This is a genomic window from Paenibacillus jilunlii (assembly GCF_900102965.1).
GTDB lineage: Bacteria > Bacillota > Bacilli > Paenibacillales > Paenibacillaceae > Paenibacillus_AQ > Paenibacillus_AQ jilunlii.
Genome location: NZ_FNGM01000003.1, coordinates 419100 through 476770 on the forward strand (window position 1 = coordinate 419100; position 57671 = coordinate 476770).

Consider the following 57671-nt stretch of genomic DNA (forward strand, 5'->3'; position numbering starts at 1 on the left):
GGAATCAGAGGTACTTTTACCTCTCATTTGGCGCAGCGGATGATCAGGTTGCTTAGCCAGTTCAAAAAAACCATGCTTATAGTACTTTTGAGTCATCAAAAAATATGCCGGTTGGGTGAGAATATAGGCAATAGGCGGATTGACTTGAGTTCATAGAGAGGGGCTGCCTCAATGGAGCAGGAACGGCGTTATTCCACACTGATTGCGGACCAATTCCCGGAATTGAACATTCGAACTGTGGAGTCGCTTGGCGAAGGCTACCGGAATTATGCGATACTTGTGAACGGGGAATGGGTATTTCGTTTTCCGAAGAGTCAGCAAGGTGCGGATGAATTGAACAAGGAAATGCATTTGCTGCCTCTGTTGGCCGGGCGCGTCAAGGTCGGGATTCCGAAGTTTGTATACAGAGGAACACAGGAGGATGGACGCCCCTTTGCAGGCTACCGGAAGGTCGAGGGTGAAATCCTGGGGGAAGACGGAATCGCCTCCGTCTCCGATTACGCAAGAGAGCGGCTGGCGATACAGCTTGGGGATTTCTTGAATGACCTGAACGCATGCCCGGTTGAAACGGCTATTCAGGCCGGTGTCCCCGTACAACAGCTTGCGAATGAAATCCATTTGTTGAAGGCTGCTGCGGAGAGGCAGGTTTTTCCTCATATTGAACCGTCTTGGCGCGAATATCTCAACCGGCGGTTTCAAGCCTATCTGGAAGATTCAGCATATACCCGATATATACCGGCGCTGATTCACGCCGATTTGTCGCCGGATCACTTTTTGACGGATTGTCATCGGTCCGTACTTACAGGGATTATCGATTTCGGTGACGCTGCGATAAGTGACCCCGATTACGATTACTTGTATTTGCTGGAGGATTGCGGCGCGGCATTTACTCGTCAAGTGATGGCGCATAAAGGCGAGACTGGCCTCGACGCCCGAATGCGAAAAATCTCGTTGTTCGTGACATTCGATCAGGTCCGCTATCTGTTGGAGGGCTTGGAGTCCAAGGACCCGGATTGGATTCAGGAAGGGTTTGAGTCAGTGGAACAGGATATGCGAATCAATCGGTAGAAGCAGCCGGGGACGGCTGTTTTTTGTTGCGAAAGAAATCCCCTGTTAAACCGCTTTGGAATTACAGGTTATTATCGGTTAGCCATCGTCTCCTGCGATTAAGTCATGTATTCTATGATTCTTTATGAAGCATATAGGGTATTATACTAGGTAAATTAATTCCGAAAGGGGATTCTAACGATGGCAAAGGAAACTGAACTAACCTCCTTCTCTAGCCGTGAAGAGCGTGAAGAAATAGGCCGCCGGGCGAATGCCGGCTTCGCCCGTGTGGAACGGACAGAAGCTGCAGCAAACGCCGGCGGCATCCCGACAGGACCTGTGGCACAAGAGCTCTCAGAAGAAGAAATCCGCCGGAGAGTAGGCTCCGGTAATTTTGAAGCAGCGAAAAACGACCTGCAAACCGGATCAATCAATAGTTAGTGCACGCTTATCCGCCTATATAGGACATGCTTATCTTTTTCCGGTCAGCTGCCGTGTGCTCCTGACGCTCATCGGAATACCGGTCCGTACGTTTCTCCCAGACGTCTTTGATCACGTTCAATAGTCTGCTGTCATCAGCACCGCTGCGAAGCAGTGCCCGCAGATCCATACCGCCCGAGGCAAAGAGACAAGTGTAGAATTTACCGTCAGAGGACAACCGGGCCCGGGTGCAGGATGAGCAGAAGGATTCTGATACCGAAGTAATAAACCCGATCTCTGCATCACTGTTTTTGTAACGATAGCGCTGTGCGACTTCCCCATAGAAATCCTGCTCCAAAAACTCCAACTCATAAACATCCCGGAGGTTTTGGAGTATTTCCTTTTTGGTAACCACTTTTGCCAAGCTCCAGCCATTGTCATTGCCGGCATCCATGAACTCAATGAAGCGGAGGGTGATTTGGCGTTCCTTAAAATATGCTGCCATCGGCAGGATTTCCGATTCATTTACCCCTTTTTGAACCACCATATTGACCTTGACCTCAAAACCAAGCTCGCGGGCCTGATCGATATGTTTCAGGATAAGAGAAGGCTTAAGCCCTCTTCCATTCATTTGTCCGAAGATCTCCGGATGCAGCGCGTCCAGACTGATGTTTAACCGCCGCAATCCTGCTGCGTACAGTTCTTTAGCCTGCTGCCCCAGTAAAACGCCGTTCGTCGTCAGCCCTATGTCCTCCACCCCGCTAAGCGACAGGATTCCTGCCACAAGCTCGGGAAGATCTTTCCTCAGCAGCGGCTCTCCTCCGGTCAGACGGATTTTGACAACCCCTAAGGATACAAACAGCTTGGTCAACCGCAGAATTTCAGCAAAGGACAACATCTCCCGGGCCGGCAAAAAGGCGTAATCCTCACCGAATATTTCCTTCGGCATGCAGTAGGTGCAGCGGAAATTGCAACGGTCTGTCAGGGAAATCCTCAAGTCACGGATGGGCCGCTTTAGCTGATCCTGTATGGGTGTAGTATTCATGCGCCCCTCCCTCCCCTTTGCATGTGAATGCCTCTCTTTACTTCTGCGTAATATCGCTGAATGTACCGACATAACGGATGTCTACCCCTGTCTCATCCTTGACGGCACTGATATTCAAAAGCTGCAGATACTCTTCACCATTTTTCCTTCTGTTCCAAATCTCTCCCTGCCATACACCCTTTGCCCGGATCTCGCTCCACATGCTGCGGTAGAAATCCTTGGATTGCCTGCCAGACTTCAGTACGTTTGGCTGTTTGCCGAGCACTTCCGCTTCTGTGAAGCCGGTAAGCCTCGTAAATGCTGGATTGACGCTCTTAATGACCCCCGCCGCATCCGTTACCAGAATTCCCTGGGCTGTGGAGTTGAACACTTCAGCAGTAAGCGCCAGCCGGTCATGATAATAGAGCCATATCACAAGCACAAGACTGGCCAATGCCACTTGCGATAGCAGCATGAACCCGATTGAATATTGGCCTGTGATTGAAAAAATAATCGAGAGCATAATCGGCGGGAAAAAGCCGCCAAGTCCGCCCATCATGGAGACAATTCCGTTGGCAATCCCTGCCTGCTTATTGAAATAGAACGGAACTAATTTGAAAATCACTCCATTCCCTATACCCGCACTCACAGCAATAGCCAAACACCCTACCGTATAAAGCCCGATGGACGGCAGAAAAGCCAGAAGGATCGCTGCAACGGTATAGATGCTGAATGTTCCGATCAGCAGAACCAAAGGCTGGAATTTATCTGCGAGCCAGCCGCCGACGGGCCGGAAAAACGTGGCAACCGCAATAAAACCGGCTGTCCGCATGCCTGCATCCACCTTTTCCAGTCCGAAATTAGAAACGAGAAAGTTGGGCAAATAAATCGTGAATGCCACGAATGATCCGAATGTAATGAAATAGAAGAGTGAGAACAGCCACAGCTTCTCATTTTTAGCAACACCCTTGATCTGTTCTATAATCGGTGTTTTCACCTTCGGTTCATGACGGTCTCCGAAAAAGAAATTCAGGACAATAAACACCAGCAGAAGAATCAGATACAGCTTTACCGCTGTTGCCCAGCCGTAATGTGCGGCAATGATCGGTGCCGTAAATGTAGTGAGGGCTGTGCCAAGATTCCCGACGCCGTAAATCCCGTTAACGAACCCATGCTTTTCTTTCGGAAAATACTTGGGCAGTGAGGTAACCCCTACCGAAAAAACAGCTCCGCCAATACCAAGAAACAAACCGCCGATAATCAAGTCTGTATACGTGGACGCTTCACTAATATAGAATACCGGAAACAGCAGCAGCACGAAGCTGACGAGAAAGATGATACGCGCCCCGAAAATATTCGCATAATAGCCAATCGGTATTCGAAGTATGGAACCAAGCACTACGGGAATCGCCGTAACCATTGCCAGTTTTCCCGCCGGAATGTGAATATCCTCGGAAATAAAAGGCATCAGAGAGGAAATGATTACCCATACCATGAAGCCAACAATCAAGTTCAATGTTTGTAACGGCAATTGCAATTTTTTAATCATATAACTCACCTTTTCCGCCAGTTTTGTCTGCTGAATGTCTTCTTCACTTCCTGTCCTTATTGTATCTGTCCATACTCAATCTGAGATATAGGGGAGTACCCTTTCCCTTAGAGGGGAATCCCTATTTTACACAAAAACGGCTTCCCCGTCCCCGATAAGGACAGTGAAGCCGTTTGGATTATTGAGTGATAAGGGTATTCATCCTGGAATACAGCCGCCTTGCATCCGGTTCGCTCAGCTGGCTTTCCGCCATTGGAAAGATGACGGTCTCTTCTTTTACAAAATGCACGGTTAACACTTCAAAAGCCTCTCCTGCATCTCTTACTGCGGAAGCAATCTTTGGCAGGGGCATAAGATCAATATCCCCTTCCGTATAATGAAGAAAATGTCCGAGGTATCCGTCAATCTCGGCATGTTCCTGCTGAATCCCGACCAGCGGCCCTTGTTCAAAGCCGATATAGGTTCCCAGCAGCGGAAAAAAGTGTGCTTCCTCTTTTTGCATATGTTTATCCAGCGGAACTTTGAAATCAAGAATAAGCCTGCGCAATTCCTTGACCCTCCGCCGGCTTTCTTCCAAACTTAGCTGCTTCTCCTGTTCAAAGGAGAGAACAATGGCATGCCACTCTCCCATTAGGAATGATAAATAGCAATGCTCGTTCTCAAGAATACGCATGGCTGGTGAAACAAAACGCAGCCCGGAAGGATTCGGCATGGTGTACCTCCATTCAGCACTAGAAATCCAGCAGCTTTTTTTTCAAGGCATATTCGACCAGCTCCGGCCGGCTTTTCAGGTTTAATTTCTCCATGATTTTGGATTTATGGGCCTCCACAGTTTTCACAGAGATGAACAGCCTTTCCGCGATCTCTTTGTTGCCGTAACCCTTAGCGATCAGCGGCAATATTTCCAGCTCCCGCTTAGAGAGCAGCTCAAACAAATCTTCTGTCGAGGCCGTTTTGTCCTTCTTGATAAATTCACGCACCAGAGAGGTTGCCATCTTGGGATGAATATAGGTGCCTCCCTCATAAATGGTGCGGATGGCAAGCAACAGTTCCTCATCAGGTGCACTTTTCAGCACATATCCGGACGCTCCGTTCTTCAGGACATGAAACAAATATTCTTCATCATCATGCATGGTCAGGATCAAGATTTTGGTGTCGGGATAATCCTCTTTGATTTTACCTGTGGCGATCAGCCCGCTTTCTCCAGGGGGCATGCTAAGATCCATGATCAGAATATCCGGTCTCCGTTTCGCTACCATGGCATATGCCTCAATACCGTCTGCCGCCGCTCCAATGACTTCGATGTCGTCCTGAAAGTTCAGAATCATGGAGAACCCGCTGCGCACCATGGCGTGGTCGTCTGCGATAACGATCTTCATCCGGGGATCATTCCTTTCCATTTCCATCTGCAACAGGGACTTGAACGATGATTGTGGTTCCCATTCCCGGTTGTGTTCTTATGCTGAAGCTGCCTCCTACTAATTCTGCACGCTCCTGCATACCGTATAGGCCCAGTCCGGTTCCGTCCGGCTCATCACCCAGGTGGAATCCGACACCATTATCTTCGATCGTGAGCTTCAGCATCCGGTCCTGCTCAGTAAGCTTTACTTGAACCAGATCTACCTGGGCATATTTCAAGGCATTAAGCACGGCTTCCTGACAAACCCGATAGATCACCGTTTCGATTTCACTGCCATACCGGTTCTCAGAAAGATCGGATTCGAACTCAATCATTAGCCCATAGAGTTGCTCCATCCGCTTAAAGTGCGAGCGGAACGCTGCTTCCAATCCGAAATCATCAAGAGCAGCCGGACGAAGCTCCACAGAGAGATTGCGGATGTCACTTAAGAGCCTTGTCATGGATACTTCCGTTTGTTTTACCTTTTTGAGCAGCTCTTCATCTCTAGTCATATATTTAAGCACCCGCAGATCGACTACAGCACTCATAAGCTCCTGGGCAACGCTGTCGTGCAGCTCCCGGGAGATCCGTTTCCGTTCGTTCTCCTGGGCTTCGATAACATGCTTCATCATTTTATTCTGATAAAATTTCTCCTGCGTCTTGAACTGCCTGGTGAGATCCCTCAGCATAAGCACCCGTATTCCATTCTCTGAATCGATGGTATGAAAGCTGGCTGCAAAAGGGATAATCCCTTTGTATTTGGTCTCAAGATAGACCTGATAGGAGGTAAAGTCCTCAGATTCCGGCACATGAAAAAAACAATTGAGACAGGTGCGCAGCTCCAGGTCGCTGGTATATCCTCTGCAAGTGCTGCATAGGGCAAGGGAATTCCCTTGCTCCAGCTGCTTCAGAAAGTCGCTGTCAACAATATGGGCGGCTGCCGGATTCATCGCCAGCGTTCTTCCTTCACTGTCAAAAAAGAAAATAGCCTCCGTACTGTTCTCAAACAGCTTCAGCATCAGCATATTTAATGAATCCATCCCGGCTCGCAGCTTCAACTCAGCAACAGTTCCTTTCCGTTCAAGTCTCCGATTCCGTGGCGTGCCGTATTTTGCAGCTCACGAAGCATCGTTTCATTCACCTGCCGGTCTCCTCTGAATCCGCCGAGAAGGACCCCGGCCACGCGGGCGTCATTCCACAGCGGTACAGCCCCGATGCTGTTTAGCTTCTCTGAATTGACAATCGGATAACTAAACAGCATTTCCTGCTTTACCTGTTCTTGTACAGAGTAGAGTAAAAACGGCTTTCCGGTTTTGAATACGATTCCCGCTATGCCTCTTCCGGACTGCAGCACAATCCGCTTATACCGGGAATTCAAGTTGCCGGAGGCGTATTTCCATCGGATCACATAGTCATATTCCGCAGGGTCAGCAAATGCCAATGACATGAAATCAAACCCTAGGGCTTGCCGGATTTGGTCAAGCTCCAGCTGGTAATTGACCTGGTTTTTCATCGTTTCCTCTCCTATTGAACAGGGAAAGAAGTTTGGGCTTGCTTTCCTTTAATTCGATTTATGCCTTCTATATAGAATATAACTTCTGCCTACATAATTCAACGGAACACTCCATACATGAACAAGCCGGGTAAACGGCCAAAACGCAAAGATGGCGAAGCCGGACAAGATGTGGATTTTAAAGGATACCGGTACATCTTTCATGAGCGACGGATCGGGACTGAACATAAACAAGCCGCGGAACCATACGGAAATCGTCTCCCGGTAATCAAATTCCGGCTGTACTGCATTCGTGACAAGGGTGGAGTACATGCCCATAAATACAATGAACAAAAGCAGGGAATTGACAATCAAATCAGAGGCGCTGCTCAGACGGCGGACATTCTTTATTGAAAAACGCCGCGAGGTGAGAATCAGCATGCCGGCAAGTGTTGCCATTCCGAATATGCCCCCGATGTATACGGCTCCGATATGGTACCAATGCTCGCTAACCCCTATTGCCTCCATCCATGACTTCGGGACCACCAGACCGCCGATATGCCCGAAGATGACCGGAATAATCCCGAGGTGAAAAAGAATACTCCCATATTTCAGCTGCTTTTTCTCAATGAATTCGCTGGATTTGGCTGTCCAGTTAAACTGATCTCTCCGGTAGCGGTAAATATGGCCAACGATAAAAATGGCGAGGCAGATATATGGAAATATGACCCATAAAAATTGATCGAACATATTCATTGACTGAGAGCCTCCTGTTCGATGCAAGCTTTGAGTGTTTCCCGCAGTCCTTTTACCAGGTGGAAATACGGGCTTTTATGTTTGTCCAGGGCCTGAAGCAAATGATACGTGCCATCTTCAAGAATCGCTGTCAGCATCCGGAAATTCTCCGGCGCAGCCGGGTCTTTCAGCCACTCCGCAGCATACAGGAATTCGCACATGAGCGGCAGGTAATCCGGCAGCTCGCCTTCAGGCATTTCAAGACCGTACATTTCATACATTATTTTTAGTTTGGCCAGGATTTGTCCGCGCTCCTTGGCATCCTCGAACTTAAAATAGGTCATATAAAGGGCACAGTCCCGCTGAAAATCAAAGGTTGCGGCATAGTTCTCCTGAATCTCATCCAAGCTGAAGCTCTGCATGAGTGACCAATAAGCATGCACATGAGAGTAAGCCGGATGTCCGGCTTCAAATGCCTCTTCCAGAAAGGCCGGATGAAAATCCAGCTTTTCCGGATACATCAGCTGCAGGGCAAAATAACCGAAGGACTGCTTGAAATTATGGAGCTTGCTTAGATCAATCACGCCAGATCCCTCCGTAGAAATTCTCTTCGTACATTTCTTTTGCGGTCTTCGTGTCTCCGCCGGCAGAGCTGGCCGGTCCACAGCCATCGCATCCGGAGCCGAAACCGGAACCCATATCGCCCATCCGGTTGCCGTATCCGGCTGAGCCTTGGGCGCGGTAAGGATTCATGGTCTGTTCCTTATGTGAGGTCGGAATCACAAAACGGTCCTCATATTTGGCAATAGCCAGCAGCCGGTACATCTGCTCTGTCTGCTGTGCAGTCATGCCTACCCGATCAAGGCGGGAAAGATCAAACGGTTGATCTGCTGTTTTCGCCCGCATATAGGAACGCATCATCGCCATCCGCTGCAGGGCTTCTTTTACAGTCTGCGTATCGCCTGCGGTCAGCATATTGGCTAAATACTGGATTGGTGTCCGCATTTCCTCAATGGCCGGAAAGATCATGTCCGGGTTCCTCAGGGAATCCTTCCCTTCAAAATAGTTCATAATCGGGCTGAGCGGCGGCACATACCAGACCATCGGCAGCGTCCGGTATTCCGGGTGCAGCGGGAACGCCAGCTTATGCTCAATCGCAAGCTTATAAACCGGTGAATTCTGTGCCGCTTCCAGCCAGTCCTCCGAAATGCCGTCTTTTCTGGCCTGAGCGATAACTTCAGGATCATGGGGATTCATAAATAAATCGCATTGTGCTTTATACAAATCCTTTTCATCCGGTGTTGAAGCGGCATCAAGCACCTTGTCTGCGTCATACAGCAGTACACCCAGATACCGGATACGGCCTGTACAAGTCTCGGAGCAGACGGTTGGCAGCCCGGCTTCCACACGCGGGAAACAGAAGGTGCACTTTTCCGCTTTGTTGGTTTGCCAGTTGAAGTAGACTTTTTTGTAAGGACAGCCTGTCATGCAATATCTCCATCCACGGCAAGCCTCCTGGTCTACGAGGACAATGCCATCCTCCTCCCGTTTGTACATCGCACCAGAAGGACAGGAAGCAACACAGCTGGGATTCAGGCAGTGTTCACAGAGACGGGGCAGATAAATCATAAACGACTGTTCGAAGTTGAATATGATTTCCTCTTCAATCTTCTGGATGTTCGGATCTAGGGGGCCCGTTACGTGTGCGCCGGCCAAATCGTCCTCCCAGTTCGGACCCCATTCCAGATCCATTTTCTCTCCGGTTACTGCGGAATGAGCGCGTGCCACCGGAGAATGCTTTTGTTCCCCTGCCTCGGTCAAATGCTCATAATTATAAGTCCACGGCTCGTAATAATCCTTCATTTCCGGCATGTCGGGGTTATAAAAAATCTTTCCGAGGGCTACCTTGGACAGCTTGTTGCCGGATTTCAGCTCAAGCTTGCCTTTGCGGAGCTGCCAGCCCCCTTTGTAAAGCTCCTGGTCTTCCCAGCGTTTCGGATATCCAATGCCGGGTTTCGTTTCTACGTTGTTGAACCACATGTATTCCGCGCCTTTGCGGTTCGTCCAGGTTGTTTTGCAGGTAACGCTGCAGGTATGACAGCCTATGCACTTATCGAGATTCATCACCATTGCCACTTGAGCTTTAATCTTCAAGCCAGTTGACCTCCTTCATTTTTCGCACGGCTACGTAAACATCACGCTGGTTGCCGATTGGACCGTAGTAGTTGAAACCATAGCTGAGCTGTGCGTAACCGCCGACCATCTGGGTTGGCTTCAGATGAATGCGGGTGGGTGCATTATGACTGCCTCCGCGGGTATCCGTAATCTCGGAGCCAGGCACTTGGATATGCTTGTCTTGCGCGTGGTACATGAACATGGTGCCTCTTGGCATCCGGTGGCTGACGACCGCGCGGGCCGTGACCACGCCATTGCGGTTATAGACCTCCAGCCAATCATTATCTGAGATGCCGTGCTGCTCTGCATCTTCGTTGTTGATCCACACGGTTGGACCGCCGCGGAACAAGGTCAGCATATGCTGGTTATCCTGGTAGGTCGAGTGGATATTCCACTTGCCATGCGGCGTTAAATACCGCAGCACAAGCGCATCCTGCCCGCCTTTCACTTCCCTGTCGCGCGGACCGAGTACCATCGGCGGCAGGGTGGGTTTATAGACCGGCAGCGCCTCGCCAAACTGCTGGAAGATCTCGTGGTCAATGTAGAAATGCTGCCTTCCTGTCAAGGTACGGAACGGGACCAGCCGTTCAATATTGGTGGTAAACGGTGAATAACGGCGGCCTTGTTTATTGGAACCGCTGAACACCGGAGTTGGAATCACTTCCCGGGGCTGCGCAGTGATGCTCTGGAACGTAATCTTCTCTGCCGCCCGGTCCGCAGAAATATCTCTCAGCACAACACCGGAGTCCTTCTCTGCCTGCTCGTAAGCTTTCTGTGACACACGGCCGTTGGTCGCTGAGGACAGATGGAGAATAGTATCAGCCACCTGGCGGGCGGTTTGGATTTTGGGAAGTCCGTTTTTGATCGTTTCATCATAAAAGACCCCGTTGAGCCGCTTGAGCTCTTCGTATTCTTCCGCCACGGAGAAGCTGATGCCATGAGCGCCTGCTTTGCCAATGACCAGATTGGGCCCTAGTGAGACGTATTTATCGTGGATCTTGGTATAATCCCGCTCCACAATGCTTAAGTTCGGCATCGTTTTGCCGGGAACTGCTTCCACTTCCCCTTTGGCCCAGTCTTTGACCAGACCCATCGGCTGGGAGATCTCACTGATCGAATCATGCGCCAGCGGTGATGCGACAAGATCTTTGTAGACTCCCGGCAGCTCCGATTTCGCCATTTCCGAGAAAACCTCCGACAGCTGGCGGTAGATATCCCAATCCGAACGGGATTCCCACAGCGGATTCACCGCAGGATTAAACGGATGAACGAACGGGTGCATATCTGTGGAGGACAAGTCCGTCTTTTCATACCACGTCGCAGCCGGAAGTACAATATCTGCATACAGCGGAGTGGTCGTCATCCGGAAATCCAGCGCGACCATAAGATCGAGCTTGCCTTCCACATCCTCCCGCCACACGATTTCTTCAGGTTTCTGCTCTTCATTCGGCTTGGCTAGAAGCCCATCGGATGCGCCCAGCAAATGCTTCATGAAATATTCCTGTCCTTTGGCGGAGCTGGAAATCAGATTGGAGCGCCAAATAAACAGAGAACGCGGAAAGTTCTCGGGTGCTCCGGGATCTTCCACCGCAAAACGTGTCTTTCGTGATTTGATGCCCTCCAGAGTGTGGGCAATGATTTCTGCATTCGACTTCTTGCCCTGCTGTGCAGCTTCTTCTGCGAACAAGAGACTGTTCTTGTTGAACTGCGGGAAGGAAGGCAGCCAGCCGAGCCTTGCGGCAAGCACATTGTAGTCTGCAGGGTGCTGGTAAGCTACCTCTCCGGCTGTCGGCGACTTCAGCGAATCGGTGCCGCTCTCCTCATAACGCCACTGTTCAGTTGCGAAGTAGAAGAATGACGTGGCATTCTGCTGCCTTGCCGGCCCTTGCCAGTCCTTCGCAAAAGCAATGGTAGACCAGCCTTCGATAGGGCGGCATTTCTCTTGCCCGACATAATGCGCCCAGCCGCCGCCGTTCACCCCCTGGGAGGCTGTCAGAACAACAAGGTTCAGTATCGAGCGGTAGATGGTATCGCTATTGAACCAGTGATTAATTCCGGCACCCATAATAATCATGGAGCGCCCGCCGGTATCGAGGGAATTCTGGGCAAATTCACGGGCAATCTGGACCACTACGCTGGATTTCACACTCGTAATCTTTTCCTGCCATGCAGGGGTATAATGAGAGGCGCTGTCGTCATAATCCTTGGCATTCCAAGGACTCGCTGTTCTGGCAATGCCGTATTGGCTCAGCATCAGATCATACACGGTTGCGGCGTATCTTTCCGTCCCGTCGGCCAGCCGTATTTTCATCGCCGGGATGATACGCTTGAACGTTCCGTTCCCCGCCTGATCAAAGTAAGGGAAGACGATTTCTTCCCACTGCCCGCCATGGCCTTCTACAGAAAGTGCCGGATCAATCTTCGTCCCGTCTTCCTGTTCGAGAATGAGGTTCCATTTCTTATCCGTTTCCCAGCGCTGCCCCATCGTTCCGTTAGGCACAATCAGCTCTCCGGAGACCGTGTCATAAATCACCGGTTTCCAGTCCGCATGCTGAGAGGTATCACCGAGATCGCTTGCCCGCAGGAACCGACCGCCCTTTAAGCTGGACTTATGCGGGTCGAGCAGGATGATAAACGGCATGTCCGTAAATTGTTTGGCATAATTAATGAACATGGGTTCTTCCCGTTCATTGTAGAACTCCTTCAGAATTACATGTGTCATCGCCTGCGCCAAGGCGGCATCTGTTCCGGGGTTCGGTGCGAGCCAGTTGTCAGCGAATTTGACATTTTCGGCCAAATCCGGCGCCACTGACACCACTTTGGTTCCTTTATAGCGCACTTCGGTCATGAAGTGGGCATCCGGGGTCCGGGTAAGCGGCACATTGGAGCCCCACATCATCAAATAGCCGGCATTGTACCAGTCGGAGGATTCAGGGACATCCGTCTGCTCGCCCCAAATCTGCGGGGACGCTGGAGGCAGATCCGCGTACCAGTCGTAAAAGCTGAGCATTTGCCCGCCAAGCAGCGAGATGAACCGCGCACCCGAAGCATAGCTGACCATCGACATGGCCGGAATCGGAGTGAAGCCTGCAATCCGGTCGGGACCATACTTGCGGATCGTATAGATCAGCTGGGCCGAGATCAGACGAAGCGCATCCTCCCAGGCTACACGGATATGGCCGCCTTTGCCGCGGGCTTTTTTGTAGGTATCGGCTTTCGCAGGGTCTTCTACGATGCTGGCCCATGCATCCACAGGATTGTCATGCTCAAGCAGTGCAGCCTTCCACAGCCGCCACAGCTTCCCTCTCATATAGGGATATTTCACCCGGAGCGGGCTGTATTCATACCAGGAGAAGGTGGCTCCTCTGGGACAGCCCCGGGGTTCAAACTCCGGCATATCGGGACCGCAGGACGGATAGTCAATCTGCTGGTTCTCCCAGGTGATGATCCCGTTCTTCACAAAAACCTTCCAGCTGCAGGAACCCGTACAGTTGACTCCGTGCGTAGTGCGGACTACTTTATCATGGGACCAGCGCTGGCGGTACATGTCCTCCCAATCCCTGTTCTTTTCCTCCAGAATGGACCAGTTCCCGGAATAGCTTTCGACCGGTTTAAAAAAGTTGAGACCGTATTTTTTCTTCATTGCTTACGAACACTCCTTTGCAGAATGAAGGACATGGAAGAGTCACACTCACTTTTCATTCGAATAATTTCATTATGGAGGTCCGGGGCATGAGTTCCCATTAGGGAATGTCCTATAGTCCCGCGGGAAATCCCTTGATTCCGCCAAAAGCGAAAAAAGCCCGCCTCTTCAAGAGGTGAGCTTTTCGCATGTTCATGTCAGGAAGGATATCCGCTGAGCAGTCAGGGAGTTCCCTCTTTTTGCACAGGGGATGTCCTAACCGGAATTTTCACAGCTCTTCTATATGCTATACTGAAAAAAAATCGGGGAGGATGAACAATGACAGGACCCTCATTACGCCAATTGCACGCCCATCACGCGATTCATCAAGGCGGATTGTCCGGAGCAGTTGCCAAAACGGAAGAAGTGGAGAAGCTGCTGGAGCTTCACGAATTAGAGATCGCGAGACAAGCGGCAGATCACCTCGTCGAGTACTGGGAAACAAGGATACTCAGCCACGCGGAAGCAGAGGAAGAAGGATTCTACCCGGAAATGGCAGCAAATCACCCAGGTCTGCAGGATGCTGTAACGAAGCTAACCCGTGATCATGAGCTGCTGCGCACAATCGTCACGGATATCAAAAGCATGCTTAGTGAAGACGGCCTCACACCGGAGGTTCTTCAACAGTTTCATGCCCTCTTGGTCGTGAACGCTATTCATAGCCGGGATGAGGAAAGGCTGCTGCTGGAAGAGCCGTCACTATAATCGTTATCGTTACCGGATTGCCGGGTGGTATCTAATGATTCCCTCTGAAAAATAGCCTGCAGATCATGCTTATTCAGCAATAAATCCTGTAATGTATATTCGCTGAGCACCTGCAAGTAGGCAGCCAATGCTCTGCCAAGCACTCCCTTTAAATTGCACACCGGAGAGATCGGACAGTTGTTGCCGGAAGGGTCAAAGCATTCTACAAGATGAAAATCATCTTCCATCCGGCGCACAACTTCTCCGATGTTAATCAGCTCAGGTGCCTTGGCCAGACGGATCCCCCCTCCTCTGCCTCTTACCGTTTCAATATACCCCGCTTGCCCAAGTTCATGGGATACCTTCATCAGATGATTTTTGGATATATGATAGGCATTTGAAATATCTTGTATCGTTGACAGCTCGCCCCGCTCTTTCGTCCCGAGGTACATGAGGACCCGCAAAGAAAAATCCGTGTACATAGTAAGTCTCATTTGATTCATCATTCCTTGGTTGCAGTATGTGATCTTTGTTACAAATGATACCATATAAATTGACGATTTTGTTAAAGTGGTATTTTAAATATATCTTTTGACCATAAAAGAGTATATATTAAATTTGTAATAATGAGAGGAGTGAACGGTTATCTTATCCAAACAAACACGCGAAATCGTCAAATCCACAGCCCCAGTCTTAGCGGAACACGGCACTGCCATTACATCGGTATTCTATCGGAATCTGTTTGCGGCCCACCCTGAACTTCTGAATGTATTTAATCATGCCAACCAGGCGCAAGGCCGGCAGCAGGCAGCACTCGCGAATGCAGTGTATGCAGCAGCAGTTCACATTGACAACCTGGAGAATATTTTGCCGGCGGTTGTCCAGATTGCCCACAAGCATGTCAGCCTTGGCATTAAACCGGAGCAGTATCCGATTGTCGGTGAGTTTCTGCTGAAAGCCATCAAGGAAGTGCTTGGCGATGCTGCAACAGATGACATCCTGCAGGCCTGGGAAGAAGCCTATGGCGTGATTGCCAATGCCTTCATCGGTGTTGAAGCGAATATGTACAAGGAAGCCCGGGAGCAGGAAAACGGCTGGAATTTCTTCAAACCGTTTACGATTGTCCGCAAGGTACAGGAAAGCGACAGTATTACATCCTTCTATCTGAAGCCGGCAGACGGTTCCGGTGTACCGGCATTCAAGCCGGGGCAGTATATCTCTGTGCGTGTTCTGATTCCGGGTGAACAATACACCATGATCCGCCAGTACAGCCTGTCCCAGGCGCCAAAGCCGGATGAGTTCCGCATCTCCGTGAAGCGGGAAGCCGATAATGATCCAAACGGTGTAGTCTCCGTCTACCTTCACAAACAGGTGAACGAAGGGGATACAGTCGAAGTAAGCGCTCCTGCCGGTGAATTTTTGCTGGATGCTACAAAAACCACGCCAGTGGCTTTTATCTCAGGCGGTGTAGGAATCACCCCGATGATGAGCATGCTCGAAACGGTGGCCGTGTCCACGCCGGACCGTCCTACGGTTTTCCTCCACGCTGCACGTAATGAATCACTGGCCGCTTTTGGTGAGGATATTGAAAAACATGCGCTCAACATGAGCAACATTCAATATAAAACTTATTACTCAAGCGGACCCGATGGTCAAATCACCCGTGAAGCATTAGCGGCGTATGTTGATCCTGCAGGTGATGCCTATGTATGCGGGCCTGTTCCCTTCATGGAAGCCATGATCCGCGAACTGCTGGCGCTTGGGATGAAAGAAGAACAAATTCATTATGAGTTTTTTGGTCCGGCCCTGCAATTAGAACAAGCATAGTTACACCATTACACCAAACGGGTACACCGTCCTTCGCCGGACAGTGTACCCGTTTGGTTAGGTTTATGGTTTAATCGATGTATTTCTCCAAAGAAGGCCTGTTCCGTATAACCATCCGTTTGTTGCCGATCAGCTCAATCAGTCCCAAGTCTTCAAAGATGGCGAATTTCCGGCTGATGGTTTCCCGGGTAACACCTGCATAATTGGCCAGCTCTTCACGGGACAGCGGGAGATCAATATGAATTCGGCCGCCGCGCATTTTGCCATAGATATCGCTAAGCTCCAGAATCATGTAGGCAATACGGATTTCAGGGTCCTTGGTTGCCAGACTTTGCGCCAGATTTTCAGTATGGGCCAGTCTTTTGGTAACCGTCTTTAGCAGCTTGAAGGCGATGTCCGGATTTTCCAGCATGATCCGCTCCATATCCGCTCTGGTCAGCATGCAGATGCTGGTGTCTTTCAGTGCATAAGCACTAAAGTTGCTGAGCTCATCGCTGTTAAAGATGCTTAACTCACCAAAGAAATCACCTGCGGTTAAAATATGCAGGATCTGCTCCTTCCCCTGCGGCGTCATTTTGGACAATTTAACTTGCCCCTGCTGAATTATGAACAAGGTATCGGTCGGCTGCTCTTCCAGAATCAGCGGCTGTCCTTTGGTATATTTCCGGTGGATAATCATAGCGCTGATCCGGGAGAGATCGGCACCAGACAACGAAGCGAAGATCGGCACCTTGCGGGTACAGGGCTCTGCGGCATTTTGACAGGAATGTTCCGGCATCTCGGGTCTCTCCTTTTCTTAAAATCTATGAAATGGGTGAAAAATGGCTGGTGTCTTCTCCGCAGACCGGGCAGACCCAATCCTCCGGCAGATCTTCAAATGCAGTGCCCGGTGCCACATCCTCATCGGGGTCGCCAATCGCAGGATCATAAATATAACCGCAGGGTTCACATACATATTTTTTCATCAGGTTCATCTCCAGTTTATAATTAGTTTTGTAATCTTGTTTGAACTTCCGACATGATCTCTGGGAGGCTGCTGGAAAGATCAATGCCCTCCAGGCTGCAGCCCGTCTCAATGGCAGATTTATAGACCAGTGAAGCCGCTGCGCCTTCCCAGGAAATAGCACCGGTTATTGTGTTATCTTTCACAAATATCTGTGTGTAAATGCCGTTCTCCTGCGCGGACATACTCACGTCACACTGTGATTCATCGGTCATTCCAATGGAAAAAAGCGATATTCCAAACGCATTAAAGTAGGTAACCGGAACGGCTTTGCGATAAGCCGCAGGTTCACTCGCTGCCATATTGTTGCCGGCAACACGGCCCTGCTCCATAGCTCCTCCCCATAAGCCTTCAACTTGTCCGTTCATTTCGGCGATATCCCCGGCAGCATATACATGCGGAGCGCTGGTCTCCATATTGGGGTTAACGATAATACCTGAACGGGTATCAATCGGTGTATCCTGCACAAGCTTTGTGTCCGGTACGATGCCAATCGAATAAACGACATGATCGCAAGCAACTGCAGATTCATCGTCAAGTGTAACTCCAGTAACGGCCTCTTCTCCCGTGATCGAGGTTACGCCGGAATGAAGAATGACTTTTACCCCAGACTGTTCGAGGGTCTGCTTGAGCATCTGTGAAGAAGTTTCATCCAGTTGTCTGATCATCAACCGTGGTGCCGCTTCGACAACGGTCACTTCGTATCCGGCTTCATGCAAGGCCCATGCGGTTTCCAGCCCCTGCACCCCACCGCCGATGACAACGATACGGTTGCCGCTTTCGAGGCTGGCTTTCAGCCTATCGGCATCTTGTAAATTCCGGATAGTATGAACGTTCTTCAGCCCCGCACCTTCCACAGGGAGCGCGCGGTTTCTCGCCCCCATGCAGAGCAGAAGCTTATGATACGCAATCTGTCGGCCGTCAGCAGTTTCCACCTGCTGACGGTCCGTGTTGATATGAGTGACACGGGTAGAAGTGTGGACGTTGATTCGGTTGTCCTTGTACCATTTTTCCTTTTTGATCAAAACCTTCTCACTGTGCAAATCGGTGAACAACCCCTTGGTCAGCTTAATCCGGTTATACGGAAGATGCGCCTCCTCCCCAAGGATGGAGATCTCCGTATCCGTATCCGGCTCCCGATCACGAATCGCCTTGGCGGCATGAACGGCGGCCACCCCGCTGCCTACAATCACATAATGTTTGGACATGTGCATTCGCCCCCCTTAGTAAGCACTGAGCAGCAGATCCGAAACAAATTCCGCAGCATTTTTGATTTTTTGCACCTTATCAGCATCCTTCGGTGAGAAACGCACCCGGATCGGAAATTCCACATGGATCATCCCTGTTGATTTGATTACTTCGGATGTACTCTGTACGGTCATGTTGGTAGCGTTCAGATAATCCTGAATGACCTCTATGGCTTCCCCGCTCCATCCATAGGAACCAAAAGCAGCTGCGAGTTTGCCTTCCAGATTCATATTTTGCATTTCTTTCAGAATAGGCTCCAGGTTGCCGATCATATCCGCATATCTGGTAGAGCTTCCGACAAATACGGCGTCGGCTGAGGCGATGCTGCTCAGAATTTCCGCTGCGCTGCTCTTGTCAGCATCCCATACTTCGGTCTCGATATGATTTTCCTTCAGGCAATCCCGGAGGATGTTCGCCATTTTTTTGGTATTGTTCTTGAGCGTGGTGTAGACAATTGCCGCTTTTTTGCCTTCATTCGTTTCACGGCTGAGCACATCGTAGAGATCAATATATTTCCGGATATTTTCCCGGATTAAGAACCCGTGGGAAGGTGCGATCATCTCAATATCCAGGTCCTGGACGGCGTCGATTAGTGTTCTGACATATCTGCGGTGAGGGTGAATGATTGCACTGTAATAGCCCTTGAAATCCTCCGTAATGTCGAACCCTGCTTCATCGCTGAACAGCTTCTCTACCGCAACATGGGTGCTGAAGATATCGCAAGGGAAGAGGATTTTATCTTCCACACAATAGGTGATCATCGTTTCAGCAGTATGAAGATAGGGTGTCTCTTTGAACAACAGGGTTTTACCGCCGATATCCAGCGTATCCCCATCGTTCACAACGAGAAAGTTCCGGCTGTGAAGCTTATACATTTCCTGCAGCTCCGGCACAGCAATCGCGGTGCAGACAATCGTGGCGTTCAAAGCCCGGGAGGCCAGCGCAGCCAATCCCCCGGAATGGTCAGGCTCTGTATGGTTGATGACGATATACTCAATATCCATGGGATCAATGAACTGGCTGAGCCGCTCCGCATACTCACGTCCAAATTCCATATCCACGGTATCAATCACCGTCGGCTTGCCGGTTTTTAGCAGGTAGGAGTTATAGGTTGTTCCCTTCGCCAGAATCAGACGATGAAACGGGACCTCGCGGTTATCAATTTTACCGACCCAATACGTATCTTGTGCAATCTTATATTCTGTGTTCATAAGCTCAGCCTCCTGAATGATAATGTTTATCAACAACCTCATTCTATAATGGAGGCTAAGTGAAAAGGAGGATTACAATCACATTTTGAAAACTTTCAAAGCACAGCTTAAAAGTTTCAAACTATATTTATACTTTGAATATACACCGTTATCGCCAAAGGATTATGCGTTGGATCACTTTTGAGATATGACTATATAAACTGAACTTGAGATTTTTCGATATTGGGTTGGCCGTGACTCCAGAGCTTCTCTGCTAATATTAGTTGGAAAAAGTAGACCTAATCCGAGCAATTCGCAGCTTTGCAGGTGAAATCGCTAAAATTAACTCTACTAATTCCCACTATTCCCTCTGCAGAAGGCATTTGAGCACATCTAAAGATACTTATTCCACTTCAGTTTCCTGCCACTCCCTGCCAACTTCCTGCCACTCCCTGCGATTCTACCCTTCCAGCTTCCGATTTCGTGGTCCTTCTGCAAAGCCACTGTATACTCGATGGCATTACCTTTCATACCGCTTGAACATCTTTTCCGCCTCTTCCCGAATCCGGCAGCGGAAAAACTCCGGTTCCAGCACTTCGGCATCTCCTCCCCATCCCAGGACATAGGGCAGCAGTTCCTCCGGCTGCCGGATGCGAAAAGTAACCAGAAGACCGTCCTCCCGCTCTTCGGTGGTCTCCAAATAATAATTAACAGTCTCGATAATTTTGTCGGCAATATTCAGATTCACCCGAACGACTACGCGTAAGTTACGGTCGTCAGGCGGGCGGTAACGGCTCAGGTTAAATCCGGCCGGGACGGAGAAGCGCTCTTCCAGCACCGCAAGCTCTGTCATCCGTGACAACCGGAAATGGCGGATATCCTGCCGGAGACCGCAGCGGGCGATCAGCGTCCAGTTCCCCTGGACGAGCGCCAGGCCATAGGGGTCAACCTCACGGCTGCTCATGCGGCTGCCGTCCGCATCCGGCATTTTTTTCAGATACGTAAAGCTTAACTTGCGCCGCTCCAGGATCGCGCGCCGGGTTTGTCCGAGGTAGTCCTTTTCCTTCCGGTGGGTTACCGGTTCTCCCGCTTGAAGAAGCCTCATCGTTTCCCGTACGCGCGCCGACTCGGCACGCACCGGCTCCGGCAGAATCGCTTCAATTTTGCGTCTGGCAGATTGTGACATGCTGCCGTACTCCGCATCCAGCCTTTGTTCAATGAAATCCGTCCCCATTAGCAGGGCTACAGCCTCTTCAGCTGTCAAGCCTACCGGGGGCAGGAAATACCCTTCCATCAACGAATATCCCTGCCCGGGAGCGCCAAGAATCGGAACTCCCGCTTCGCTCAGGGCTTGAATATCGCGGTAGATCGTCCGCACGCTGGTCTCGAATTGAGCCGCCAAATCTTCCGCTCTAAGCACTTTGCTCCGCTGGAGCTCTAGTGTAATGGCAAGCTGCCGTTCCGTTTTGTTCATCTTCTTGTCCCCCGCTGCTGTATAGGTCTGTTACATCTTATAATAATCGCGGCTGACGAACAACTCCATGCGGCTGAGACTGTGGTTAATGTCGCCTATCCTCCAGGTATGGTATGCAATAATTCCGCGAAAAACAGCCTGTCCAAGGAGCAGCGAGTTCCTTAGGCAGGCTGTATTGTTGAAAACGTAAAATTAACGGGCATCATTCATAATGAACTGTACCGCATTGCTCCTGGTAGCCGGACTGGCGGGAACGATCTCTCTCCACGTGCGGCCATTGGCTTAAGAGTAATTAATGGCTGCCCTTCAAATACACCGGTTCAGAGCGGTTGCCTGCATAGTCCTCCATCACCACATACACAACATTGGCCGTTGAGCGGAAGCTTAGAGAGGCTTTGGTTGTCCGTCCCCGGACAATCATCGGCTTATTGCCGGAGCTGTAGGTGGTTGCAAAAGATTTCGCCACCCCATCCTCATAAACATACAGATACCGCCAGTCTCTGGTGTTCGGCATCGGCAAATTCAGCATGTCTTGATTCCAGGACCACGCTTCCGCATACGGCTCGGAGATCGTATCAATGAAATGTCCGCTCACCGAAACCGGATCAGCTGTGCCTGCCGTGACGGTGACGATGTAATCATCGCCGTTCACCGGCATCCCGGTGAATTCTGTTGAAGTGGAGCCTGCTGGAACAACGATGTGCTGCTGCACCGGCTCCGCAGTTGTAATCCAGTTCACGGACTGCACGCGGACGGTGATGTCCCCTGCTGCACCGCCTGAATTCGCCCAGCTTACAGCAAACTTCCCGTCTGCTTGGGAATTCACCTTCAGATTGGAGACTGCCGCATTCAGGTTAAAAGCCAGGCTGGCTGCTTCCCCTTCCCGTCCGTCCGCACCGACGGCCACAACTTTAAGTGTCCCGGATTTAGCCGGAAGGCGCTTAAGGTAGAACACCTCATCATATTTACCGCCCATATAGACATCATTGACATAGACATTGTATTGCTTAACCTTATTGTAGTCAGGGTCCAGTTTCCACTCTGCGACCATTTCTTTCGTATCGGGAAATGCATTAGCAATTGTAAGGCCAGCCGGAGCGGCAGGTTTTACGGCAGTACCGTCCGTTATCCGGATCTGACCGATATTCATCTGATAATTGTTCACAACCCCTTGGCCGGGATTAAAGACGAGTCCAAACGCGGCAACCGTCCGGCCTGCATAGGCGCTCAGATCCAGCTCCTTGGTGGCCCAGCCGCTGGTTTTACGGCCGCTGTCCGGAACCGGCACTTTGACCACAGTATTCGGATCATCTGCCAATATGATGCCCACCGCCATCGAAGATGAATTCGCACCCGCCGGCTTGTTGTAGCTAATGGACAGCTTGGAGCTTGTCTTCAGGCTGAGCTCTGTTTTGTATAAACGCAGGAAATTCTCTGCATTCAGATTTCCGTTCACCACCAGCGAGCTGCCGCCGTTAAACCCGCCGATCTGCTTATACATATAACGTTCCGTACCAGACAGGTTGTATTCGGGCCCATAGTCAAAATCCACAGTAAGCCTGTTGCCTGTAGTCTCCTGCCACCATTGCCAAGTGACGGGAATGTCCTGCAAGCTCATATTGGACCATTCCTCATTGTTGGAGACTGCACCGTTCACATAATACGACAACCCGTGCCCGGTATTGAAATTAGTATAAAAGTTATTGTCCTTAATAACCGAACGTTCTGCAATCACAGAAGAAATCCCCGGCCAATAGCGGTTGTCGGCATAGACATCCGAGACGGTGTTGGCGGCTGGCTTCGCGGTATTCTTGGGATTCACGTTGGGTCCCGACCACCACAGCTGCTCACGCAAATGCGTCATCCACTGGTAATCATTCTCCGATCTGCGGGAGACTGGATATGATTGCCCCATATCTTCATCGAGACCGGCATGTACAAAATCGGCCCCAAGCGTAGCGAGACTAAGTCTCGGCAGACCGCCCGCATCCAGCTTGGCCGCAAGTGCTGAACCATTAACCGACTTGAAACGGTCCCGGCCCGCCTCCAGGCCTGCATACCCCACATCATATAAGCTGTAGCTGGTGCCCAGGCTGCTATTCAGATTGGCCAAATAATTGTTGGCACCCGTAATCTGGGTGTTTCCGGCCCCATAATCGAAGAAAAAGGAATTGGATACCGGCTCCTTTGTGCTTTTATCGACCAGCATGGAGATGTTGGACTCATTCAACGTCCGTGCGAACGTGTTAGAGCCGGTAGTGGTATTCAGTGAATCGTACCATTGTACATACAGTCCGCCCTTTTGTAGCGCTTTCATAAATGCGGTGTATTCCGGAATATCTGCTACTGCAACATTCGGATTCATTTCCTCCTGATTGACAAAATAGCCGTCAAAGCCAAAATACTCTGCCATTTCAATCATTTTATCAGCTACAGGAAAATTTCCATTCTTATCCCGGACGATCATCTGCTTGTAGGTCTGCTGGCCGCGGTCATTGTTGGAAAAGAAAATGCCGGCCAGGGACATTACGCCATTTTTATGCGCTGCATCGGTATAGGTTGGATTGGGGATATTCAGCATCCCGAACTCAAACCATTTCTGCTGCCAGTCCTTCTGGGCCAGCTCATCATAATATTCCGGAGGGGTATAAGCGGTAGCCGTGCCATGCCAGTAAGAGTAATAATCGATATATTGCCAAAAGTTAAAGTGGTACTGCGCAAACTTGTTCGTATACGGGGCATTCTCAATAAATGCGTTGCCGTAGTCGCCAGCCACATTCATCATCCGGGTCTGCGGGCTGAGCGACGGATTCGCCTGGGTCGCAGCAAAAGGGGCGATCCGCTGCTGCAGCGGCACACGTGATCTAAGCAGTTCAGCATCCGGATCGGTCTGTGGACTCCAGTTGGCAATATGGCTGCTGGTATAACCATGAACATTGGGCTGGTTGGCACCAGGAGCACTGTCTCCTTGAAAAGGCCATGTGTCGCCGGCATACGCCGTTAAGGGAAGACCTGAAACTAACAAAGCAGCAGCCAACAATGCAGATGTCAGCTTAGGAAGTGATCGGGTACCGGTGGGAATATTCATCCTTCCATCCTCCTCGTCAATTGTGGTTTCGTCCTGCAAGTGTTGCCATCCCTCACCCCTTCTTTGCTTATTTGCTTTCCCACCCAATCTATCCCGGATCTTCGCTTACAAATAGTGGAGAAATTAAAGAAATGCTGGACTAATTAAAGTTAGCTGGGATTTTGAATTGATTCACGGATGCTTTTAGGAAGCTTTTTGACTACTAAATCATAGGAATGGTCGATCATGTAAAAAATATCCTGCTCCGGCACGGAACCGTCGAGGGTGACTGAGTTCCAGTGTTTCTTGTTCATATGGTACCCTGGCCGCACATTGTCATATTGCTCCCGCAAATTTGCGGCGATTACAGGATCACATTTTAGATTGATAATCATTTGGTTGGCTATATTCTCAAAAATAAGTGCAAACATTCTATTTTCGACTTTGATCACCAGTGAATCCAGCCCAAAGGGATGCGTTGGGACTGCCCCCTTCTTCTTCAAACCATATTCTATTATGTTTTCTTTCATATTTTTCATAGCAGCAACGTTCCTTTCCTGATATTTTCCCTCGTTTTAGCGGTTCCGGTTAATAATATAGTCCAATAAATGGTTCAGAAAAGATATTTTGCGGGGAACTGCATTTAGTGCCTCAACGGCATGGCAGTAGTGATCCCACATTTCGATTCTGGCGGCTTCCGGACCAAGGACGGACACAAAGGTCGAATTGTTATTTTCCACATCCATCCGCGTATTTTTGCCCAGCAGTTGATGGTCCCCTTCCAAGTCCAGCAGATCATCTTTGATCTGAAAAGCAATGCCTGCATGGTAGGCGAATTTCTTCAACGCTTCGATTTCAGCAGATTGTACCTCGGCCAGAATGGCCGGCATGACCAAAGAGGCTTCAAACGCCAACCCGGTTTTGTAAAAACACATCATATTCAATTGCTCCAGGGTCATTGCTTTTCCTTTGGAGTGCAAATCCATCGCCTGCCCCATACACATATCCTCTGCCTTTTCGGCCGAATATTGCATGAGAGCCAGCACAGTTACAGGATTGAAAGCCTGAAGCGACGCCTGTTCCTGAATCGCTTTTTGAATCAGATACAGGCCGGTTAGTTCCGCCGTAGCGCTGTTATGCACCTGATGTAAGGTTGGCCGTCCTCTGCGGGTGGGCGCATTATCCTGGGAGGGCAGATCATCGAAGATCAAGGATGCGGTATGCATAAATTCCAATGATCTCAGAAGCGGCTCAATCGCAGCTGCCTGCAGTCCATACACCTCAACACCCAGCACCCAGGTCAAAATAGGACGTATCCGCTTCCCGTCCCCCGTCAGACTATAATTCGCCGCCTCAATCAGTGATTCTTTCATCGGAGGGCTTCCGGCCGGCCTGGGAATCTTCAGCAGAGCGTTGATTTGATCCCGGACCGTGCGGATGGTCGTCTGAAACTTCTCTTTTTCCATCCGGTCGTTTTTCAATTGGGTATTGATCTGATCCCGGAGCAGCTTGTCGAAGAAATCCACATCGTCTGCTTTGCGGACCATAGCCTGGATGAGGCGGTTGAACTCCGGATTTCCGGAAGCAAAAATCTCCATGATTTCATTATACTGTTCTGTACCTACGCGTTCTTTGCAGCGTTTCAGTCCGTTGATTGCCCGGTCTATAATCACCTCAAGGGTCTTGGCATCGGAATGATATACATTATGGATCAAGTGGGAGATTACCGTCCAGTAGAGTTCATAGGGATTGATTAGATCGGGACGCTGCTCCCGGTATTTTAAATAATAGGTATAAGGCGTGACCGCCCCGTCCCTCATATCGTCATACATATCCGCAAAATCATCGGCCAGCTGGTTATAGATTCCATAAAAGAAGGTCCGCTCCTCAAAACCTTTATCCTCAGAAGCACTAATCACCGAACGGACAATTAACCTCGAAGAAGAAGATTTTAAAATGACAGGGATATACAGCTCTTCATTGGTGTACTTCGCATTAGCCAGATCCTTGTTACGGTCGGTGTCCTGGGAATGAAAAAACACATACGACTGTTCAAAAAAGGTCGCTTCGGTTTCGGGCTTCTGCAGGCTCTTGATATATTCAAAAGCAGTCCGCAGCTCTGTATGGACGTATTGAATAATTTCCATATGGACTCCAGGCCACTCGCTCAGCTCCGGTACATTTCCCGTCAGAAGTGCGGTGCGTATCATTGCGGAATATTGTTCTTTTTCGGGAGGCGTTAAGACTTGGGAATCCAGCAGATCGTCAATAAAAGGATAGGTCAAACCATAGGAATACCCGATCCGGATAGCTTCATCCAGTCTGCGGGTACGTTCAGCGGAAGTGGTCTGTTCATCCATTTCTTCTACCACATGCAGAATAACCCCGACGATGATTTTGATCAGCTTACGCTCGGCTTGGCCGGCATCCATTTCCTGCGGAAGATGGGAAGAGACATTCTTAAGTTTGTCTATCACCCAAATCGCGGCGCTTTCGATTCCTTCCTTCTGGGCCCAGCGGTAAAATCCGGCTAAGCTGGTCAATCCGGTCAATCCAGGTCGGTCCTCCCGCGCATTTGTGCCGGAATGCATCAAGTGTCTTTTCAGGTCAGTGACTACGCGCTGAATCCGGGTCTTGGTGCGGGGATCATCCAGCGCTTTGCCCAGGTCTCTCATGTAAATATAGGATACACTCCGATCCAAATAGTCATCCAGTTTGCCTGAATAGTTCAGCCATTCCAGGTACTTCTGATCACCCTGTGTACCCCCTGCTCTCTTTCCGCGTGTAAAAAAAGACAGCCATGACCGTTGATGGACATGGTTCTTCTTCCACAACTGAATATCTTTAGTCAATATAGGGACATAAGTTTTGTCCATGACCTGCCTATACAGGGCTGCAAAATACTGGGCTGCCTTATGCTCCGCCAAACGGTACACCGTATCGCCCTTCTCCGTAAAGTTCTTATTCATATGCATTCTTTACCTCTGCTCGAATTTTTGTTTTGGGCTTCATAATCATACCCCTTATACGCTCAAAAATCTTTTTGGTTACCTATCGGCAACGAAGTGAGGTAAATCGACCAGATGCATATGGACAGTATTAACCTGGCTCCTATTAAGCCTATCATGCTTCCATCCGTCTGCAAAAAAAGAAAGGCCCGGTTTAAAAACCAAGGCCTTTCCTTTTTAGTCAGAGAGCTTACCTGTTGTTTTCATTCAGAGGAAAGAGTAAACGGTTTTTCATAAATGCTGATTGCATACTCAGATTTCATTCCGGCTTGTTCATAGAGGCGGTATGCACCCGAAGGGTTGGCTGCATCGACACCCAGCGAAACAAGCATTTGCCCTGCGTGATAGGATGCCCCGAACAGGCACTGCAGCAGTGCCAGGGCAAGACCGCGCCCACGGAACGGCCGTCGTACGCCAATCTGCTCAATGAAGAGCAGGTCGTCGCGCATGCGGCTGAGCGCAAACCCCGCAACGTCTCCCTTCGAGTCCCGGGCGATCAACCACCAGCGTTCCTCAAAGGTAGGCAGCAGCGTCTTTTCGGCCCATTTCTCGAAAGGCGGCGCTGTAAAATCCCAGTGATCGGCAAACGACTCTACATAAGCCTCATATACGGCTTGTTCGTCCCGCCCCTTCATAAACGGCTCAAGGGTGAAACCTTCCGGCGGGATGGCCGGAGCCGGTTCGGTCTCCAGCCGGATTCCCATCCGCTTGAAATAACGGACCGGGGCATAGCCCTGTGCTTCAAACAGCCGGACAGCATCTTCGCATAACGTCGGGATCATACTTTGCAGACGCTTCGGGACACCCGTTGCATTCCGGAGTTCTGAGGCCCGCGCTTCTAACGCCTTAACGAGCGTCGCGCCTACGCCACGGCCGCGGGCAGCAGGCAGCACGCAGCCGTAGCTGAACAGCTTTTCTTCACTATCCTCCTCAAGAAAAGCATAACCGACTAATGCCGAGTCTCTGTCTTCAACGATCCAGACATTGTTGTCCAGATCGAAGCGGGACCACATGTCCAGAACGTCGTCGAGAACGATGTCAGGTGCTCCGAGGTCTTCGGTATCACAGGCTGCCACCAGGTCGCAAACCGCCTGAGCGTCATTTAATGAAGGGCGGCGTATGCGGAAGGTTGAATTCGTCATAGACCATACTCCTTAGGGGGGATCAAACTCCGGTTGCAGATTATTGACCCCTCTTTTTCTATAAAATGTATTACAATCATTTTAGCAGAAAAGGTTCTCCCTTCCCATTGAGTTATCGCTGCATACGCCGTCTGAGCATGGTCACATCAAAAGCAGGCACCCCGAACTTGCGGAAGCGCCTGCTTTTGATGTTGTCACCATTTATTGGGCTGTACCCCGGCCCTTTTCTATTCGCTCATAACTCAACTTCTGCCGCAGTAATACGGCCAGTTCTTCAGACGTGTCCCATACGATTGGTCGGATAGTCCCGGCATGTACATTCAGTTTATCTGCTGCGCTGTTGTTTACAGTCCAGATTACCGGGATGTTCAAGCCAAGGGCATATCCTGCCGCAAAATACACCTCAGGAGACTGTCCGGTTAAATCCGCAATAATAAGTCTGCTGTCCGCGATTAGCGCCAAAGTATCGTGATCACGGTTCTGTGTGTTGTCATGGGTAAGCAAGCGCGGCAGATAACCAAGCTGCTCAATTTTTGGCAAAAGCGTTTCCTGCCACTCCCTGCACAGCTCCTCTTTCTCGGCGGTCAGAATGAGACACGGCTTTAATTTTTTGCCTCCGGCGCTCGCCGCAGCCTCACTCCAGCCTTTATCGGTAAGCTTAAAGGTCATGCCTTCACGTATAAGCAGCTGCTCATTAATGAGCTTATCGATGATATATACCAGTTCCTGCAAATTGGGGGAATACGTCAGGTTATAGCTGCCAGAGAGCGGCTGAATAACAACAGGATCTCCTGCGCTCTCAGAATGCCTGTACAAATATTGCAGCAGACGGTTCCCTTTATCCTCAATCGTCACTGGAATTTTGGGGGAATTTGCGATGGTCTCTAAGTCGCTGAACGTTAGCGTAACCTTCTCTTCACAATCGGTCCGCTCCCGGATGTACCCTGAGATCAAATGGAGCATGTCGCGTTTCTTAGGATGCGGGAGTGAATTAATGGATTCATAGCTGTCCCTTAGCAGAATGTAGTACCCGCCGGGCGAACAAGAACAACCGAGATATCTATCGTAATCGCCCTCCGTTGCAATGGGGACAATCTCATCGCAGAACAAACAGTGTTTCTTCGTCATCACAACTCTTCACCTCTTATTCATTGCTACCCCCTACCTTAACAATTTTCGTGTGAAAAGTAGACAAGAAGATATTTCCTATAGTATCTCTAGATTTCTGTGCCGTTAAACTCAAATCGAGCAGCTCAACTGGATGATCCGGAATGCCAAGTATTTAGCATCTCTTGAGATTTTTGAGGATCGTCCATAAGCAAAGTCCGATACTTTGATTAATAACACTGGACTAACGTCCTGTTAGAGGAGGATCCCAAGCTACATTAAATATCGAACAATCCCCTTCGAATCAAGTTTGCGGTAACCGGCTGCTTACCCATTTCCCGCGACCAAATCGACAATTGGCCGAAATGGTGGATCTCATGGGCGAGAACATGTCGCATAATCTCCCCATATCTGAAGCTCTCCCATTCGCCCGTTGCGTTCTGGTCGGATAAAATGCGAGTTTCCATGCTGCTATCCCAAGTGTAGATGAATGGAGCGATTTCAGCATGGCAACGCGCGGAATAATCTCTTATCTTTTGCATACCGATATAGTCCTCGAACGGTGGCTCTTCAGGCATCGGCTTTCCTTGCAATGCGCTTATCCAACTGTACTCGCACTCTACAATGTGAAACAGCGTATAGAAAATGCTGCCCGGACCGCCTGTGCGTCTCTTTATCAGCTCTGTCTCGTCCACCGAGTCGCACCAGTCAAACCATTCTTTGCGTACTTGCCAGTTATACTCGAATAACTTCAACATGGGAGCAGCCTCCTCCTATAACTTTGATATTTCTACCTTCAATAAGTATTCCTGAAATTATCGCATTATCCTGCTCGTTAGCTTAACGATACCTGCCGCATATTAAAAGGCCAAACACAAAGCGTTTCCCCGAAAGCCCGCCATCTAATGGTGCCGCGAAGGAGCGGCATGAATGTCTATTGCACTTTGTGCAGCAGATGCCCTCTAAATCAGCCGAAAAACCGGTTCTATTGCACTCTATACAACAGAACTCGCTGAAAAAGCGGCCTTTTATCGAAAATCCAAAAATCTATTGCACCGAATACAGCAGAACACGGTCATTCGCAGAATATCGAGCGTTCTATTGCACAGAATGCAATCAGGCAGCAAATTTGCTACAAAATATCTCATAGGAGTTACCGGATATGAACACAACAGATTTCAAGCTCAAGCCTGAGCTTGAAATCATTTAATCAAATCCGATTCCTGCGCTCCGGTCATGACCGAAACAATGCTTTTCCGAAGCTGCTCTGCGTTTTGTGCCTGATACGGGTCAGCATTGTAAATAACAGCATCGGCGATATAACCTTCGGCGATACGCCCCAACGCATTGCCGCTGCCGAGAATTCCGGCAGCACTCTCTGTGGCAGACTTCCACACTTCTGCCCGGGTCAGCCCATACTCCATTAAGGTATCGAGTTCCTGCAGGTTGTACCCGTGCAGCGCAGGTGTGGCATAATCCGTGCCGAATCCTATGCGGACGCCTGCCTTTTTGGCGAAGCTGATGGCTTTTGCGTGGGCTTCGGCAGCACGCGCAGCCCGGTCGCAAATTACCGGGTTCAGTCCCAGCACACCCTTCGGATCTGCTGCAATGCGGTAGATCGAGGTTGTCGGCACAAAAGCTACTCCAGATTCGGCAAGTCTCCCGGCCTGCTCCGCACTCAGGAACATCCCATGCTCGATGGATTCCACACCGGCCTGGATGGACCAGTCTATCGTCACTCCGCCCCAGGTATGTACCAGAACCTTTTTATGATGCTCATGAGCATGGCGGACGATGAAGGCAAACTCCTCTTCCGAAAAATTCGGATCGATTACCTTCTCGGGAGGTGCGCCTAGGCCGCCTGTAGCCATGATTTTGATCCACTCTGCCCCGGTATCGAAAATTTGCGCCATCCGCCCGCGCAAATGCTGAATACCCCGGGCATTGGCTGCCCCCAGCATATCGCTGCTGGTCTGCACCCGCAGAGGGTGCTGATAATGCTGGACAAGATGCCGGATGGTGCTGGGCAGAATCCCGCCAGCATCACGTGCCGTTGTAACACCCGTCAGCAAAGTAGCTGCAAACGCGTCAGCCTGCATCGCTTCGATCTCACGGCTGTCGCGTTTCAACTGATCGTCATGGTCAAAGTCGGTCCAGGCCAAATGCGTGTGAAGATCAATGATCCCCGGAGTTATCCATAACTGCTGATCGGGGTGAACAGGCTCCTCTAACTGCGGCTCCAGCTCAACAATCGATGAGAAACGCCCGTCTTGGACTATAATATCGAACCGTTTGCTCTGAACATCTGCGATATAAATACCGCTAAAGGTCTGAAGTGCGGGCCGTTTATGGATGATGCTCATTCCCCCCACACCTCCCGGACAGCCTGCAAGGCCTCCCCAGGTTCTTGCTCTAATAATTGGGCCAGAGCCGCTATGGCTTTCTCTACACTATTCCGGGATGCATTTGCCCCAAAATGATTGATCCGCAAAAGCTGGCCGAATAGCTCGCCGTCCCCGGGTGCAACAATACCGATCGGCTGATTAATCTGTAAGCCCTCTTTCCCGTTGATCCGGACCGTTGTAGTCAGTGTAGAATAATGTCTGAAGTCCTTCTGCCACGGATCAAGACCCAATGCTGTGATCCCGGCTACAGCAGAGGCGGCGGCGCGTTCATGGCGCTTGATAACCTGCTGCAATCCCTCTTCCTCCACCTGTGTCAGAGCCGCGATCAGTGCTCTGGCCTCGAGGGTGGGAATGTTGGGTGGAACCCGCAGCGGCGCGGCCCCATCCGGGGACGGTTTCAAATCCAGCAAAGACAGAATGGAGTTGCGGGGAGCTGCAGGATTGGACTCCAGAAATTCCCAGCCACGCGGTGAAATGCTCACCGCACTGACGCCGTTAGGCCCAGCCAAGGCTTTTTGTGCACCGATCACCGCAAAGTCTACTCCCCATTCATCCACATTCAGCGCTTCTCCCCCGACTGCTGAGACAGAGTCCGAGACGGTAATAAGCTTGTATTTCTGTGCAAGCTTAAATATGTCTTGAGCGGGATTTGAGCCGCCGGTAACCACTTCAGCGTGAACGAAGGATAACGCATCCGGCTGGTACTGTTCAATCGCCGATGCAATCACGCCGGTTGTTGCGACTTCGTCAAATGGCACTTTAACCTCTACAACCGCTGACCCGCCCCGCTCCAGCCATTGTCCAAATAATCTCCCGTATGGGCCTGTCACCACATTTACAAAAGTACGGCCAGGCGCAGCTATCCCGGCAGCAACGGCTTCAATACCCAAAATCGCCTCACCCGGGATAATGACCGGGGGATGTTGTGTGTACAAGAGTTTGGAGAGCAAACCGGTAAGTGTATGGAACTCTGCCAGTGACAACGGCACAAATCCTTTATGTTCTGGGTTCATAATAACCTCCTGCTGTAGTGGTGTTCGGCATTTTGGGAACCGCGGACAACAGCTCTCGGCTGTAATCATGTTCCGGGCGGGTAAAGAATTGGTCCTTGGCGCTCTTCTCAACAAGCTTGCCCTGCCGCATAACGGCTACCGTATCGCTGATGGCATGAATAACTCCCAGATCATGGGAGATGAACAGCATGGTAAGATTAAGTTCGGTTGTGAGCGTCTTGAACAGTTCAAGCACACTAAGCTGTACGGACACATCGAGCGCACTCGTCGGTTCATCCGCAATCAGCAGGCTGGGCTCCACACTTAATGCACGGGCAATTGCAATCCGTTGACGTTGTCCGCCGGAGAATTCGTGAGGGAACCTGTCCAGAGCCTTCGCCTCCAGGTGAACACGGGCCAAAAGCTCTTTGCATCTCTGCTCCACCTGCTGCCGGGGTACAATCTTATGAAACAACAGCGCTTCGGCGAGAATCTGCCGGATGGAATGCTTGGGATTCAGTGAAGCATCCGGATTCTGAAAGATCATCTGGATCTTTTTATGCTGCTCCCGGCTTCTCTTCTTCAGCAATTCCTGAGATCCCAGCAGAATCTTCCCTTCGTCTGGAGCGATCAGCCCGGCTATAACCCGCGCCAGCGTAGATTTCCCTGAACCCGACTCCCCAACAAGCCCGAGGGTAGTATGCTCCTCCAGATTCAGGCTGATATTATCCAGCGCAGTGAATCCCCCATACCGGACCGTTAAATTTTGAACTTGCAGCGTGCTACCCATTCATTCTGCCCCCTTCCAGCTCCGGCAATGGAAGCACTGAATCAATCAGCATTTGCGTATAAGGATCTGACGGATGCTGCAAAAGATCAAGCGTATCTCCGTGCTCCACAATCTCCCCCGCCTTCATCACATATAGTCTGGAGCACAGGTTGGCGGCAATCGCCAGGTTATGGGTGACAAAGACCATGGCGAACCCGAGTTCCTGCTGCAGGCTGGTGATCGTCTCAATAATTTGCCGCTGAACGGTTACATCCAGCGCCGTTGTCGGTTCATCACAGAGCAGGATGCCTGGTTTGCAGGCCAGCGCCATGGCAATGACGATCCGCTGACACTGGCCGCCCGAGAGCTGGCTGGGATACCGGTCAGACCTCTGTAGAGAGTCAGGCAAGCCGAGCCTTTCGAGCAGCTCCAGCGCGATCATGCGTGAAGCCTTCCGGCTTACCTGCTGTCTGTAATACACCACTTCCGCCAGCTGTTTCACCACCGGACAGAGCGGGTCAAGCGCACCTCTCGGGTCCTGAAACACCATCGCGCTCCTTGCCCCGCTCTTAATGACGCCCCCCGTCTGTGTCACACCGCGCGGCAGCAGCCCAAGAATGGCCCGCAGCGTGAGCGATTTGCCGGAACCCGACTCCCCTACCAATCCCAGAGTCTCCCCTTTTCCAAGCGAAAAGCTGACATTATGGACTAATGCCTCATTAGACTTTGCCGCCAGCGACAGTGCCTCTATTTCCAAAACCGGATGTGTAGACATCATTTTTTCCTCCAAATATCGGCCAATCCATCCCCAACCAGAGATAATGCAATCCCTGTATATACTACTGCGAATCCGGGCACTGCCGAGAGCCACCAGGCTGTCGTAATGAAGGGTTGTCCATCTGAGATCATGGTTCCCCAGTCCGGAGTGGGCGGTGTTATGCCTATCCCGAGATAACCGAGTGTAACAATGGCGACAAGCAGACCGACCATATCGGTCATCAGAACGACCACCGCTTGAGGCAGCACATTGGGCAGCAGATGACGCAGGATAATTCTTACGCCGGGAAGTCCCAAAGTCTGCGCAGATGCAACCCACTCCTGCTTGCGGAATGAAGCGCTAAGGCCTCTGACGACACGGGCAAACACGATCCATCCGACCAGCATAAAAGTGATATAAATGCCCCGTTCTCCCGCTCCGCTGGCAAAGGCCACGATAATGACAATCAGATAAAAGGGAAAGGCAATAAATGTGTCTGTCAGCAATGAAATAGCGGCATCGAGCCATTTTCCATAATACCCTGCCAGCATTCCAAGAAATACACCTGTGCAGAAGGGGATGATCTCCGCCAAAACCATGATTTTCAAATCTGTACGCGCAGCATAGATCAGTCTAGTAAACAAATCACGCCCCAGCTGATCTGTTCCCAGCCAATGTGCTGCCGACGGAGGCTGCAAAAAAGCGCTCAGATTCTGCTCAGTAGGCGAATAAGGACTTAAGTACGGGATGAATACAGCCAGAATAATCAGTACGGCAAACATAATGCTTCCCACAAGCAGTGAAGGTGTATTCCATATTCGTTTCAAGCGGTTAGCGGTTCTGCCGCCCTCATGTAAGTGTGGATCTAATTGTATATAGTTCATTGTTTTCCTTTCGTTCTGGGATCAAGCCACCAGGAAATGATTTCAATCACTAGACTGATGATCACCACTGAAAGTGCACAGTACAGGGCTATGCCTTGAATAACCGGAAAATCCCGCTTAGAAATGGAGGTGAACAACAGGCTGCCAATGCCCTTGATGCCATACACCTGCTCAACAACCAGTGTACCGCCAATCAGATAAGATATATTGACTCCAAGCAGCATCAGGGTGGGAAGCGCCGAGTTGCGCAGCACATGCTTAAACAGAATAACCCTGTTCGGGATTCCGGCAGCCCTTAGGGTCACTACAAAATCGGATTCCAGCACTTCAAGCATTTGCGCTCTTAACGACCGGACAAGGGTCGGGATTTGTGAAAAAGCGACGGTTACCGCCGGAAGCGCAAGACTGTGCAGGGTTCCGCTCCATCCTTCTCCTGCACCGCCAACCGGAAACCAGCCCAGCCGGACACTGAAGAGCAGAATCAAAAGAAGGCCAACCCAAAAGATTGGCATACCCAGAGTGATGGCAGGAATTATACGGATCAAATGATCGAGCAGCTTATCCTTATGCGTGGCTGCAAGCGTAGCAAGCAGAAGCGCTATGATGATTGCCAGCACACAAGCCAGCAGAATGAGCAGCAATGTAATGGGTGCTCGCTGTGCAATCAATTCTCTGGCCGAGGTCCCCGTAATGATGGAATTTCCAGTATCCCCTTGGGTAAAGAGTGTGTTCATAAAACGGAGGAATTGATCCCATAAAGGGAGGTCAAGCCCGAGAGCATGATGCATGCTCTCGAGCGCCTCAGGTGTGCTGTATTCTCCTAAAATCATTTTTGCGGGGTCTCCCGGCACAATGCGGATGATGAAAAAGACCGCTGTCATCACGCAAAGGATCACGGCCAATGCTCTCACAAGGGCTATGAGTAGCCACTTGTGAGAAGCATTGCCGTCCGTCCGCTCCGTTGGCGCCAGCTTGAATTTCATCATTTGCTGATGCTAACCGCTTCTAGGCGCACGCTGCCGTTAGGCAGAACAACCAGGCCTTGAACGGACGAACGGGAACCGATCAAGATATCAGGATAGTACAGCGGAATGTACGGTACTTCATCGGCCAGGGTCTGCAGCAGCTTGGAGTAGATCTCTGCACGGCCATCACCATCCGCTGTTTTTTGTCCTTCATGAAGGAGCTTGGTTACTTCATCGTTAGTATAGTGGGTCCAGTACGATTTGCTGAAGCCTTCAGGGTCCGTCTGGAAAGCAAGGATCGAGTTCGCTTCCGGAGAGTCGGCTTGGCCGCTGTTCAGCATTGCTGCGAAATCGTAAGCGAAGAATCGTTCACGGAAAGCGGCCAATTCAACCGATTCAATCTCAATCTTGATGCCAATATTCTGGCCCGCTGCCTGGATAATCTGCGCCTCTTGCGCTCTTGTGCTGTTGCCGGAAGCTACCAGCAATTTCGTGCTGAACCCGTCAGGGAAGGCAGATTTGGCAAGCTCTGCTTTGGCTTCATCCACATTGAAATTCAGTGACTTGATCGTGTCATTAGCATTATATGGAATCGTTACCGGCAGCAAGGAATTTGCCGTCTTCGCATAACCAAAGGTAAGCGCCTTGGTCAACCCGTCACGATCCAGTGCCAGAGCCAGGGCACGGCGGACGTGGACATCCTTGAAATGCTCGTCCAGTGTATTGAAGAACAGCTGCTCCGTTACCCAGCTGCCATTCGTCAGTACGGCAGTGTCAGTACCATTTTTGATTTCATTGGCATTTTGCAGCGCCAGGGATTCAATCGCGTTTACTTCGCCCGCTTTTAACTGGTTGATGGCCTGGCTGTCGTCTTCGATCAGCTTGTACACAAGCTTGTCGATATACGGTTTGCCTTCCTGCCAATAGTTCGGATTCTTGGTAAACGTCAGATCGCCTGCCGGGTCCCAAGACTCCACAACGAAGGGTCCGGTACCTACCGGTTTTTTGAAAAACTCTGCTTCGGCCACTCCGCCGAAATTGTTCGGAAGAATGCCGTTGGAGAAGTTGGACAGCTCTGAGATAAACGGTGTGTATGGCTCTTTAAGCGTAATGACCAGCGTTTGCTTATCCTGCGCTTTGACGGTAGCAACCTTAGCTGATATCTCCAGCGGACCGCCCACCTTCAGATGACGATTCAGTGAAAATACTGCATCTTCAGCCGTTACATCTGTACCGTTCGAGAACTTCAACCCATCGCGGAGTACGAACGTGTACGTCAAGCCGTCTTCACTGATGCTGTGTGACTTGGCAAGCCAGTCCACAATTTCGCCTTTGCTGTCAAAAGCAACCAGAGACTCAAACACTTTATCAATCGCAAACGCGTTGTTCGACGTAATTTCATTATGCAGATCGAACGAGGTTACCGCCGCAGGCCGTCCATATACAAAAGTTCCTCCTGTTGCCGGTTCCGCCGCAGCGGCACTCTGAACCGGTGCCGGACTGGCACTTTCCTGGGCAGTATTCGCTGGATCAGCTTTGTTGCCCGACCCGGAGCATCCTGCAAGCAATACTAAAAACAGGATTGCCAATGTCCCTAACCCCATCGGTTTTCTAAATACTTTTTTTGAATTTGACACGTAGGACCCACTCCTTCATATAAATCATATGTGTTTAGTATGGATTGAATTATGGATTACTCGACCTTATCTGTCAAACAAAAAATCATATCCAGACTCATTGTTGTTCTAATTTATCCAGTACAGGAAATGAATTCGCTTCAATTCTGTTTTTCCGCAGTCAGCTTCCCTTCTTCTATATTTTCCAGCAAGGAAGGTTCTCCCAAAAGCAGGGAAATTTCATGCAGCACACCATGCTGATTATTGCTCACCGTATGATAATTGACTATAGCCTTGACTTCGGGCGAAGCGTTCTCCATCGCGTAACTGTATTTGCACAGCTTCAGCATCTCAATATCATTGCTGCTGTCTCCAAACGCTGCACATTCATCCGGCCGGACACCATAGCGCTTCAGCAGGCGTTCAAGCCCCGAGGCCTTATGGCAGCCAGGGATGATCAGATCAATACACTGGTGTCCACTGGTCACCGGGTCTACGACTCCCTTCAATTCTTCCATCAACAGGGGCAGATATTTATCAACCCCGCCAGCAGCCAAGTCAGGAGTAATTAAGGAAAATTTGAAAATCTGGTCTTTGACCTGCCCAAATGTGCTTACCTTCTCCAGCCTCGGATAATAACGGCACATGAGCTCATAGAATTCATTGCTGGCGCTCTCGAGAACATACGCTCCATTCACTCCGCACATGACGGCAGAAATCTCCTCATATTGACCCAGCTTCTCCACGATTAGCTTCACCTGATCCGGTGCAATCTCACCGGTAAACAATACTTCGGTCCCATCGATGACATAGGCGCCGTTCTCCGCAACATATGCGAGCTCATCCTGGATATCTTCAAAAATCGTTTTCAGCTTATAGTACTGGTTCCCGCTCGCCACCACAAAATGGACACCTTTAGCCTTCATTACTGCATATAGCTGTTTGAACCATTTCTGATGGTAGTTCTTTTTATCGTCTAAAAATGTACCGTCCATATCGACTGCAATTAACTTGATGTTCATCGTAAGTTCTCCCCATATCTATTTATATTGTCTCCCCTTTACTGTAAATTGTGAAATGCATTTCATGTCAAGCGGGGGCCAGTTACCATCACAAAAAAGCGAGCCGCCCAAATTCAGTGAGCCTCCCGCGTATTATCATTTATCCTATAGATTCGCATTTACCTTGAGCAGCAATTTCATTAGCGTCTCCGCTTCCTCAGCCGTAAGGCCATCGGTGATGCTTTTTTCCACTTCTGCAAAAATCTCATTGAACTCTTCCACCAGAACCGCTGCTTTGTCCAACAGGTATATTTTTTTCTGCCGTTCGTTTTCTTTCGGGATCACGCGTTTGATATACCCTTTTTTCTCCAGGCCTTGAAGCATGCTGGTGATGCTGGCTTCCTTGCGGTTGAAATGCTCCGCCAGATCTTTTTGAATCAGGCCCTTGTCCTCATGCTCTGCAATGTAGCCGATCATTTGTCCCTGCTGTGCATTAAGACCCAGTTCAGCTAATCTGTCATCAGCGTCTTTTTTCTTTTTCAGCCCGATTTCCCGGATCAGATCTGAAAATGGCGTGTTCGACATTCGTTTAGTCATACAGCTGCTCCTTTACTAAAAATAAAGTTAGATATCTAATTATATGAGAATCATACACTTCATCAATCTAACAGTCAACTTCGTATTTACTAATGATTCCATAAATATTATTTTTTGAATTTATTTTATTAATTGTGATTTTAATCACAGTTGATGAGAAACTCTGTAAATATAATGTAAATACTATAATTACATTTTTTGCTATATCTACAAAATTTTTTGGTAGATTAAGAATGTAGCTATAAGTCTCACGAAAAACGAAAGGGGTTGTGTCCGCTCTTCTACTTTACATCACAGATCGCAGCTTGAGTAGGCCAGATAAAAAATGTCTGCAGGAACTCGGCAAGGTTAAAACCAACTTTTTAGATCGGAGGAGTATTTATTATGAAAAAAAGTTTAGCTTCCCTTCTTTCTGGCATTGTAGCGTTAGGTTCATTTGCATCCGTTGGTATGGCAGCCGAGAGCACTGAGCGTAATCAACCCGCAGAGCTGTTCGCAGGTTCTTCCCCTATTTCAATTACAGGCCAGTCGTCGAAAGCACCAGCGGGAGATGGTTCAGAGGAACAGGTATACAATTATCTGGAAAGCGTCAAAGGCAATCTGCATCTGTCCTCCAAGGATAATATCCGCGGAAGATTCCAAATTAAGGAGCAGCAGACCAACAGCAAAACAGGCAGCCAGCACTACCGGCTAAGCCAATATATTAATGGAATACCGGTGTATGGAGCGGATCAGACCATTCATATCGACAAAAGCGGCAACGTCACTTCCCTGCTTGGAACTGTAGTTGAAGATGTATACCAGTCCATCCCGCAGCCGCTTATTCAGCTCAAAACCATCTCCGGCGCCGAAGCCGTCTCCGCTGCCGAAACAGATGCTGCACAGCAGTATGGTCCTCTTGGCGAAGCGCAAATTGCGCCTAAAGCGGATTTGTATTATTTTATTGTGGCTGGTGAACCGAAACTGACTTACAAGACAGAAGTTAATGTGCTCGAACCCGAGCCGCTGCGAATCCGGTACTTCATCTCTGCAGAAGACGGAAGCGTGCTGTTCAAATACAATATACTGGAAGATCTGACTGGTACGGGTACAGGGGTTAACGGCGATACTAAGACTTTCGAGACGCGGCTTTCCGGCTCGACCTATCAGCTGTATGACAACACACGGGGTAAAGGCATCGTTACTTACACAGCCAAGAACCGGACCTCTCTTCCGGGAAGTTTGCTGACCAGTTCTACAAATGTATGGTCGGATAGAGCTGGTGTCGATGCCCATACGTATGCGGAAAGAACCTACGATTATTATCTCCAGCACTTTGGGCGCAACAGCTTAGACAACAAAGGGCTGCAGATCCGTTCCACTGTCCACTATTACACTTCCTATAACAACGCATTCTGGAATGGTTCACAGATTGTTTTTGGTGATGGGGACGGGACTATATTTACTCTTTTATCCGGGGACTTGGATGTTGTGGGACATGAGCTTACACATGGCGTGACCGAGAACACAGCCAATCTTGAATACTACGGCGAACCGGGAGCTCTAAATGAATCCTTCTCTGACATCATCGGAAACTCCATCGAAGGGGATAACTGGCTGATAGGTGACAAGGTCTATACACCGGGTGTACCAGGTGACGCTCTGCGTTCACTGGCCAATCCAACGCTCTATGGACAGCCTGACAAATACAGCGACCGGTATACCGGTTCCGACGATAACGGCGGTGTGCATACGAACAGCGGCATCAATAACAAGGCTTTTTATCTGGTTGCCCAGGGCGGTACATTCAACGGAGTGACAGTAGCGGGAATTGGCCGCGAGGATGCTGTTCAGATCTATTACAATGCACTGGTCTATTACCTTTCCACCTATTCTGATTTCTCCGCTGCCCGCGAAGCAGTCATCCAGTCTGCAACTGAGCTGTTTGGAGCAGGCTCGGCTCAGGTTACGGCTGTGACTCAAGCGTATAATGCGGTTGGGGTGTATTAAACGCTAAAAGAACAGGCCAAATGATCAGAAATGATCACTGGCCTGTTTTATTTTTTTAAATACTGAAGCTTTTCCAGCAGGAATCCAGCAGCCCCCGGATGGCTGCTTCGTCCATCGTCAGATCATGGTTCAGCGAGGCTTTGACGGTATATACGATAGATCCGTAATGCATTTGTACCATGAATTTAGGCTCCATAGCCCGGAACAGCTTCGCTTCGATGGCTTCCTGGTATACTTTTTCCAGCGAAAGACACCAGCCTTCCTTATACGCCGTTTTTTTCACTTCATCATAGATATAAGGTGAAAAGGAATATTGCTCAATGAACTGAAAGCCGTGCGGGTACTTCAGAGATACCCGGATCAGATTCTCCCAGGCCCGCTCCAGCCGCGTACGAATCGGCTCATCTGTGAAAAAACCCTCCAGCACCACCTGGCCGTTGAAGCTGACGATGCCTTTGTACAGCTCATTGATAATGGCTTCCTTGCTCTCAAAGTAATGATAAATGCTACCCGTTGAGATCCCGGATTTCTTGGCAATCAAAGACATGGATGTAGCCTGGAGCTCCTTCTCGATAATCAGCGCCAGCGTAGTTTCAAGTACCGCTTTCTGTACCTTGTTGTACTTATCGAACAAAAGGCTTACCTCCTAATTATAAGATGAACGTCTCGTTAGACAGAACATTCATTCTAATTTAAGGCATGACCTTCCCCTTGTCAAGCAGTTTACTTGTAACCCTGCGCGATAGCCTCCAGATATTGCTCGATGGGTACCGAATTCCGCATTGCGAGCAGACGATTTCCGTCTTCCCCAATGACAGTACGGAACCTGCTGCTCTCTCCTGTCGCCAGCGCTGCTATCGCATCAACAATGGTCTGCGGATCATCGAGACGGCTGCTGTCTGCATGCTGCATCATTCCTGAAACTTTGCCGATCATTTCATCGTAGACGTCCACATTTGGGTCCCTGTTCCATACCATATTATTCTGGAAGTTGTTGCCGGTCGACCCGCCCTGTTCAATCAGCCGGAGTTCAATATTCTGGGGCTTCAGCTCATAATACAGCCCTTCAATCAAACCTTCCAGCGCAAATTTGGACATGTTATATAATGACCCCAGCGGTACTGCTGTAGTCACACCCATGAACGAGCTGATATTAATGAACATCCCTCCGCCGTTTGCTCTGAAATGGGGAACAAACTTGCGGATGATGTTAATCGGACCCCGCGTATTTACAGCAAACTGCCAGTCGATATCCTTTTCTTCAGCAAGCTCCAGCGGCCCGTAGGTACCCATTCCCGCATTGTTGACCACCACATCAATCCGGCCGAAAGCGGCGATCGCCTGATCTGCAGCCGATTGAACCTGATCCACCTTCGTTACATCCAGCTTGAACAGCTTCACATTCTCATACTGCTGAAGCTCCTTTTTCTGTTCCGGTGTACGCATTGTCGCAGCTACATTCCAACCCAGCCTGGCAAAATGTATTGCAGTCAGCCGTCCCAATCCGGTGCTTGTTCCAGTAATAAAAATTGTCTTATTAGCCATTATAACATCCTCCTCAATCATTAGATCGAATGATCATTCTAAATTAGTGCAAAAAAAATATCGCTCACTAGAACGATCATTCTATCCCATTATGCCCATTCCGGGGATTTCTGTCAAGCAGTCTTCGGCAGCCAGACTAAAAGCAGCCTCTTTATGATCAAAATGCCATCTGCACCGATCCATCCGCATAGATATCAACCCGCTGGGTGCAGAGCAGCATGCCAAGCCCGTTGGCTGTGCCTTTTTCTCTCAAATCTTTTTGCCGGCGCTCCCAGAACTCCCTGTCATGAATAATATCATAGAGATAGTATTTCTCAGAATTGGCTGCATCCATTTCTTCAACGAAGATAAAATTGTCTCCAAACAGACTTCGGAACCAGGAAGCAGCCTCTTCCCGGGAGGTAAACGCAGGCAGGTCTTCCGCAAAACGCTCCTGTAAATATCTCTGTTTCAGTCTGCCAATCCTAACGTAATATTCTTCAAGCGTTTCCGGAGTAATCATATCCAAGCCCCCTCTGGTTCATCCAAAACTTTTGAACAAAATATCACGTTTGCAACCGGAGGGATATGACATTCTTCATTAAAGAGAGTATTGATAAGCTATACAGGATCGGGTATGTTAATAGAAAAGAGGGAGGGTATGTCCTTGGAAAACACAGATTGGATCTCCATCACCGCACTGGTTCTTGCTATGCTGTTATTGCTCAGGGTATTTAGCCTCAATAGACGCATCAAAGATTTGGAGTCACAGCTTGAGCGGATCGACAGCCGTTCAGTAATGGGCGGAGGGATAATAACACCGGGGATAGATGCTCCGACACCCCAGTATATACAGAACATGGAGGTTGCACCCGATCTGGAGCGCAGGCTGCACCTGCTGCTGGCCGAAGGCAAGAAAATTCAGGCCATTAAGGTACTGCGTGAAGCACGGGATTTATCCCTGAAGGATGCCAAGAATTATGTGGATCGTATGGAACAAGGCAGATGAACCTTTTTATGATTCCAGGTAGTTTTTACGTCTGCTTACTGCAGAATTCAACTCTACTATAAATAAGCTTAAGACCCTTTCCTTGGGTACAAAAAAAACCACACCCTATGCTGAGTATGGTTTGTACTAAAATATGCTTCTGGATAAATACTACTTCATTCGTGATCAGGATTCAGTTTGGATACTATTAATCCAAGTTAAATATCTTTCTTAACAAAAACCCGTAGCGAGATTAGATAAGAGCAGTAAATAAAGAATAGATAGGCCATACCGCCGATAGCCCACAATAGGATATTGTCTGTGGTTGCCGAGTTTATCCAGTCAAACAGTCCGGGAAATTTTTTGTTTACACTGGGAATTGCTGGGTAGCCTATCATGACCAGCATCATGAAGATCATATTTACAATTTGCATCCCTTTTTGTCCCAGCCAGTAATATAGCGGAAAATAAAACGAAGCAAGAAGCGGGAAGCACGCGATGACGAGCAATAATTCTCTCCAGGCAATCGGTTCAATGGTTCGCCCTGTTGCAACCCCGGCCAGATAAATAAGCAGCGTACAGGTCAGACTGATAGCAGCATACGGCAGCAGACTCAAATATTTGGCCAGCACGAGTTGATGACGCGGTAGCGGAAGACTGACAAGGAAGCGCTGGTTATTATGCTGCACATCCAGGGAGCAGGCGTTCATCAGCATCAGCATGGATGGGAACAGTGCAGACACTATGTAAGATTCCAGATTAGAATAACCTATGACCATGTAAAAGAGAAGAAGAAGCAAAAGATATTTGCGTGTCAGGATAAAGTCCTTGCGGATCAGGTAGAACGAGCTATACATGAGCTTCACTTCCTTTTACCGTAAAATACATAATCTCCTCCAGCGTAGGCATCTCGCAAATGGCGGTATCCTTGAAATAGCGCTCCCCTTCCACCCTGTTGCCGATCAGCCCTTCAAAACCCACACCAGTCTCCCGGATGCCGATGAACATGTGCCGGACGTCCCGGTCGAGCAGTTCCCTTCCGCCTTTAACCAGCAGGTACTTCTCTGTGAGCGTCTCCCTCATCTCGTTAAAGACAAGCCGCCCCTCATTAATAAATACAATATAATCTGCAATCCGGTCCAGATCCGAGGTGTTATGTGTGGAGAACACAATCGACTTCTTCTCATCCTGGATGTGCTCACTGAGCAGCTCCAGCAGCTCCCTGCGGAAAATCGGGTCCAGCCCTGAAGTGGGCTCATCCATAATCAGCAGATCCGCTCCATGTGACAGGGCAACCGCAAGCGAGAACTTGATTTTCATTCCTTTGGACAGATCCTTGATCTTCTTGCCGGGCGGAAGCTTGAATTTCTCCTGGTACTTCAGGTAAGTCTTCTCATCCCAGCGTGTATAAAATGGGGCGATGACCCGTTTCATATCTTTGACCGTGAGGTGCTCGTAATAGATATTTTCATCTGAAACATAGCCTATCCGATCCTTGTTCGCCGCCTGCTGCTGCAGATGGTTCTTCCCGAACAGCTGAATGTCACCCTGGTCCGGATAGACCATGCCCATAATCATTTTGATCAGGCTGGTTTTGCCCGCCCCATTCGGGCCGATCAGTCCCGTAATATACCCCTCCTTGATACCTAGCGAAATATCGCGCAGTGCAAAACGGTCATAGCTTTTGCTTAAGCCCTGCAGCTTAATGACGTCGCTCATTCTTTTTCCTCCTCATAGAGCAGTTTAAGCATTTCCGCAAGCTCGGTATATTCCATTCCCAAAAGCCTGCTCTCGTCGATAATCTCTTTCAGCTTCCCCTCCATAATCCGCAGCCGTTGTTCCCGGATGAATTCCTGATCTGCCCCGGATACGAACGATCCCTTGCCGACGACAGAGTTAATGAGGCCTTCCCGTTCGAGCTCCTCATACGCACGTTTGGTGGTGATGACGCTGATTTGCAGATCTTTGGCCAGCTGGCGGATGGAAGGCAACGGTGTTCCGGAGACCAGTTCACCCTGGAGAATCAGTTGGCGGACCTGTCCTGCTATCTGCGCATAGATCGGCTCGCCGGAAGTACTAGAGATCAAAATATTCATGTTGCGGCATCAGCACCTTCTGTACTTACTGTATTTAATGTATATGTGTAATATATACACTATTCATTTGCTTGTCAAGATTTCCACTGCCATCAGAAATAAAGGATTAGACTGACCTTAGAAATTAAAACAGCGACAGCAAAGGACGAGAAAATAAGGTCCCAGACTGTCGCTGTTTCATTGAACGAATGTTCTCCGTAGCGTAATCATCATTGATTTAACCATACCATAATGAACTAAATCTTCGTACATACCGGACTCTAAGATTTGTTTAGGCAAATTGTCTTCTGGCTTCATCCCAATTTTCTGCATAACCTTGTAAGCCTCAAAACCAAATTTAACTATCTTTTGTGCTGCTTCAGTCACATAACCTTACCCCCAAAAAGGACGGCCTAGCCAATAGCCTAGCTCAGCTTGATTTACACTTTTTCAAACACGTAAGCTTACGCACCCAATAAGCATTACTTGTTCGTTAGGAGCATCAATAATTTATTTTACACTTGGTTTACTGAAATAATTCTACCCTTCAATTTAATGCAAAATAAACGCAGCTACCGGGATTACAAGCTGTTCCTCGTTTCATTGAACTGTGTAGTGTTCTCGTGCAAAAAGGTAGATGGCCTAATATATCTTCTCTCGTATTATAGGTTGAACCACTTTTGAAATCATATTTTTGTCTCTAGTTTATTTAACTCAATGTTTACCCCTCTGTTCTCGATATAGAATCCCTTTTGATTATTCCACTCTTTTATTTGTACAAAAGCTTCCTTAGCCTTTTCATATTGACCTATCTCCATTAAATAGAATGCTATAGAATAACGGGCATCGATCATCTCAGAATCAATTTCAATTGCCTTGTTCCAATGTTCTAAAGCTTTATCGAACTCGCTAAGATGTTTATAGGTATCACCTGCATATACGTGCAGTATTGCATCATTCGGAAAAATAGAAAGTCCTTTTTGTGCGATTTTTATTGCATTTACATTATCACTAGCACATTTGTATGCTGCCACTAACGATGAATAATTCATAGGGTCATTCGGTTCTTGCTCCAGGAGTGAAACATGCCGATTTATACTCTCTTCATGTCTACCCAGCCGAGAAAGAAAAAGTATATATTGTCTTTGGTTTTTATAAAACGATACATCTTTTTGTTTTTTACCTTCCTCGTTCGCTTGTACGTAAAATGATTCTGCTAATTTCAAGTAGTGCTGTGAACGTAAATCATTTAAATAAGCATAACTCCCTAAATCTGTCGCTGCAGCGTTCTTCTCTGAAATAAGTTTAGTATATTCCTTGTTTGCTAATTCAAAAGTTTCAGAATTATTAATGTCGCTTTCGTATTTCGACATAAGTCGCTCTGCTTTATTACGATAAGCTGGCATGCTAGGTTTAAAAAGATCATCAATTGTTACGCTAAAATAATCTGCTATTTCTGGTAACACTGCAATATCCGGAACCGTAGTACCGCACTCCCATTTACTTACCGCTTGAAAGGTTAACCCGAGTGAATCAGCAAGTTGTTGTTGTGTAATATTTCTTTCATCACGCAACTTCCTGATATTTTGACCAACCGGTATAATATTCATCTTGTCATCCTCCAACCAAGAAATATTGAAACAGCGCTGTTTCCACTTTTATTATATTAAGGATTCATTTTGGAAACTATAACCGCCTAGGATAGCCGAACTCGCTTTAGAGTTGAGTTTATCGCTAAACTGTTGCCCGTTAGCTTAATGCAAAAAAGGCCTGATTTCTCAGGCCTTCTCCGCTTCAGATCTGTTGTCCAGTTCTATTTAAACTCCGGAAGCCATTGGCCATGGGCAGCTATCAAGTCGTCGCACATGGCTACAATGTCATCCATCGACAGCTCGGCGGATGTATGCGGGTCCAGCATCGCCGCGTGATAGATATGCTCCTTTTTGCCGGTTACAGCCGCTTCAATAGTCAGCAGCTGCGTATTAATATTCGTGCGGTTGAGGGCAGCGCATTGCGGCGGGAGATCGCCAACATAGGTAGGAGTCACTCCGCTGGCATCGACAAGACAAGGCACTTCAACACAGGCTTCCCGCGGGAGATTCGTGATCAGTCCGGTATTCAGCACATTGCCGCCGATTTTGAATGGCACATCGGTTTCGATGGCTTCAAGAATATAAGAAGCATATTCATGGGAGCGTTCATGATGCAGCGCTGTATCATGAACCAGCTCCTCGCGCATCTGCTTCCACTTGCTGATCTGCTCCACACACCGGCGCGGATATTCGTCCAGCGGAATTTGAAACCGTTCGATCAGCTCAGGGTAGTTCCGTTTGATGAAATAGGGATGATATTCGGCATTGTGCTCTGAAGATTCCGTAATGTAATATCCGAACTTCAGCATCATTTCATAACGGACCATATCATGATGGTGCTCTTGTTGCTTCTCAGCAGCCCGGCGCTTAATTTCCGGATACAGATCCACTCCATCCTTCGTAACTTCCAGCAGCCAAGCCATGTGATTAATACCGGCGATCTTCGCCTGCACACCTGTCTGGTCCATACCAAGCGCTTCGAATAAGCCGGGAATACAGTGCTGCACGCTGTGGCACAACCCCACCGTCTGCACTCCGCCATACGTGTTCATTACATTAGTCAGCACTGCCATCGGGTTGGTGTAATTCAAGAAAAGAGCGTCCGGGCATACCTCACGGATATCGGCGGCAAAATCAAGCATAACCGGTATCGTGCGCAGGTTGCGGAAAATTCCGCCAATGCCGACTGTGTCTGCGATCGTCTGGCGGAGTCCGTATTTCTTAGGAATCTCAAAATCTGTAACCGTGCATGGCTCATAGCCGCCTACCTGGATCGCATTAATCACGTACTTGGCATCACGCAGCGCTTCCTTCCGGTCCGTGTAGGCCTTCACAATACATGTGCTGCCCGTACTGGCCTTGATATTGTTCAGCATCCTTCTGGAATCCTCAAGCCGCTCCAAATCTATGTCGAACAAAGCAAGCTCAAAGCCCTGCAATGCCGCTGTCCCCATGCAGTCACCCAACACATTCTTAGCAAAAACTGTACTTCCGGCACCGATAAATGTAATTTTAGACATCCCTGCTTCTCCTCCTCATTAGTTGCACTATTCATTAATAAATATAGATGATAGCGTGTACAATGAATATGGATAAAGACAAGAGAAGTATGGATAATTGTTGCATTTAAGACATTCCTGTTGTAGCCTGACAATAGTGTGTCTCAAGCTATTAATAAGGTGGACTGTCCATGATACCTGAACATTATGACTTTAAAGCCGGATTCAATCTGCTGCCGGAGGAGCAAGACCTCGCCGTTCTGTTCAGCGGCGAAGGCAAACCGTTTCCCGGCCATAAAATCGGACCCTCCGTACATGATTATTATCTGATCCATACTGTTTTGGATGGTAAGGGTCATTTTCAGAGCAGCACGGTCACTCAGCAGTGCCGGAAGGGTGATACCTTCGTGATCTTCCCCGGTTCGCTTTTCAGCTATCAGGCGGATGAGCACACCCCTTGGCACTATGCCTGGGTTGCACTTCAAGGTACAGGTGTATCCGGACTTCTGGCCGATATCGGCATTACGAAGGAGCGGCCGCTGCTGCAAACAGAGAATACATCTGAGCTGCACAGCTTGTACGAACGAATCCGCTTGTGCTTTAAGCAATCTGCCTATCCCCGCCTGGAAAGTCTGGAGGCTTCCGGCTGGACAAGACTGTTGCTCCACCATTTCGGGCAGGACAACCTTGCCCTTCTGCCCGCAAGGCCCAAGGAGCTGCCGGAAATCATCGACCGCCAGATTGACCAGGCTATCCGCTGGATCTCGCTGCAGTTCCATCAGCAGATCAGCATTGATCATATGGCGGCTACGCTAGGTTACCATCGTGCGCATCTTTCCAAGGCTTTCAAGCAGAAAACAGGACTGTCGCCCAAGCAGTATCTGCTGAAAATGCGGATGGACAAAGCCAAAAGTCTGCTCTCCGGCACACTCACAATTGATCAGGTGGCTTCTTCCGTCGGCTTCAACGATGCCCTGTATTTCTCCAGGCAGTTCCGCAAATTCAGCGGCATGTCGCCCAGTGAATACCGCTCGATGCTGCGGCAGGGATAGACTGGGCTTGCCAGTTTATACGGTACGTTCTTTTCTCCGCCGCATCAGCCATAGAATGATCAGGATAACGGCTGCTCCGCAAATGGCATAGCTTACCGGGCGCATGTACTTCTCAACAATGGTACAATTGTCACCCAGGCGGTATCCCAGATAGACCAGCGCGATATTCCAGGGCAGGGAGCCAAGTGCGGTAAAAAAGATAAACTTCCCGGTCTTCATCCCGGCGATTCCGGCGGGCAAAGAGATAAAGGTGCGGATAAAAGGCAGCATTCGGGTGAAAAATACGGTCCCCTCCCCGTAACGTTCGAACCAGCGCTGGGACTGCTCCAGGTGGCGGGAGTTAAAGAGAATATATTTCCCATACTTCTCCAGCAATTTTCTGCCGCCATGCATCCCTACGTGTAACTCCCGTTCCTTAAAGAATCATTAATTTATGGCTTATGGCTAGAAAAAGCTAACCGAGAATGGCGTTTGGATTACTCAACAAAGATTGATGATGATATAATGAATAGTGAAACGGAGTTGATCTTTCATGGAGCTTCTTAACCCTAGAAATGATTTTCTATTCAAACGGATTTTTGGCAGCGAAGAGAACCGCGATGTTTTGCTTGCTTTTCTTAATCGTACTTTTGCTGAAGCCGGGAAGCCACCGCTAAGTGAGATTATCCTGCTTAACCCGTACACCGAGAAAGACTCTCCTCGAGATAAACAGTCTATACTGGACATACGGGCCAGAACAACCGAAGGTGAGATCATCAATGTAGAAATGCAGTTGTTTAATAAATACGATACTGAAAAAAGGACGTTATTTTATTGGAGTAAGCAGTACTCAGGGCAATTACAAGAAGGACAGGCTTACAGCAGACTTAAAAGATGCGTGACCATTAACATTTTAAACTATGCTTTTCTGCCAAACGATTTGTATCATAGTGTTTTCCATTTAAGGGAAGACCGGACTGGTATAGAGCTGATCGATGACATTGAGGTACACTTTCTCGAGCTTCCGAAGCTGGATGAGCAAGCTGTCTCTATCGAAGAAGGCGGGCTAGTGAATTGGCTGCTGTTCCTAAAGGGTACAGATCAATCTAAGTGGGAGGTGCTGACAATGAATGAACCTGTATTAAAAAAGGCAATGGATACCTTAGAGTTTTTGAGTCAGGATTTGGAAGCCCGCAGACAATATGAAGACCGGCAGAAGTATCTTCACGATGAAGCGTCTATGTATGAAGCGGCTGAGAGAGCGGCAATACGTGCGCGTGCTGAAGGGGAAGCTAAGGGAAAAGCCGAAGGAAAAGCTGAGGGAGAAGCTGAAGCAAAAAAAGAAGTGGCCAGAAAACTGCTTGCTCTAGATGTCAATCCTTCTGTAATAGCCGAAGCATCGGGGCTATCAGAGGAAGAGATTAGGGCGTTAAAGCCATTGCAGTGAGAAAAGAACAAATTCATTATAGAACATGCATAGCTACAACAAACGGGTACACTGTCCTTAGCCGGACAGTGTACCCGTGTTTTTTAGGATTAGGGTTGCCTGGGTTGCCTTGTAGTTCACCCTTTCCGGAGATCCTTAACCCTAAGATTGGAGCTGAACAGGCCGGAAGGACTGGTGAGCTTATAAGAAGGATAATTTTCTTCTGCGGCCAGGGTCATAGAGGAATCGAATAAGGATTCCTGCTGGCGGTCACACAAGAAAGTATAGGGTTCGTTCTGAATAACGATGTCTGTAGCATTGGGTGAGTCTACGATCTGAATGACAAGGACACCATTGCAGCCGCAATCTTCGGTATCATAGAACAGCTTGAGGAAGCCCGGTCTGCCATCCAGGCTCTCTCCCAGCCGTCTGACGGTTAATGGGTCAAGTTGAATTTGCATCTCACAGTTCTCTCCTTTGATCTGTAAAGTACGTAGCGGAACCTGTGCAAAACAGTATAGACCTATTCTTCCCGCAACTCCTGTGATTGCAGTCACTTCAATTATGACACCATATAACCGTTAGCGATAGCTAGCCGATCCGGGAACGCGCTGCCTTTTCCATACTTAGCAGCTGATCTCTTACGGTAATTGACTCCCCAATGATGATGATGGCCGGATTGCTGATCTTCATAGCGGCAGCCAGCTTATCTATATTGCCTAACGTTCCTGTAACTGTGCGTTCACGGACCGTCGTTCCATTCTCAATCAGCGCAGCAGGTGTCGCAGGGTTCTTCCCATACTTCAATAGCTGCTCACGGATTTCAGCTAATGTGCTGACTCCCATATATATGACCAGAGTATCCACGCTGTGGACAAGCCCTTCCCAGTGCACGGCTGAAGCATGATCATGGCAGCGGCTGCCCGTCACAATGGCAAAAGATGCTGCAAGCCCGCGGTGGGTCAGCGGAATTCCGGCCGAAGCCGCCGCGCCGATGGCTGAGGTGATGCCGGGAATGACCTCATAAGCGATGCCGGCGGCCGCGACCGCCAGCGCTTCTTCCCCGCCTCTCCCGAACACATAGGGATCGCCTCCCTTCAGCCGGACCACTTGATTTCCGGCGGCTGCATATTTAATCATCAGCTTTTCGATGGCCTCCTGCGGCATGGAATGACGGCCAGGAGCTTTGCCGCAGTAGATTCTCAGTGCCTCCGGTTTCACGTAGCCCAGAATTTCTTCATTCACCAGCCGGTCATAGAGAATCACGTCAGCTGTCTGAATCCTCCGCACGGCTTTGACGGTAAGCAGCTCCGGGTCTCCTGGTCCTGCTCCGACAATCGACACACTCCCTTGGTTCATAGGCTTCTCTCCGTGGCTGCTATTCTGCTGACCGGTTCACTTAGTTTCATATTATTCATGAATAGCCCCCCTAATATGGACTCATAAGGATTACAACGTCAGATAGATTGAACCATTGCTCTGGTCCACTTCGACCTCATACGTAACTACATGGCCATGATCCGGCTCCTGGACCACACCGGTGTGCAGATCAATGCGCCAATCATGGAGCGGGCAATGCACCTTTGAGCCACAGACCATTCCCTCCGACAAGGCTCCGCCTTTGTGCGGGCACTTATTCTCGACCGCCAGCACTTCTCCATCCGACAGGCGGAACAGTGCAATCTCACGGTCACCTACTCTGACGATACGGGAGCCTTTAATATCAATATCTGTCACCTTGCCCACAAGCATTTTGGTCATTTCCATCAGGTTCCCCTCCTATACCGTCTTCATTTCGGACAACTGCTCGAAATTTTTACGCAGCTCCGGCTCATTCACAATCTGCTTCCAGGGATCGGTTGTCACACTAAGCGCAGTGTGGATTCTCTCCTGAAGGGCAAGCCGGTTCTCCCGTACCTCCAGCACTTCCTTGATACTGTCCAGTCCTACCCGCTCCACCCATTGCGCGGTCCGCTCATTCCAGCCGGCCTGTTCGCGGTAATATTGCAGGAATGCGCTGGCCCACTCCAGGACCTCATCATCGGTTTTGACCACACAGAGCAGATCCGTGGCCCGCACATGCACGCCGCCGTTACCTCCGATGTGAAGCTCCCAGCCGCCGTCTATGGCGACCACGCCAAAATCCTTAATCGTTGCTTCCGCGCAATTGCGCGGGCAGCCGGATACCGCAAGCTTCACCTTGCCCGGTGTATTCAGCCGCTCGAATGCTTTCTCCAGCCGGACTCCCATACCCATGGCATCCTGGGTACCAAACCGGCAAAAGGTTGAGCCGACACAGGTTTTGACTGTGCGGAGCGTCTTGCCGTAGGCATGGCCTGAAGGCATATCCAGCTCTTCCCACATCTTGGGCAAGTCTTCTTTTTTGACACCGAGCAGATCCAGTCTCTGCCCTCCGGTGAACTTCACCAGCGGAACCTCGAATTTGGCGGCAACCTCGGCAATCTTCATCAGTTCAGCAGGTGAGGTTACACCGCCGTATATCCGTGGAACAACGGAGTAGGTTCCGTCTTTCTGAATATTGGCATGATAACGCTCATTGGTGATCCGGGATTCTTTTTCATCGATATATTCTTCAGGCCACAGCATCCCCAAATAGTAATTCAGAGAAGGACGGCATTTGGCACAGCCTTCTTCCGTATTCCATTCCAGGACGTTCATGACTTCCTTAACGGTCTTCAGCTCCATGCGCTTGATTTCCGCGACAATTTCGTCCCGTCCCAGTGTGGTGCAGCCGCAGATGCCTTCCTTCACTGTCATTACATTATCTCCGGCGTAAAGCTGCAGGAGTCCTTCCACCAGCGGTTTGCAGCCGCCGCAGGATGCGGAGGCCTTAGTGCAGGCTTTGATCTGGCCGACACTCGTACAGCCGCCGGACTGAATCGCTTCGGCAATAGTACCTTTGGATACCCCGTTGCAGCCGCAGATGATCTCGTCATCGGCCATTCCTTCGAGCCGGTTGCCTTTGGGGGAAGCCAGTGCATCTGAGGATATGCCGAGCAGCAGCTCTTTTTCTTTGCCTTTAATGTTTTCGCCATTTTTGATCATGGAAAAGAGCTGGGCACCATCGCCGGTATCCCCGAACAAAACGGCGCCGACCAGTTGGTCATCCTGGATAACCAGTTTCTTGTAAACCCCTTCGATCTCGTCCTGATACCGGAGGGCTCTGGTGCCGGGCTGCTCTGTGAATTGGCCTGCCGAGAAGACATCGACACCGGACACCTTCAGCTTGGTTGAGGTTACCGAACCGGCATAGCCGTCAGTTGCCGCACCGGCCAGTCTTTTAGCCAGAACCGCCCCCTGTTCGTAGAGCGGTGCCACAAGCCCGTAGGCAATCCCCCTATGCTCTGCACATTCACCCACGGCATAGATGCCGGGAATATTTGTTTCCATGTAATCATTAACGACGATGCCCCGGTTCGTCTTGACTCCGCTTTTCTGCGCCAGCTCGACATTGGGCTTGATGCCGACAGCCATAACGATCAGATCTGCTTCGGCAATTTCTCCGTCTGCGAACAACAGGCCTTTGACTCTTTTTTTGCCGAGAATCGCTTCAGACTGCTTATTCAGCAGAAACTTCATTCCCTGCTCTTCCAGCTCCTTGCGGAGCATCACGGATGCCGGTTCATCCAGCTGGCGCTCCATGATATAAGGATGGATGTGTACAACAGAGACCTCCATTCCCAGATGCAGCAGCCCTCTGGCCGCCTCCAGACCCAGAAGCCCGCCGCCGATCACCACAGCTTTGCGGTATCTTTGTGAGGTTTCCTGCATGATCTGGCAATCCTTGATATCGCGGAAAGCAATGACCCCTTCCTTCTCGGCTCCCGGAAGCGGCAGCATAAACGGATTGGAGCCTGTCGCCAGTATCAGTTCATCATAGGGCAATACGATTCCTTTATCGGAGTATACTTTTCGCTCAGCAGTATCAATAGAAGTAATCGTGTGGCCCATATATAACCGGATGCCATGGCTGTGATACCATTCCAGATCATTGATAATGATCTCCTCCATGCTGGAGCCGCCTGCCAGAACAGAGGACAGCATAATCCGGTTGTAATTGGGATGCGGCTCTGAGCCGAAGATGGTAATCTCATAAGCCTCCGGGGACAATTTCAATAAATGCTCGATAGCCCGCACCCCGGCCATCCCGTTGCCCACCAATACGAGTTTCTTGCGAATGTCTGTCATCTGTCTCTCTCCTCTCCATGTGGACAACAGAAAAAGCCCGCTTCACTCCACACGGAAACATACATCTCCCGTTGTGAAAAGTGAAAGCAGGCGCCATTGCCGCTTCAAGCGAATACACCATTGTATTCGAAGACTTGTTGAAATTCTTACACCGACTATACTACAGGAATTCAATTTACGTCAATATTGTTAACACATAAAATTTTATAATTTTAATTTATCGACAAAATCACATAATTTGTGTTATATAATATTACATCACCTTTTTTTCTTATCTAAGATGTAATTCTTCCCCACCCGATGACTACGAAGTAAAAAGGAGCGTCAAACTATGCATTCCCTGTTGATTATTCAGAATAACAAAACAGAGAACGTCACAGAAGAGCGTTCATCAACAGGACCGGACTCCCTGCTTCGTTCCTGTGGTTATGTAGTCACGGCTGCAGCTTCTCCAGAGGAGGCGAAGCTGATGATCCGTGATGCGGATGCTTCCATCCTCGATCTGCCGGTTACAGAGATCAACACCTGGAGAGCATCGCTGATGCAGTGCAAAACCGCTCCCATTCTATGGTGGTGCACCTCATCAACGGCGAACTTGTCGGTTGCTGCCTGCGGGGATGATATTATGGTGGACGGAATTTTGTCCCCTTCCATGCAGCCTCAGGACATTCACTGGATTCTTCATTTCAGTGCCAGGCAATGCTTCGAGCGCCAGCAGTGGCTCAAGGAGCGGGAGCAGCTGTTGTCACGGATTGAAGAGCGCAAATGGATTGATATGGCCAAAGGCATCCTCTCCAAAGCCAAGAATATCAGCGAATCCGAAGCCTATGACCTTCTTCGCAAGCAAGCCATGAATGAACGCAAGCGGATGGTTGATGTAGCTACTTCTATAGTTAAGGTGTATCAACTGCTGCAGGATCAAACTTAAGGAGAATCCCATATGATTAATATTCTAAAAGAAGTCGCCCGGGGCAAACGGGGAGCCCGTGATTTAAGCTACCAGGAAGCGGAATACGCAGCGGAGGCCATTCTCAGCCAGACAGCTTCACCTGTGCAGATCGGTGCTTTTCTGATTGCGGAACGGATTAAGCTGGAGAGCATTGAAGAGCTGGAGGCCTTTGTGTCCGTCTGCCGCAAATACGCCCACCGTGAACCGGTACAGCAGGGTCTGGATTGTGCCGGTCCTTATGATGGCCGGAAGAAGTCTTTTGCCGCAACGTTTCCGACTTCCTTCTTATGTGCTGCGGCGGGTCTTCCTGTCACCCTTCACGGGTCAGCCTCATTACCGCCTAAATGGGGGATTACCCTGCAGGATATTATTCAGGAATCGGGGATTGAGGCGACTGCGCTCAGCCGGGCGGAAGTGGTGGAATCTGCAGGCAAAAGCGGTGTGCTGTACGTCCATGCGGAAGCGTGGTGTCCGCCTCTTGCGTCTATCCGCCAGCTTCGTGAGGATATCGGCATGCGGACGATCTTGAATACGGTAGAAAAGTTCATTGATTACGCCTGCTCGCCTTACATCGTATTTGGAATCTATCATAATACGGTCTTTGACCGCATCTCCAGAATGATTCTTAAGCTTGGCTACCGCAAAGGCCTGGTTGTACAAGGAGCGGAAGGCTCCGAGGATCTCTATATCGACCGCCCGAACAGGGTATATTACGTGGCAGATGGAACAGCCCAATTAGACATTATTGATCCGGAGCTGTTAGGTTTGGAAACGCCGGTGCCGGAAATGGACTGGACTCCCCGGCTGCAATTGTCGGCAGCAGAAGCTGTGCTGCAGGGAGGCGGACATATCGCCTTTTACAATCAAGTGCTGCTTAATGGGGCTGCCCGCCTGCATCTGGCCGGAAAAGTCAATTCGATTGAAGAAGGCCTCTATACCTGCAAGCATCTGCTGGATAACGGTGACGCCTGGGTAGTCTATACGAAATGGAGAAGCTCACTGCTTGGCAGCAAAACCCCGTCAGAGTCTGGCTTGTCCATCTGAAGCATAAACCAAAAAAACGCGTACCCGTACTCAAACGGATGCGCGTTTTTACTTTTTACTGCCTTCTTTCAAATGCCTCAGAGGGT

54 protein-coding genes and 1 pseudogene are annotated in these 57671 nt (G+C 49.4%); 10 read left to right on the forward strand and 45 right to left on the reverse strand.

Features of this window, described 5'->3' with window-relative positions; all coding sequences use genetic code 11:
- Nucleotides 1-171: 171 nt before the first annotated feature.
- Nucleotides 172-1068 carry a phosphotransferase family protein gene (locus tag BLQ82_RS08945; RefSeq protein ID WP_074648063.1) on the forward strand — a complete coding sequence of 299 codons (897 nt, stop codon included), beginning with the start codon at nucleotides 172-174 and terminating at the stop codon, nucleotides 1066-1068.
- Between the two features lie 180 nt (nucleotides 1069-1248).
- Complete coding sequence (locus BLQ82_RS08950) at nucleotides 1249-1488, forward strand: hypothetical protein (protein WP_062528231.1); 240 nt, start codon at nucleotides 1249-1251, stop codon at nucleotides 1486-1488.
- 7 nt (nucleotides 1489-1495) lie between these two features.
- Here the strand turns inward: BLQ82_RS08950 and moaA are convergent, their stop codons facing one another.
- From moaA to BLQ82_RS09000, 10 genes are all read right to left on the reverse strand, one after another.
- On the reverse strand, nucleotides 1496-2512 hold the full coding sequence (gene moaA, locus BLQ82_RS08955) for a GTP 3',8-cyclase MoaA (protein WP_062528230.1): 1017 nt from the start codon (nucleotides 2510-2512) through the stop codon (nucleotides 1496-1498).
- Between the two features lie 37 nt (nucleotides 2513-2549).
- On the reverse strand, nucleotides 2550-4040 hold the full coding sequence (locus BLQ82_RS08960) for a nitrate/nitrite transporter (protein ID WP_062528229.1): 1491 nt from the start codon (nucleotides 4038-4040) through the stop codon (nucleotides 2550-2552).
- Nucleotides 4041-4218: 178 nt separating this feature from the next.
- Nucleotides 4219-4752, reverse strand: a complete 534-nt coding sequence (locus tag BLQ82_RS08965; protein ID WP_062528228.1) for a hemerythrin domain-containing protein — start codon at nucleotides 4750-4752, stop codon at nucleotides 4219-4221.
- Between the two features lie 19 nt (nucleotides 4753-4771).
- Nucleotides 4772-5419, reverse strand: a complete 648-nt coding sequence (locus BLQ82_RS08970; RefSeq protein WP_039836904.1) for a response regulator transcription factor — start codon at nucleotides 5417-5419, stop codon at nucleotides 4772-4774.
- A gap of 7 nt (nucleotides 5420-5426) precedes the next feature.
- Nucleotides 5427-6497 (reverse strand): sensor histidine kinase, encoded by a 1071-nt coding sequence (locus tag BLQ82_RS08975; RefSeq protein WP_062528227.1) that lies wholly within the window; start codon nucleotides 6495-6497, stop codon nucleotides 5427-5429.
- On the reverse strand, nucleotides 6494-6952 hold the full coding sequence (locus BLQ82_RS08980) for a GAF domain-containing protein (RefSeq protein ID WP_062528226.1): 459 nt from the start codon (nucleotides 6950-6952) through the stop codon (nucleotides 6494-6496). Before BLQ82_RS08980 ends, BLQ82_RS08975 begins: the two co-directional genes overlap by 4 nt.
- Before the next feature lie 48 nt (nucleotides 6953-7000).
- Nucleotides 7001-7687, reverse strand: a complete 687-nt coding sequence (gene narI / locus BLQ82_RS08985) for a respiratory nitrate reductase subunit gamma (protein ID WP_062528225.1) — start codon at nucleotides 7685-7687, stop codon at nucleotides 7001-7003.
- Entirely contained in the window at nucleotides 7684-8250 is a 567-nt protein-coding gene (gene narJ, locus BLQ82_RS08990) for a nitrate reductase molybdenum cofactor assembly chaperone (protein ID WP_062528224.1), read from the reverse strand. Before narJ ends, narI begins: the two co-directional genes overlap by 4 nt.
- Nucleotides 8243-9820, reverse strand: a complete 1578-nt coding sequence (narH, locus tag BLQ82_RS08995) for a nitrate reductase subunit beta (RefSeq protein ID WP_062528223.1) — start codon at nucleotides 9818-9820, stop codon at nucleotides 8243-8245. The genes narJ and narH overlap by 8 nt, the downstream gene beginning before the upstream one ends.
- Complete coding sequence (locus tag BLQ82_RS09000; RefSeq protein ID WP_062528222.1) at nucleotides 9810-13484, reverse strand: nitrate reductase subunit alpha; 3675 nt, start codon at nucleotides 13482-13484, stop codon at nucleotides 9810-9812. The genes narH and BLQ82_RS09000 overlap by 11 nt, the downstream gene beginning before the upstream one ends.
- A gap of 318 nt (nucleotides 13485-13802) precedes the next feature.
- Between BLQ82_RS09000 and BLQ82_RS09005 the strand changes: the two genes are divergently transcribed.
- The gene (locus tag BLQ82_RS09005) at nucleotides 13803-14228 is read left to right on the forward strand and encodes a hemerythrin domain-containing protein (protein WP_062528221.1); all 426 of its coding nucleotides are present in this window, start codon (nucleotides 13803-13805) and stop codon (nucleotides 14226-14228) included.
- A gap of 50 nt (nucleotides 14229-14278) precedes the next feature.
- On the opposite strand, the pseudogene BLQ82_RS09010 reads toward BLQ82_RS09005, so the two are convergent.
- Nucleotides 14279-14701: pseudogene (locus tag BLQ82_RS09010) on the reverse strand (RrF2 family transcriptional regulator); the annotation flags it as partial.
- 151 nt (nucleotides 14702-14852) lie between these two features.
- On the opposite strand from BLQ82_RS09010, the gene hmpA reads away from it, so the two are divergent.
- Nucleotides 14853-16034, forward strand: a complete 1182-nt coding sequence (gene hmpA, locus BLQ82_RS09015; RefSeq protein ID WP_062528220.1) for an NO-inducible flavohemoprotein — start codon at nucleotides 14853-14855, stop codon at nucleotides 16032-16034.
- Between the two features lie 70 nt (nucleotides 16035-16104).
- Here the strand turns inward: hmpA and BLQ82_RS09020 are convergent, their stop codons facing one another.
- The 20 genes from BLQ82_RS09020 to BLQ82_RS09115 all read right to left on the reverse strand — a co-directional run bounded on the left by BLQ82_RS09020 (nucleotide 16105) and on the right by BLQ82_RS09115 (nucleotide 39259).
- Nucleotides 16105-16812: a Crp/Fnr family transcriptional regulator gene (locus BLQ82_RS09020; RefSeq protein WP_062528219.1), complete on the reverse strand. Its 708-nt coding sequence runs from the start codon at nucleotides 16810-16812 to the stop codon at nucleotides 16105-16107.
- Nucleotides 16813-16837: 25 nt separating this feature from the next.
- Nucleotides 16838-16999, reverse strand: a complete 162-nt coding sequence (gene rd / locus BLQ82_RS09025; RefSeq protein ID WP_039836896.1) for a rubredoxin — start codon at nucleotides 16997-16999, stop codon at nucleotides 16838-16840.
- Between the two features lie 22 nt (nucleotides 17000-17021).
- Entirely contained in the window at nucleotides 17022-18245 is a 1224-nt protein-coding gene (locus BLQ82_RS09030) for an NAD(P)/FAD-dependent oxidoreductase (protein WP_062528218.1), read from the reverse strand.
- Nucleotides 18246-18260: 15 nt separating this feature from the next.
- Nucleotides 18261-19496, reverse strand: a complete 1236-nt coding sequence (locus BLQ82_RS09035; protein ID WP_062528217.1) for an FprA family A-type flavoprotein — start codon at nucleotides 19494-19496, stop codon at nucleotides 18261-18263.
- A gap of 499 nt (nucleotides 19497-19995) precedes the next feature.
- Nucleotides 19996-20949: a helix-turn-helix transcriptional regulator gene (locus BLQ82_RS09040; protein WP_062528216.1), complete on the reverse strand. Its 954-nt coding sequence runs from the start codon at nucleotides 20947-20949 to the stop codon at nucleotides 19996-19998.
- Nucleotides 20950-21241: 292 nt separating this feature from the next.
- Nucleotides 21242-24037: an endo-beta-N-acetylglucosaminidase gene (locus BLQ82_RS09045; protein WP_062528215.1), complete on the reverse strand. Its 2796-nt coding sequence runs from the start codon at nucleotides 24035-24037 to the stop codon at nucleotides 21242-21244.
- Between the two features lie 149 nt (nucleotides 24038-24186).
- The gene (locus BLQ82_RS09050) at nucleotides 24187-24546 is read right to left on the reverse strand and encodes an MmcQ/YjbR family DNA-binding protein (protein WP_062528567.1); all 360 of its coding nucleotides are present in this window, start codon (nucleotides 24544-24546) and stop codon (nucleotides 24187-24189) included.
- A 45-nt stretch (nucleotides 24547-24591) separates the two neighbouring features.
- Complete coding sequence (locus BLQ82_RS09055) at nucleotides 24592-26985, reverse strand: polyprenyl synthetase family protein (protein WP_062528566.1); 2394 nt, start codon at nucleotides 26983-26985, stop codon at nucleotides 24592-24594.
- Nucleotides 26986-27227: 242 nt separating this feature from the next.
- Nucleotides 27228-28166, reverse strand: coding sequence for a GNAT family N-acetyltransferase (locus tag BLQ82_RS09060; RefSeq protein WP_062528214.1), 939 nt, complete (start codon nucleotides 28164-28166; stop codon nucleotides 27228-27230).
- Nucleotides 28167-28367: 201 nt separating this feature from the next.
- Entirely contained in the window at nucleotides 28368-29294 is a 927-nt protein-coding gene (locus tag BLQ82_RS09065) for a hypothetical protein (RefSeq protein ID WP_062528213.1), read from the reverse strand.
- Nucleotides 29295-29551: 257 nt separating this feature from the next.
- Entirely contained in the window at nucleotides 29552-30031 is a 480-nt protein-coding gene (locus tag BLQ82_RS09070) for a DinB family protein (RefSeq protein WP_062528212.1), read from the reverse strand.
- Between the two features lie 444 nt (nucleotides 30032-30475).
- Entirely contained in the window at nucleotides 30476-31636 is a 1161-nt protein-coding gene (locus tag BLQ82_RS09075) for an amidohydrolase family protein (protein ID WP_244280735.1), read from the reverse strand.
- Complete coding sequence (locus tag BLQ82_RS09080) at nucleotides 31633-32691, reverse strand: pyridoxal-phosphate-dependent aminotransferase family protein (protein ID WP_062528211.1); 1059 nt, start codon at nucleotides 32689-32691, stop codon at nucleotides 31633-31635. The genes BLQ82_RS09075 and BLQ82_RS09080 overlap by 4 nt, the downstream gene beginning before the upstream one ends.
- Entirely contained in the window at nucleotides 32675-33460 is a 786-nt protein-coding gene (locus BLQ82_RS09085; RefSeq protein ID WP_062528210.1) for an ABC transporter ATP-binding protein, read from the reverse strand. Before BLQ82_RS09085 ends, BLQ82_RS09080 begins: the two co-directional genes overlap by 17 nt.
- Nucleotides 33453-34217 carry an ABC transporter ATP-binding protein gene (locus BLQ82_RS09090; RefSeq protein ID WP_244280736.1) on the reverse strand — a complete coding sequence of 255 codons (765 nt, stop codon included), beginning with the start codon at nucleotides 34215-34217 and terminating at the stop codon, nucleotides 33453-33455. The genes BLQ82_RS09085 and BLQ82_RS09090 overlap by 8 nt, the downstream gene beginning before the upstream one ends.
- A complete protein-coding gene (locus tag BLQ82_RS09095) occupies nucleotides 34214-35023 on the reverse strand; it encodes an ABC transporter permease (protein ID WP_244280737.1) in 810 nt (269 codons plus the stop codon). The genes BLQ82_RS09090 and BLQ82_RS09095 overlap by 4 nt, the downstream gene beginning before the upstream one ends.
- Before the next feature lie 53 nt (nucleotides 35024-35076).
- The gene (locus BLQ82_RS09100) at nucleotides 35077-36066 is read right to left on the reverse strand and encodes an ABC transporter permease (RefSeq protein WP_244280738.1); all 990 of its coding nucleotides are present in this window, start codon (nucleotides 36064-36066) and stop codon (nucleotides 35077-35079) included.
- Nucleotides 36063-37682: an ABC transporter substrate-binding protein gene (locus BLQ82_RS09105; RefSeq protein WP_244280739.1), complete on the reverse strand. Its 1620-nt coding sequence runs from the start codon at nucleotides 37680-37682 to the stop codon at nucleotides 36063-36065. Before BLQ82_RS09105 ends, BLQ82_RS09100 begins: the two co-directional genes overlap by 4 nt.
- Before the next feature lie 140 nt (nucleotides 37683-37822).
- Nucleotides 37823-38683 carry a Cof-type HAD-IIB family hydrolase gene (locus BLQ82_RS09110; protein WP_074648066.1) on the reverse strand — a complete coding sequence of 287 codons (861 nt, stop codon included), beginning with the start codon at nucleotides 38681-38683 and terminating at the stop codon, nucleotides 37823-37825.
- A 144-nt stretch (nucleotides 38684-38827) separates the two neighbouring features.
- Complete coding sequence (locus BLQ82_RS09115) at nucleotides 38828-39259, reverse strand: MarR family winged helix-turn-helix transcriptional regulator (protein WP_143013386.1); 432 nt, start codon at nucleotides 39257-39259, stop codon at nucleotides 38828-38830.
- 384 nt (nucleotides 39260-39643) lie between these two features.
- On the opposite strand from BLQ82_RS09115, the gene BLQ82_RS09120 reads away from it, so the two are divergent.
- Nucleotides 39644-41248 carry a M4 family metallopeptidase gene (locus BLQ82_RS09120; protein WP_062528206.1) on the forward strand — a complete coding sequence of 535 codons (1605 nt, stop codon included), beginning with the start codon at nucleotides 39644-39646 and terminating at the stop codon, nucleotides 41246-41248.
- 55 nt (nucleotides 41249-41303) lie between these two features.
- Here the strand turns inward: BLQ82_RS09120 and BLQ82_RS09125 are convergent, their stop codons facing one another.
- The 3 genes from BLQ82_RS09125 to BLQ82_RS09135 all read right to left on the reverse strand — a co-directional run bounded on the left by BLQ82_RS09125 (nucleotide 41304) and on the right by BLQ82_RS09135 (nucleotide 43295).
- Entirely contained in the window at nucleotides 41304-41882 is a 579-nt protein-coding gene (locus BLQ82_RS09125; protein ID WP_062528205.1) for a TetR/AcrR family transcriptional regulator, read from the reverse strand.
- Between the two features lie 89 nt (nucleotides 41883-41971).
- Nucleotides 41972-42793, reverse strand: a complete 822-nt coding sequence (locus tag BLQ82_RS09130) for an SDR family oxidoreductase (RefSeq protein ID WP_062528204.1) — start codon at nucleotides 42791-42793, stop codon at nucleotides 41972-41974.
- Between the two features lie 157 nt (nucleotides 42794-42950).
- Complete coding sequence (locus tag BLQ82_RS09135; protein ID WP_062528203.1) at nucleotides 42951-43295, reverse strand: hypothetical protein; 345 nt, start codon at nucleotides 43293-43295, stop codon at nucleotides 42951-42953.
- A gap of 144 nt (nucleotides 43296-43439) precedes the next feature.
- On the opposite strand from BLQ82_RS09135, the gene BLQ82_RS09140 reads away from it, so the two are divergent.
- Nucleotides 43440-43781 (forward strand): ribosomal protein L7/L12, encoded by a 342-nt coding sequence (locus tag BLQ82_RS09140; protein ID WP_074648081.1) that lies wholly within the window; start codon nucleotides 43440-43442, stop codon nucleotides 43779-43781.
- Nucleotides 43782-43978: 197 nt separating this feature from the next.
- Here the strand turns inward: BLQ82_RS09140 and BLQ82_RS09145 are convergent, their stop codons facing one another.
- The 6 genes from BLQ82_RS09145 to melA form a co-directional block, all read right to left on the reverse strand.
- Nucleotides 43979-44617 (reverse strand): ABC-2 transporter permease, encoded by a 639-nt coding sequence (locus BLQ82_RS09145; RefSeq protein WP_062528201.1) that lies wholly within the window; start codon nucleotides 44615-44617, stop codon nucleotides 43979-43981.
- Nucleotides 44610-45479 carry an ABC transporter ATP-binding protein gene (locus BLQ82_RS09150; protein ID WP_062528200.1) on the reverse strand — a complete coding sequence of 290 codons (870 nt, stop codon included), beginning with the start codon at nucleotides 45477-45479 and terminating at the stop codon, nucleotides 44610-44612. Before BLQ82_RS09150 ends, BLQ82_RS09145 begins: the two co-directional genes overlap by 8 nt.
- The gene (locus tag BLQ82_RS09155; protein WP_062528199.1) at nucleotides 45476-45856 is read right to left on the reverse strand and encodes a GntR family transcriptional regulator; all 381 of its coding nucleotides are present in this window, start codon (nucleotides 45854-45856) and stop codon (nucleotides 45476-45478) included. The genes BLQ82_RS09150 and BLQ82_RS09155 overlap by 4 nt, the downstream gene beginning before the upstream one ends.
- 177 nt (nucleotides 45857-46033) lie before the next feature.
- Entirely contained in the window at nucleotides 46034-46222 is a 189-nt protein-coding gene (locus BLQ82_RS32355) for a GNAT family N-acetyltransferase (protein WP_062528198.1), read from the reverse strand.
- A 299-nt stretch (nucleotides 46223-46521) separates the two neighbouring features.
- A complete protein-coding gene (locus BLQ82_RS09165) occupies nucleotides 46522-47445 on the reverse strand; it encodes a helix-turn-helix domain-containing protein (protein ID WP_062528197.1) in 924 nt (307 codons plus the stop codon).
- Nucleotides 47446-47648: 203 nt separating this feature from the next.
- Nucleotides 47649-48947, reverse strand: a complete 1299-nt coding sequence (gene melA / locus BLQ82_RS09170) for an alpha-glucosidase/alpha-galactosidase (RefSeq protein ID WP_062528196.1) — start codon at nucleotides 48945-48947, stop codon at nucleotides 47649-47651.
- Nucleotides 48948-49117: 170 nt separating this feature from the next.
- Here melA and BLQ82_RS09175 point away from each other — a divergent pair, with 170 nt between their 5' ends.
- A complete protein-coding gene (locus tag BLQ82_RS09175; RefSeq protein ID WP_208810662.1) occupies nucleotides 49118-49978 on the forward strand; it encodes an AraC family transcriptional regulator in 861 nt (286 codons plus the stop codon).
- Between the two features lie 15 nt (nucleotides 49979-49993).
- Here the strand turns inward: BLQ82_RS09175 and BLQ82_RS09180 are convergent, their stop codons facing one another.
- Entirely contained in the window at nucleotides 49994-50371 is a 378-nt protein-coding gene (locus tag BLQ82_RS09180; RefSeq protein WP_062528194.1) for a DedA family protein, read from the reverse strand.
- Nucleotides 50372-50510: 139 nt separating this feature from the next.
- On the opposite strand from BLQ82_RS09180, the gene BLQ82_RS09185 reads away from it, so the two are divergent.
- Nucleotides 50511-51404: an Rpn family recombination-promoting nuclease/putative transposase gene (locus tag BLQ82_RS09185; protein WP_062528193.1), complete on the forward strand. Its 894-nt coding sequence runs from the start codon at nucleotides 50511-50513 to the stop codon at nucleotides 51402-51404.
- 116 nt (nucleotides 51405-51520) lie between these two features.
- On the opposite strand, the gene BLQ82_RS09190 is transcribed toward BLQ82_RS09185, so the two are convergent.
- The 4 genes from BLQ82_RS09190 to nirB all read right to left on the reverse strand — a co-directional run bounded on the left by BLQ82_RS09190 (nucleotide 51521) and on the right by nirB (nucleotide 55592).
- Complete coding sequence (locus BLQ82_RS09190; RefSeq protein ID WP_062528192.1) at nucleotides 51521-51844, reverse strand: iron-sulfur cluster biosynthesis family protein; 324 nt, start codon at nucleotides 51842-51844, stop codon at nucleotides 51521-51523.
- A 130-nt stretch (nucleotides 51845-51974) separates the two neighbouring features.
- Nucleotides 51975-52742: a uroporphyrinogen-III C-methyltransferase gene (gene cobA / locus BLQ82_RS09195; protein ID WP_062528191.1), complete on the reverse strand. Its 768-nt coding sequence runs from the start codon at nucleotides 52740-52742 to the stop codon at nucleotides 51975-51977.
- A 90-nt stretch (nucleotides 52743-52832) separates the two neighbouring features.
- Nucleotides 52833-53144 carry a nitrite reductase small subunit NirD gene (gene nirD / locus BLQ82_RS09200; protein ID WP_074648083.1) on the reverse strand — a complete coding sequence of 104 codons (312 nt, stop codon included), beginning with the start codon at nucleotides 53142-53144 and terminating at the stop codon, nucleotides 52833-52835.
- Nucleotides 53145-53162: 18 nt separating this feature from the next.
- Entirely contained in the window at nucleotides 53163-55592 is a 2430-nt protein-coding gene (nirB, locus tag BLQ82_RS09205) for a nitrite reductase large subunit NirB (protein WP_062528190.1), read from the reverse strand.
- Nucleotides 55593-55923: 331 nt separating this feature from the next.
- On the opposite strand from nirB, the gene BLQ82_RS09210 reads away from it, so the two are divergent.
- Complete coding sequence (locus tag BLQ82_RS09210; protein ID WP_062528189.1) at nucleotides 55924-56520, forward strand: ANTAR domain-containing response regulator; 597 nt, start codon at nucleotides 55924-55926, stop codon at nucleotides 56518-56520.
- A 12-nt stretch (nucleotides 56521-56532) separates the two neighbouring features.
- Complete coding sequence (locus tag BLQ82_RS09215) at nucleotides 56533-57585, forward strand: anthranilate phosphoribosyltransferase (RefSeq protein WP_062528188.1); 1053 nt, start codon at nucleotides 56533-56535, stop codon at nucleotides 57583-57585.
- Nucleotides 57586-57671: the final 86 nt, after the last annotated feature.

Coding starts and splice junctions, on each gene's coding strand:
- BLQ82_RS08945 (WP_074648063.1), top strand. CDS start 172: ATGGAGCAGGAACGGCGTTATTCCACACTGATTGCGGACCAATTCCCG.
- BLQ82_RS08950 (WP_062528231.1), top strand. CDS start 1,249: ATGGCAAAGGAAACTGAACTAACCTCCTTCTCTAGCCGTGAAGAGCGT.
- moaA (WP_062528230.1), bottom strand. CDS start 2,512: ATGAATACTACACCCATACAGGATCAGCTAAAGCGGCCCATCCGTGAC.
- BLQ82_RS08960 (WP_062528229.1), bottom strand. CDS start 4,040: ATGATTAAAAAATTGCAATTGCCGTTACAAACATTGAACTTGATTGTT.
- BLQ82_RS08965 (WP_062528228.1), bottom strand. CDS start 4,752: ATGCCGAATCCTTCCGGGCTGCGTTTTGTTTCACCAGCCATGCGTATT.
- BLQ82_RS08970 (WP_039836904.1), bottom strand. CDS start 5,419: ATGAAGATCGTTATCGCAGACGACCACGCCATGGTGCGCAGCGGGTTC.
- BLQ82_RS08980 (WP_062528226.1), bottom strand. CDS start 6,952: ATGAAAAACCAGGTCAATTACCAGCTGGAGCTTGACCAAATCCGGCAA.
- narI (WP_062528225.1), bottom strand. CDS start 7,687: ATGAATATGTTCGATCAATTTTTATGGGTCATATTTCCATATATCTGC.
- BLQ82_RS09000 (WP_062528222.1), bottom strand. CDS start 13,484: ATGAAGAAAAAATACGGTCTCAACTTTTTTAAACCGGTCGAAAGCTAT.
- BLQ82_RS09005 (WP_062528221.1), top strand. CDS start 13,803: ATGACAGGACCCTCATTACGCCAATTGCACGCCCATCACGCGATTCAT.
- BLQ82_RS09020 (WP_062528219.1), bottom strand. CDS start 16,812: ATGCCGGAACATTCCTGTCAAAATGCCGCAGAGCCCTGTACCCGCAAG.
- rd (WP_039836896.1), bottom strand. CDS start 16,999: ATGAAAAAATATGTATGTGAACCCTGCGGTTATATTTATGATCCTGCG.
- BLQ82_RS09030 (WP_062528218.1), bottom strand. CDS start 18,245: ATGTCCAAACATTATGTGATTGTAGGCAGCGGGGTGGCCGCCGTTCAT.
- BLQ82_RS09035 (WP_062528217.1), bottom strand. CDS start 19,496: ATGAACACAGAATATAAGATTGCACAAGATACGTATTGGGTCGGTAAA.
- BLQ82_RS09040 (WP_062528216.1), bottom strand. CDS start 20,949: ATGAACAAAACGGAACGGCAGCTTGCCATTACACTAGAGCTCCAGCGG.
- BLQ82_RS09045 (WP_062528215.1), bottom strand. CDS start 24,037: ATGAATATTCCCACCGGTACCCGATCACTTCCTAAGCTGACATCTGCA.
- BLQ82_RS09050 (WP_062528567.1), bottom strand. CDS start 24,546: ATGAAAGAAAACATAATAGAATATGGTTTGAAGAAGAAGGGGGCAGTC.
- BLQ82_RS09055 (WP_062528566.1), bottom strand. CDS start 26,985: ATGAATAAGAACTTTACGGAGAAGGGCGATACGGTGTACCGTTTGGCG.
- BLQ82_RS09060 (WP_062528214.1), bottom strand. CDS start 28,166: ATGACGAATTCAACCTTCCGCATACGCCGCCCTTCATTAAATGACGCT.
- BLQ82_RS09065 (WP_062528213.1), bottom strand. CDS start 29,294: ATGACGAAGAAACACTGTTTGTTCTGCGATGAGATTGTCCCCATTGCA.
- BLQ82_RS09070 (WP_062528212.1), bottom strand. CDS start 30,031: ATGTTGAAGTTATTCGAGTATAACTGGCAAGTACGCAAAGAATGGTTT.
- BLQ82_RS09075 (WP_244280735.1), bottom strand. CDS start 31,636: ATGAGCATCATCCATAAACGGCCCGCACTTCAGACCTTTAGCGGTATT.
- BLQ82_RS09080 (WP_062528211.1), bottom strand. CDS start 32,691: ATGAACCCAGAACATAAAGGATTTGTGCCGTTGTCACTGGCAGAGTTC.
- BLQ82_RS09085 (WP_062528210.1), bottom strand. CDS start 33,460: ATGGGTAGCACGCTGCAAGTTCAAAATTTAACGGTCCGGTATGGGGGA.
- BLQ82_RS09090 (WP_244280736.1), bottom strand. CDS start 34,217: ATGATGTCTACACATCCGGTTTTGGAAATAGAGGCACTGTCGCTGGCG.
- BLQ82_RS09100 (WP_244280738.1), bottom strand. CDS start 36,066: ATGATGAAATTCAAGCTGGCGCCAACGGAGCGGACGGACGGCAATGCT.
- BLQ82_RS09110 (WP_074648066.1), bottom strand. CDS start 38,683: ATGAACATCAAGTTAATTGCAGTCGATATGGACGGTACATTTTTAGAC.
- BLQ82_RS09115 (WP_143013386.1), bottom strand. CDS start 39,259: ATGACTAAACGAATGTCGAACACGCCATTTTCAGATCTGATCCGGGAA.
- BLQ82_RS09120 (WP_062528206.1), top strand. CDS start 39,644: ATGAAAAAAAGTTTAGCTTCCCTTCTTTCTGGCATTGTAGCGTTAGGT.
- BLQ82_RS09130 (WP_062528204.1), bottom strand. CDS start 42,793: ATGGCTAATAAGACAATTTTTATTACTGGAACAAGCACCGGATTGGGA.
- BLQ82_RS09135 (WP_062528203.1), bottom strand. CDS start 43,295: ATGATTACTCCGGAAACGCTTGAAGAATATTACGTTAGGATTGGCAGA.
- BLQ82_RS09145 (WP_062528201.1), bottom strand. CDS start 44,617: ATGTATAGCTCGTTCTACCTGATCCGCAAGGACTTTATCCTGACACGC.
- BLQ82_RS09150 (WP_062528200.1), bottom strand. CDS start 45,479: ATGAGCGACGTCATTAAGCTGCAGGGCTTAAGCAAAAGCTATGACCGT.
- BLQ82_RS09155 (WP_062528199.1), bottom strand. CDS start 45,856: ATGAATATTTTGATCTCTAGTACTTCCGGCGAGCCGATCTATGCGCAG.
- BLQ82_RS09165 (WP_062528197.1), bottom strand. CDS start 47,445: ATGAATATTATACCGGTTGGTCAAAATATCAGGAAGTTGCGTGATGAA.
- melA (WP_062528196.1), bottom strand. CDS start 48,947: ATGTCTAAAATTACATTTATCGGTGCCGGAAGTACAGTTTTTGCTAAG.
- BLQ82_RS09175 (WP_208810662.1), top strand. CDS start 49,118: ATGATACCTGAACATTATGACTTTAAAGCCGGATTCAATCTGCTGCCG.
- BLQ82_RS09180 (WP_062528194.1), bottom strand. CDS start 50,371: ATGCATGGCGGCAGAAAATTGCTGGAGAAGTATGGGAAATATATTCTC.
- BLQ82_RS09185 (WP_062528193.1), top strand. CDS start 50,511: ATGGAGCTTCTTAACCCTAGAAATGATTTTCTATTCAAACGGATTTTT.
- BLQ82_RS09190 (WP_062528192.1), bottom strand. CDS start 51,844: ATGCAAATTCAACTTGACCCATTAACCGTCAGACGGCTGGGAGAGAGC.
- cobA (WP_062528191.1), bottom strand. CDS start 52,742: ATGAACCAAGGGAGTGTGTCGATTGTCGGAGCAGGACCAGGAGACCCG.
- nirD (WP_074648083.1), bottom strand. CDS start 53,144: ATGACCAAAATGCTTGTGGGCAAGGTGACAGATATTGATATTAAAGGC.
- nirB (WP_062528190.1), bottom strand. CDS start 55,592: ATGACAGACATTCGCAAGAAACTCGTATTGGTGGGCAACGGGATGGCC.
- BLQ82_RS09210 (WP_062528189.1), top strand. CDS start 55,924: ATGCATTCCCTGTTGATTATTCAGAATAACAAAACAGAGAACGTCACA.
- BLQ82_RS09215 (WP_062528188.1), top strand. CDS start 56,533: ATGATTAATATTCTAAAAGAAGTCGCCCGGGGCAAACGGGGAGCCCGT.